General features: G+C 40.7%; 57 protein-coding genes and 8 pseudogenes (1 of these 65 running past the window's edge). 43 read left to right on the top strand and 22 right to left on the bottom strand.

Features of this window, described 5'->3' with window-relative positions:
• Window positions 1-36, bottom strand: partial view of a chromosomal replication initiator protein DnaA gene (gene dnaA, locus MTN95_RS19510; RefSeq protein ID WP_003242674.1) — the 5' end (the start) only. Its footprint begins 1,305 nt before the window's first position; the window shows 36 of its 1,341 coding nt (coding positions 1-36); it begins with the start codon at window positions 34-36; the stop codon falls past the left edge of the window.
• A 630-nt stretch (window positions 37-666) separates the two neighbouring features.
• On the opposite strand from dnaA, the gene rpmH reads away from it, so the two are divergent.
• The 8 genes from rpmH (at window position 667) to noc (ending at window position 8,159) form a co-directional block, all read left to right on the top strand.
• Window positions 667-801, top strand: coding sequence for a 50S ribosomal protein L34 (gene rpmH / locus MTN95_RS19505; RefSeq protein ID WP_003178075.1), 135 nt, complete (start codon window positions 667-669; stop codon window positions 799-801).
• Window positions 802-947: 146 nt separating this feature from the next.
• On the top strand, window positions 948-1,301 hold the full coding sequence (gene rnpA, locus MTN95_RS19500; protein WP_024123579.1) for a ribonuclease P protein component: 354 nt from the start codon (window positions 948-950) through the stop codon (window positions 1,299-1,301).
• Window positions 1,302-1,442: 141 nt separating this feature from the next.
• The gene (gene spoIIIJ, locus MTN95_RS19495) at window positions 1,443-2,228 is read left to right on the top strand and encodes a YidC family membrane integrase SpoIIIJ (RefSeq protein WP_081638392.1); all 786 of its coding nucleotides are present in this window, start codon (window positions 1,443-1,445) and stop codon (window positions 2,226-2,228) included.
• On the top strand, window positions 2,225-2,851 hold the full coding sequence (gene jag, locus MTN95_RS19490) for an RNA-binding cell elongation regulator Jag/EloR (protein ID WP_024123578.1): 627 nt from the start codon (window positions 2,225-2,227) through the stop codon (window positions 2,849-2,851). Before spoIIIJ ends, jag begins: the two co-directional genes overlap by 4 nt.
• 315 nt (window positions 2,852-3,166) lie before the next feature.
• A complete protein-coding gene (mnmE, locus tag MTN95_RS19485) occupies window positions 3,167-4,546 on the top strand; it encodes a tRNA uridine-5-carboxymethylaminomethyl(34) synthesis GTPase MnmE (RefSeq protein WP_024123577.1) in 1,380 nt (459 codons plus the stop codon).
• Window positions 4,547-4,566: 20 nt separating this feature from the next.
• Window positions 4,567-6,453 (top strand): tRNA uridine-5-carboxymethylaminomethyl(34) synthesis enzyme MnmG, encoded by a 1,887-nt coding sequence (mnmG, locus tag MTN95_RS19480; RefSeq protein ID WP_105954683.1) that lies wholly within the window; start codon window positions 4,567-4,569, stop codon window positions 6,451-6,453.
• 13 nt (window positions 6,454-6,466) lie between these two features.
• Entirely contained in the window at window positions 6,467-7,186 is a 720-nt protein-coding gene (gene rsmG, locus MTN95_RS19475) for a 16S rRNA (guanine(527)-N(7))-methyltransferase RsmG (protein ID WP_024123575.1), read from the top strand.
• Between the two features lie 121 nt (window positions 7,187-7,307).
• Window positions 7,308-8,159 (top strand): nucleoid occlusion protein, encoded by an 852-nt coding sequence (noc, locus tag MTN95_RS19470; RefSeq protein WP_003219249.1) that lies wholly within the window; start codon window positions 7,308-7,310, stop codon window positions 8,157-8,159.
• A gap of 43 nt (window positions 8,160-8,202) precedes the next feature.
• Here the strand turns inward: noc and MTN95_RS19465 are convergent, their stop codons facing one another.
• Window positions 8,203-8,643 (bottom strand): PH domain-containing protein, encoded by a 441-nt coding sequence (locus MTN95_RS19465; protein ID WP_202853611.1) that lies wholly within the window; start codon window positions 8,641-8,643, stop codon window positions 8,203-8,205.
• A 249-nt stretch (window positions 8,644-8,892) separates the two neighbouring features.
• Between MTN95_RS19465 and soj the strand changes: the two genes are divergently transcribed.
• Together soj and spo0J are read left to right on the top strand one after the other, a co-directional pair.
• Window positions 8,893-9,654 (top strand): sporulation initiation inhibitor protein Soj, encoded by a 762-nt coding sequence (soj, locus tag MTN95_RS19460; RefSeq protein ID WP_010332665.1) that lies wholly within the window; start codon window positions 8,893-8,895, stop codon window positions 9,652-9,654.
• The gene (gene spo0J, locus MTN95_RS19455; RefSeq protein WP_044160288.1) at window positions 9,647-10,495 is read left to right on the top strand and encodes a stage 0 sporulation protein Spo0J; all 849 of its coding nucleotides are present in this window, start codon (window positions 9,647-9,649) and stop codon (window positions 10,493-10,495) included. Before soj ends, spo0J begins: the two co-directional genes overlap by 8 nt.
• Before the next feature lie 38 nt (window positions 10,496-10,533).
• Here the strand turns inward: spo0J and yyaC are convergent, their stop codons facing one another.
• Entirely contained in the window at window positions 10,534-11,151 is a 618-nt protein-coding gene (gene yyaC / locus MTN95_RS19450; protein WP_248339739.1) for a spore protease YyaC, read from the bottom strand.
• Window positions 11,152-11,663: 512 nt separating this feature from the next.
• Between yyaC and MTN95_RS19445 the strand changes: the two genes are divergently transcribed.
• The 11 genes from MTN95_RS19445 to MTN95_RS19395 all read left to right on the top strand — a co-directional run bounded on the left by MTN95_RS19445 (window position 11,664) and on the right by MTN95_RS19395 (window position 20,327).
• Entirely contained in the window at window positions 11,664-12,680 is a 1,017-nt protein-coding gene (locus MTN95_RS19445) for a YkvI family membrane protein (protein ID WP_049809975.1), read from the top strand.
• 93 nt (window positions 12,681-12,773) lie between these two features.
• Window positions 12,774-12,980, top strand: coding sequence for a DUF951 domain-containing protein (locus tag MTN95_RS19440; protein ID WP_095712546.1), 207 nt, complete (start codon window positions 12,774-12,776; stop codon window positions 12,978-12,980).
• Window positions 12,981-13,030: 50 nt separating this feature from the next.
• A complete protein-coding gene (locus tag MTN95_RS19435) occupies window positions 13,031-15,034 on the top strand; it encodes a molybdopterin-dependent oxidoreductase (RefSeq protein ID WP_248339733.1) in 2,004 nt (667 codons plus the stop codon).
• Window positions 15,035-15,160: 126 nt separating this feature from the next.
• A complete protein-coding gene (gene ychF, locus MTN95_RS19430; protein WP_024123566.1) occupies window positions 15,161-16,261 on the top strand; it encodes a redox-regulated ATPase YchF in 1,101 nt (366 codons plus the stop codon).
• Between the two features lie 110 nt (window positions 16,262-16,371).
• Window positions 16,372-16,659, top strand: a complete 288-nt coding sequence (gene rpsF / locus MTN95_RS19425; RefSeq protein WP_010332658.1) for a 30S ribosomal protein S6 — start codon at window positions 16,372-16,374, stop codon at window positions 16,657-16,659.
• 40 nt (window positions 16,660-16,699) lie between these two features.
• Window positions 16,700-17,218, top strand: coding sequence for a single-stranded DNA-binding protein SsbA (gene ssbA, locus MTN95_RS19420; protein ID WP_003219228.1), 519 nt, complete (start codon window positions 16,700-16,702; stop codon window positions 17,216-17,218).
• Between the two features lie 42 nt (window positions 17,219-17,260).
• Window positions 17,261-17,500, top strand: coding sequence for a 30S ribosomal protein S18 (rpsR, locus tag MTN95_RS19415; RefSeq protein ID WP_010332656.1), 240 nt, complete (start codon window positions 17,261-17,263; stop codon window positions 17,498-17,500).
• Between the two features lie 61 nt (window positions 17,501-17,561).
• The gene (gene xth, locus MTN95_RS19410) at window positions 17,562-18,320 is read left to right on the top strand and encodes an exodeoxyribonuclease III (protein ID WP_105954678.1); all 759 of its coding nucleotides are present in this window, start codon (window positions 17,562-17,564) and stop codon (window positions 18,318-18,320) included.
• A 61-nt stretch (window positions 18,321-18,381) separates the two neighbouring features.
• Window positions 18,382-19,317, top strand: coding sequence for a transcriptional regulator CcpB (locus MTN95_RS19405; protein WP_248339730.1), 936 nt, complete (start codon window positions 18,382-18,384; stop codon window positions 19,315-19,317).
• 56 nt (window positions 19,318-19,373) lie between these two features.
• Window positions 19,374-19,754: a VOC family protein gene (locus tag MTN95_RS19400; protein WP_059335345.1), complete on the top strand. Its 381-nt coding sequence runs from the start codon at window positions 19,374-19,376 to the stop codon at window positions 19,752-19,754.
• 18 nt (window positions 19,755-19,772) lie between these two features.
• Window positions 19,773-20,327, top strand: a complete 555-nt coding sequence (locus MTN95_RS19395) for a maltose acetyltransferase domain-containing protein (RefSeq protein ID WP_248339728.1) — start codon at window positions 19,773-19,775, stop codon at window positions 20,325-20,327.
• A 30-nt stretch (window positions 20,328-20,357) separates the two neighbouring features.
• Here the strand turns inward: MTN95_RS19395 and MTN95_RS19390 are convergent, their stop codons facing one another.
• The gene (locus tag MTN95_RS19390; protein ID WP_105991131.1) at window positions 20,358-21,710 is read right to left on the bottom strand and encodes an MFS transporter; all 1,353 of its coding nucleotides are present in this window, start codon (window positions 21,708-21,710) and stop codon (window positions 20,358-20,360) included.
• 228 nt (window positions 21,711-21,938) lie between these two features.
• Between MTN95_RS19390 and MTN95_RS19385 the strand changes: the two genes are divergently transcribed.
• A complete protein-coding gene (locus tag MTN95_RS19385) occupies window positions 21,939-22,838 on the top strand; it encodes a CPBP family intramembrane glutamic endopeptidase (protein WP_105991130.1) in 900 nt (299 codons plus the stop codon).
• On the opposite strand, the gene MTN95_RS19380 is transcribed toward MTN95_RS19385, so the two are convergent.
• Both MTN95_RS19380 and fabF read right to left on the bottom strand, forming a co-directional pair.
• Complete coding sequence (locus MTN95_RS19380) at window positions 22,835-24,904, bottom strand: thioredoxin domain-containing protein (protein ID WP_248339727.1); 2,070 nt, start codon at window positions 24,902-24,904, stop codon at window positions 22,835-22,837. The genes MTN95_RS19385 and MTN95_RS19380 overlap by 4 nt on opposite strands.
• A gap of 170 nt (window positions 24,905-25,074) precedes the next feature.
• Window positions 25,075-26,306, bottom strand: a pseudogene (gene fabF, locus MTN95_RS19375) (beta-ketoacyl-ACP synthase II).
• Between the two features lie 104 nt (window positions 26,307-26,410).
• On the opposite strand from fabF, the gene MTN95_RS19370 reads away from it, so the two are divergent.
• A complete protein-coding gene (locus MTN95_RS19370) occupies window positions 26,411-27,253 on the top strand; it encodes a helix-turn-helix transcriptional regulator (protein ID WP_248339726.1) in 843 nt (280 codons plus the stop codon).
• A 62-nt stretch (window positions 27,254-27,315) separates the two neighbouring features.
• Here the strand turns inward: MTN95_RS19370 and MTN95_RS19365 are convergent.
• The 8 genes and pseudogenes from MTN95_RS19365 to MTN95_RS19330 form a co-directional block, all read right to left on the bottom strand.
• A pseudogene (locus MTN95_RS19365) lies at window positions 27,316-27,474 on the bottom strand (DUF255 domain-containing protein); the annotation flags it as partial.
• 212 nt (window positions 27,475-27,686) lie between these two features.
• Window positions 27,687-28,418, bottom strand: a complete 732-nt coding sequence (locus MTN95_RS19360) for a MerR family transcriptional regulator (protein WP_248339725.1) — start codon at window positions 28,416-28,418, stop codon at window positions 27,687-27,689.
• A 1-nt stretch (window position 28,419) separates the two neighbouring features.
• On the bottom strand, window positions 28,420-28,758 hold the full coding sequence (locus tag MTN95_RS19355) for a magnetosome magnetite crystal formation protein family (protein ID WP_105991122.1): 339 nt from the start codon (window positions 28,756-28,758) through the stop codon (window positions 28,420-28,422).
• Window positions 28,759-29,274: 516 nt separating this feature from the next.
• Window positions 29,275-30,149: pseudogene (locus MTN95_RS19350) on the bottom strand (AraC family transcriptional regulator).
• A 95-nt stretch (window positions 30,150-30,244) separates the two neighbouring features.
• On the bottom strand, window positions 30,245-30,934 hold the full coding sequence (locus tag MTN95_RS19345; RefSeq protein ID WP_105954659.1) for a DUF554 domain-containing protein: 690 nt from the start codon (window positions 30,932-30,934) through the stop codon (window positions 30,245-30,247).
• Window positions 30,935-31,014: 80 nt separating this feature from the next.
• Window positions 31,015-31,833, bottom strand: a complete 819-nt coding sequence (locus tag MTN95_RS19340) for a MerR family transcriptional regulator (RefSeq protein WP_202853955.1) — start codon at window positions 31,831-31,833, stop codon at window positions 31,015-31,017.
• 185 nt (window positions 31,834-32,018) lie between these two features.
• Window positions 32,019-32,123 (bottom strand): annotated as a pseudogene (locus tag MTN95_RS19335) (DUF255 domain-containing protein); the annotation flags it as partial.
• A 223-nt stretch (window positions 32,124-32,346) separates the two neighbouring features.
• Window positions 32,347-32,517: a hypothetical protein gene (locus MTN95_RS19330; protein WP_081720807.1), complete on the bottom strand. Its 171-nt coding sequence runs from the start codon at window positions 32,515-32,517 to the stop codon at window positions 32,347-32,349.
• 444 nt (window positions 32,518-32,961) lie between these two features.
• Here MTN95_RS19330 and ydfH point away from each other — a divergent pair, with 444 nt between their 5' ends.
• From ydfH to MTN95_RS19255, 15 genes and pseudogenes are all read left to right on the top strand, one after another.
• The gene (gene ydfH, locus MTN95_RS19325) at window positions 32,962-34,182 is read left to right on the top strand and encodes a two-component system sensor histidine kinase YdfH (protein ID WP_105954653.1); all 1,221 of its coding nucleotides are present in this window, start codon (window positions 32,962-32,964) and stop codon (window positions 34,180-34,182) included.
• Window positions 34,175-34,816 (top strand): two-component system response regulator YdfI, encoded by a 642-nt coding sequence (gene ydfI, locus MTN95_RS19320; RefSeq protein WP_248339723.1) that lies wholly within the window; start codon window positions 34,175-34,177, stop codon window positions 34,814-34,816. Before ydfH ends, ydfI begins: the two co-directional genes overlap by 8 nt.
• A gap of 117 nt (window positions 34,817-34,933) precedes the next feature.
• Entirely contained in the window at window positions 34,934-37,108 is a 2,175-nt protein-coding gene (locus tag MTN95_RS19315) for an MMPL family transporter (RefSeq protein ID WP_202853832.1), read from the top strand.
• 604 nt (window positions 37,109-37,712) lie between these two features.
• A pseudogene (locus MTN95_RS19310) lies at window positions 37,713-37,927 on the top strand (TetR/AcrR family transcriptional regulator); the annotation flags it as partial.
• A pseudogene (locus MTN95_RS19305) lies at window positions 37,923-38,227 on the top strand (NADP-dependent oxidoreductase); the annotation flags it as partial. The pseudogenes MTN95_RS19310 and MTN95_RS19305, both read left to right, overlap by 5 nt.
• Window positions 38,228-38,234: 7 nt before the next feature.
• Window positions 38,235-39,242, top strand: a complete 1,008-nt coding sequence (locus MTN95_RS19300; RefSeq protein WP_248339721.1) for an NADP-dependent oxidoreductase — start codon at window positions 38,235-38,237, stop codon at window positions 39,240-39,242.
• A 211-nt stretch (window positions 39,243-39,453) separates the two neighbouring features.
• Window positions 39,454-39,617: pseudogene (locus tag MTN95_RS19295) on the top strand (tryptophan--tRNA ligase); the annotation flags it as partial.
• Window positions 39,618-39,835: 218 nt separating this feature from the next.
• Complete coding sequence (locus tag MTN95_RS19290; RefSeq protein ID WP_105954650.1) at window positions 39,836-40,411, top strand: TetR/AcrR family transcriptional regulator; 576 nt, start codon at window positions 39,836-39,838, stop codon at window positions 40,409-40,411.
• Between the two features lie 110 nt (window positions 40,412-40,521).
• Complete coding sequence (locus MTN95_RS19285; RefSeq protein ID WP_105954649.1) at window positions 40,522-41,370, top strand: alpha/beta fold hydrolase; 849 nt, start codon at window positions 40,522-40,524, stop codon at window positions 41,368-41,370.
• Window positions 41,371-41,384: 14 nt separating this feature from the next.
• The gene (locus MTN95_RS19280; RefSeq protein ID WP_105954648.1) at window positions 41,385-42,443 is read left to right on the top strand and encodes an alkene reductase; all 1,059 of its coding nucleotides are present in this window, start codon (window positions 41,385-41,387) and stop codon (window positions 42,441-42,443) included.
• Between the two features lie 108 nt (window positions 42,444-42,551).
• Window positions 42,552-42,710, top strand: coding sequence for a hypothetical protein (locus MTN95_RS19275; RefSeq protein WP_248339719.1), 159 nt, complete (start codon window positions 42,552-42,554; stop codon window positions 42,708-42,710).
• 75 nt (window positions 42,711-42,785) lie between these two features.
• Entirely contained in the window at window positions 42,786-43,571 is a 786-nt protein-coding gene (locus MTN95_RS19270) for an SDR family NAD(P)-dependent oxidoreductase (RefSeq protein WP_087990794.1), read from the top strand.
• Window positions 43,572-43,883: 312 nt separating this feature from the next.
• Window positions 43,884-44,633, top strand: a complete 750-nt coding sequence (locus MTN95_RS19265) for an SDR family NAD(P)-dependent oxidoreductase (RefSeq protein WP_227598405.1) — start codon at window positions 43,884-43,886, stop codon at window positions 44,631-44,633.
• A 15-nt stretch (window positions 44,634-44,648) separates the two neighbouring features.
• Entirely contained in the window at window positions 44,649-44,801 is a 153-nt protein-coding gene (locus MTN95_RS19260) for a hypothetical protein (protein WP_223203944.1), read from the top strand.
• Window positions 44,802-45,231: 430 nt separating this feature from the next.
• Window positions 45,232-46,245, top strand: a complete 1,014-nt coding sequence (locus tag MTN95_RS19255; RefSeq protein WP_124058657.1) for an NADP-dependent oxidoreductase — start codon at window positions 45,232-45,234, stop codon at window positions 46,243-46,245.
• A 451-nt stretch (window positions 46,246-46,696) separates the two neighbouring features.
• Here MTN95_RS19255 and MTN95_RS19250 read toward each other — a convergent pair whose 3' ends face one another.
• Window positions 46,697-47,107 carry a hypothetical protein gene (locus tag MTN95_RS19250; RefSeq protein WP_248339717.1) on the bottom strand — a complete coding sequence of 137 codons (411 nt, stop codon included), beginning with the start codon at window positions 47,105-47,107 and terminating at the stop codon, window positions 46,697-46,699.
• 99 nt (window positions 47,108-47,206) lie between these two features.
• Window positions 47,207-47,830, bottom strand: a complete 624-nt coding sequence (locus MTN95_RS19245) for a flavin reductase family protein (protein ID WP_227598408.1) — start codon at window positions 47,828-47,830, stop codon at window positions 47,207-47,209.
• A gap of 89 nt (window positions 47,831-47,919) precedes the next feature.
• Between MTN95_RS19245 and MTN95_RS19240 the strand changes: the two genes are divergently transcribed.
• Window positions 47,920-48,600, top strand: a complete 681-nt coding sequence (locus tag MTN95_RS19240; protein ID WP_095712565.1) for an ArsR/SmtB family transcription factor — start codon at window positions 47,920-47,922, stop codon at window positions 48,598-48,600.
• A 202-nt stretch (window positions 48,601-48,802) separates the two neighbouring features.
• Here MTN95_RS19240 and MTN95_RS19235 read toward each other — a convergent pair whose 3' ends face one another.
• From MTN95_RS19235 to MTN95_RS19225, 3 genes are all read right to left on the bottom strand, one after another.
• The gene (locus tag MTN95_RS19235; RefSeq protein WP_248339715.1) at window positions 48,803-49,282 is read right to left on the bottom strand and encodes a DUF2798 domain-containing protein; all 480 of its coding nucleotides are present in this window, start codon (window positions 49,280-49,282) and stop codon (window positions 48,803-48,805) included.
• An 82-nt stretch (window positions 49,283-49,364) separates the two neighbouring features.
• Complete coding sequence (locus MTN95_RS19230) at window positions 49,365-49,808, bottom strand: GNAT family N-acetyltransferase (RefSeq protein WP_105991114.1); 444 nt, start codon at window positions 49,806-49,808, stop codon at window positions 49,365-49,367.
• Window positions 49,805-50,701, bottom strand: coding sequence for a LysR family transcriptional regulator (locus MTN95_RS19225; RefSeq protein ID WP_248339713.1), 897 nt, complete (start codon window positions 50,699-50,701; stop codon window positions 49,805-49,807). Before MTN95_RS19225 ends, MTN95_RS19230 begins: the two co-directional genes overlap by 4 nt.
• Before the next feature lie 187 nt (window positions 50,702-50,888).
• Here MTN95_RS19225 and MTN95_RS19220 point away from each other — a divergent pair, with 187 nt between their 5' ends.
• Window positions 50,889-52,088 (top strand): MFS transporter, encoded by a 1,200-nt coding sequence (locus MTN95_RS19220; protein ID WP_105991112.1) that lies wholly within the window; start codon window positions 50,889-50,891, stop codon window positions 52,086-52,088.
• Window positions 52,089-52,167: 79 nt separating this feature from the next.
• On the opposite strand, the gene MTN95_RS19215 is transcribed toward MTN95_RS19220, so the two are convergent.
• Window positions 52,168-53,016 carry a pentapeptide repeat-containing protein gene (locus MTN95_RS19215; protein ID WP_105954639.1) on the bottom strand — a complete coding sequence of 283 codons (849 nt, stop codon included), beginning with the start codon at window positions 53,014-53,016 and terminating at the stop codon, window positions 52,168-52,170.
• A 160-nt stretch (window positions 53,017-53,176) separates the two neighbouring features.
• On the opposite strand from MTN95_RS19215, the gene MTN95_RS19210 reads away from it, so the two are divergent.
• A complete protein-coding gene (locus MTN95_RS19210) occupies window positions 53,177-53,560 on the top strand; it encodes a YybH family protein (protein WP_105954638.1) in 384 nt (127 codons plus the stop codon).
• Window positions 53,561-53,667: 107 nt separating this feature from the next.
• The gene (locus MTN95_RS19205) at window positions 53,668-54,462 is read left to right on the top strand and encodes a hypothetical protein (protein WP_248339712.1); all 795 of its coding nucleotides are present in this window, start codon (window positions 53,668-53,670) and stop codon (window positions 54,460-54,462) included.
• A 33-nt stretch (window positions 54,463-54,495) separates the two neighbouring features.
• On the opposite strand, the pseudogene MTN95_RS19200 reads toward MTN95_RS19205, so the two are convergent.
• Both MTN95_RS19200 and MTN95_RS19195 read right to left on the bottom strand, forming a co-directional pair.
• A pseudogene (locus MTN95_RS19200) lies at window positions 54,496-55,219 on the bottom strand (MerR family transcriptional regulator).
• Between the two features lie 155 nt (window positions 55,220-55,374).
• Window positions 55,375-56,685: an MFS transporter gene (locus MTN95_RS19195; protein WP_059292131.1), complete on the bottom strand. Its 1,311-nt coding sequence runs from the start codon at window positions 56,683-56,685 to the stop codon at window positions 55,375-55,377.
• A 435-nt stretch (window positions 56,686-57,120) separates the two neighbouring features.
• Between MTN95_RS19195 and MTN95_RS19190 the strand changes: the two genes are divergently transcribed.
• Window positions 57,121-57,570: a DUF6376 family protein gene (locus MTN95_RS19190; RefSeq protein ID WP_105991108.1), complete on the top strand. Its 450-nt coding sequence runs from the start codon at window positions 57,121-57,123 to the stop codon at window positions 57,568-57,570.
• Window positions 57,571-57,671: the final 101 nt, after the last annotated feature.

Genomic DNA, 57,671 nt, shown 5'->3' with positions numbered 1-57,671 from the left:
AAGGGCTTGGTTCCACAGGTCTAATATATTTTCCATCTTCCGGCACGTCCCTCCTTTTCTAAGAAAATAACGTCTTTTCCTGTTATAGAACACAAAAAAAGAGCAAATGGCGGTAACCATTCGTACACATTAAATGTTGAAAACATATAATATAGTAGATAAATAGCTTTTCGACAAATTTCACAACTTGTGGACAACTTTCTACACATGCTGTGTGAAATCAATCCACAAGTTATCCACAGTTTGTGGATAATGAGTGAAAGCAAGATTAGTAATCAAGAGTTAAAACACAAATATAATACCAAATTAAACGAGAGCTTGCAATGGTTGTCACAATCTTATCCACAAAGCGGACAACCTGTTGAAAAAAATTTGTCCACAGGGGTTGGCTGTGTGAAAATGTTGTCGATAACCTTTGTGGATATTGAAAAAAGGGAAAAAAGATATCCACATCGCGTATTTTCAGCTCAGAATGTTATTTGAATCAGGACTTTTTTTCGTTAATTTCAGGAATCTGAAAAATAAGGTTTCGAAAGTCGAGAAGGTATGGTATCCTATTATGGTTGCAAGAAATAAAAGCACTAGTGAAGTTGACAATGAATAGGTAACGCAAATATAATAAGTAAGACTGTCTTTAACAGCTATTCCTCGAGGGAGGTGTCATAAATGAAAAGAACATTCCAACCGAATAACCGTAAACGCAGTAAAGTTCATGGCTTCAGAAGCCGTATGAGTTCAAAAAACGGTCGTCTAGTTTTAGCACGCCGTCGCCGCAAAGGCAGAAAAGTATTATCAGCTTAGGCCACTGAATAATGTCAGTGGTCTTTTTTCACTTTAAGGGAAAAGATATATGTGATGTGTATGAGCAGGGGATCTCCCTGTCTCTGCGCATCTCATTTTCAAATAAAATTAAAAGTTTCTGCCAGCCAGTATCGGAGTGAGTCAATTTGAAGAAGCGAAATCGTTTAAAGAAAAATGAAGATTTTCAAAAAGTGTTCAAGCATGGCACATCAGTAGCGAATCGCCAGTTTGTCTTATATACGCTTGATCAGCCTGAAAACGATGAGCTGCGCGTTGGTCTTTCCGTCAGCAAAAAAATTGGCAATGCAGTAATGCGAAATCGGATAAAACGTTTGATCCGGCAAGCTTTTCTAGAAGAGAGAGACAGACTGAAGCAAAAGGATTACATTATTATTGCCAGAAAACCAGCAAGTCAGCTGACATTTGAGGAAACGAAAAAAAGTCTGCAGCATTTATTCAGGAAGGCCTCATTATATAAGAAAACTTCGTCAAAAAAGTAGATGCCACTGCTTTCTTAAAACTTTTAAAAGCGCTTCCTTTCTGGTTGATCAGAAAAAGACACCATTTAAAACTGAAAGATGCTAAAATACATACAAGTATGTTTTGTAATAAGAGAGTGTAAAGAATGATTATAGGAGGAAATGTTGTTGAAAAGGAGAATATGGTTGCTATTAAGTATGGTCGGCGTATTCATGCTATTGGCTGGATGCTCGAGCGTCAAAGAGCCGATCACTGCAGATAGTCCGCATTTTTGGGACAAGTACGTAGTATTTCCATTGTCTGAGCTCATTACGTATGTTGCGAAATTGACGGGAGACAACTATGGACTGTCAATTATTATTGTTACAATTTTAATCCGTTTATTAATTTTGCCGCTGATGATCAAGCAGCTGAGAAGCTCGAAAGCGATGCAGGCTTTACAGCCGGAAATGCAAAAGCTCAAAGAAAAATACAGCTCAAAGGATCAAAAAACGCAGCAAAAACTTCAGCAGGAAACAATGGCTTTATTTCAAAAGCATGGCGTCAACCCATTGGCAGGGTGTTTCCCGATTTTAATTCAAATGCCGATTTTAATCGGATTCTATCATGCGATCATGAGAACACAGGCGATTTCAGAGCACAGTTTCTTATGGTTTGACTTAGGAGAAAAAGATCCTTTCTATATTCTTCCGATTGTTGCCGGTGTTGCTACTTTCGTACAGCAAAAATTAATGATGGCGGGCAATGCGCAGCAAAATCCGCAAATGGCAATGATGCTTTGGATTATGCCGATTATGATCATTGTGTTTGCGATCAACTTCCCGGCGGCGCTTTCTCTTTATTGGGTAGTCGGTAACTTGTTTATGATTGCGCAAACTTTCCTCATTAAAGGGCCTGATATTAAAAAAGATCCTCAGCCGCAAAAAGCCGGAGGAAAGAAAAAGTGAGGAATGTGACTGCTGCAGGGCGAAATGTCGATGAAGCAGTACAGTCCGGATTACGAGAACTGCAATTAACGAAGGATGAAGTTGAAATTACCGTTATTGAAGAGGGAAACAAAGGTTTTCTCGGTATATTCGGCAAAAAGCCGGCAATCGTGAAGCTGGCTGAAAAATTTGATCCGATTCAGGAAACAAAGATGTATCTTGAAAGAATTGCCGAATCCATTGCCGGAAAGTCTGATGTAACTGTAAAAGAAAGCAAAAAGGCAGTGAGTTTCCATATAACGGGTGAAAAAGCGGCATTGTTAATTGGAAAAAGAGGACAAACCTTAAATGCACTTCAAACTTTGACCCAGCTTGTCCTTAATCGTTATTCAGATCAGTATTTAAATGTGACGGTAGATGCAGAAAACTACCGTTTGAAAAGGAAAGAGACGCTGAGTCAGCTGGCTGTGAGACTGGCAGACCAGGTTTTGAAAACGAAAAAAGATGTTCATTTAGAACCGATGCCGTCCAGTGAAAGAAAAATCATTCATGATGCTCTTTCCAGATATGCAAATCAGCAGATCGAAACGTATTCAATGGGTGAAGGCGAAAATCGCCACCTCGTTATTTCCCAGAAAAGATAACATAAAACCGAAGTCCGATAAAAATCGGAGCTTCGGTTTTTTTGTATAGAAAAATCTATTTTTCCTTGTAATATCAGGCTTTTTCCGTTTAAGTTTTTCCTTTTTAGGTGTATCCTGTTGATAAAAAGGAAGTTCAGGAAATAAAATTAATTGTTATTCACATGTGGATAAGTTAAAGTAATAAGGGATGAATTTCTAAGTCTGTGGATAACACATCTTCCACTTCGAACCAAACTATGTTATCTTTTAGTTTTGGCATAATAAAATATTTTTTTATATAGATGAATGAGAGTATAGAAAAGAGAGGTGAACAACATGGATACAATTGCGGCCATTTCTACACCGATGGGAGAGGGTGCGATTGCTATTGTGCGGCTGAGCGGACCGGAAGCAATCCAGATCGCCGACAGAATGTATAAAGGGCCGAAAGGGAAAACGATCAGTTCGGTCGAATCACACACGATTCATTACGGCCATATTGTAGACAAACGTACGGATCGGGTCGTGGAGGAAGTAATGGTATCGGTGTTAAAAGCACCGAGAACTTTTACACGTGAAGATGTTATAGAAATAAACTGCCACGGGGGAATTGTGACAGTAAACCAAGTGCTCCAGCTCGCCTTAAGAGAGGGAGCGAGACTGGCTGAGCCTGGTGAATTCACGAAACGCGCGTTTTTAAATGGGCGAATCGACCTTTCACAGGCGGAAGCGGTGATGGACTTAATCAGAGCGAAAACGGATCGGGCAATGAACGTCGCTATGAATCAAATGGAAGGGCGTCTCTCTGCTTTGGTGCGCCGTTTGCGTGATGATATTTTAGAAACGCTGGCCCATGTTGAGGTAAATATAGATTATCCGGAGTATGATGATGTAGAAGAAATGACACATCAGCTTTTAGTTGAAAAGGCAAGCTCCGTTAAAAAAGAAATTGAGGCGCTGCTTAGAACGTCTGAGCAGGGCAAAATTTTGCGGGAAGGTCTTTCTACTGTCATTATCGGCCGTCCGAATGTCGGAAAGTCTTCTCTTCTTAACAGTCTGGTTCATGAGGCAAAAGCTATTGTTACCGATATTCCGGGTACGACACGGGATGTGATTGAGGAATACGTGAATGTAAGAGGTGTTCCGCTTCGTCTTGTTGATACTGCGGGTATTCGTGAAACAGAGGATATTGTTGAACGAATAGGTGTTGAACGCTCTCGTCAGGTTCTGAAGGAAGCAGACCTGATTTTACTTGTGCTTAATTATAGTGAAGAGCTTTCTGAAGAAGACGTGAAGCTTTTTGAAGCCGTTGAGGGAATGGACGTCATCGTCATTATGAATAAGACTGACCTCGAGGCGAAAATTGACATAGAACGTGTACGCGAGCTGGCCAATGGACGTCCTGTTGTAACGACATCTCTTCTAAAAGAAGAAGGCGTTAATGATTTGGAGGAAGCGATTCAATCGCTATTCTATACAGGTGCTATTGAAAGCGGAGATTTAACGTATGTCAGCAATACACGCCATATATCAATTTTACAGGAAGCAAAACGCGCCATTGAAGACGCGCTTAGCGGCATCGAACAGGATGTCCCGATCGACATGGTGCAGATTGATCTTACAAGATGCTGGGAGCTTCTGGGCGAAATCATTGGAGACGCTGTCCATGAAAGCTTAATTGATCAGCTCTTTTCACAGTTCTGTTTAGGAAAATAAATAAAGGAGGAACTAGAATCATGGGGTATGAAGCAGGCCAATACGATGTGATAGTGATTGGCGCCGGGCATGCCGGTGTTGAGGCTGCCCTCGCATCAGCACGTCAAGGCGCCAAAACGCTTGTCTTGACCATCAACTTAGATATGGTTGCGTTTATGCCATGTAATCCGTCTGTCGGCGGTCCTGCAAAAGGGATTGTCGTCCGCGAAATTGACGCGCTTGGCGGAGAAATGGGCAGAAATATTGATAAAACGCATATTCAAATGAGAATGCTGAATACAGGAAAAGGTCCTGCTGTCCGTGCGCTGCGTGCGCAAGCAGATAAATTCCAATATCAGCATGAAATGAAAAATACGCTTGAAAAAGAACCAAACTTAACGCTGCTGCAAGGAATTGTAGAGCGTCTGATCATTGAAGACGGCGAGTGCCGCGGTGTCATTACACAAACCGGTGCGAATTACCGCGCGAAAGCAGTTGTTATGACGACAGGAACATATTTGAGAGGACGTATCATTCTCGGTGATCTTTCTTACTCAAGCGGTCCGAACAACCAGCAGCCTTCTATTAAGCTTTCTGAGCATTTGGAAGAACTGGGCTTCGACCTTGTTCGTTTTAAAACAGGTACGCCGCCTCGCGTCAAAAGCGACACGATTGATTACAGCAAAACAGAAATCCAGCCTGGTGACGAAGTGCCTCGCGCTTTCTCATATGAAACGGTTGAATATATCACAGATCAGCTTCCTTGCTGGCTGACATATACGAGCCCTGAGACACATGAAATTATTGACAGCAACCTGCACCGTTCACCGATGTATTCCGGTATGATCAAAGGTACAGGTCCGAGATACTGCCCGTCAATTGAAGATAAAGTTGTTCGTTTTAATGATAAACCGCGTCATCAAATTTTCCTTGAGCCAGAAGGCAGAAATACGCAGGAAGTTTATGTTCAAGGTTTGTCTACTAGTCTTCCAGAGGACGTGCAGCAAAGAATGCTTGCAACGATTCCGGGCCTGGAAAACGTTCAAATGATGAGAGCCGGCTATGCGATTGAGTACGACGCGATTGTACCGACTCAGCTATGGCCGACGCTTGAAACGAAAAAAATTACAAATCTCTATACTGCCGGCCAAATTAACGGAACATCCGGTTATGAAGAAGCTGCAGGACAAGGGATTATGGCGGGAATCAATGCAGGACGAAAAGCGCTTGGAAAAGAAGAAGTGATTCTAAGCCGTTCTGACGCCTACATTGGTGTTCTCATTGATGACCTTGTGACGAAAGGGACAAATGAGCCATACCGTCTTTTGACATCTCGCGCTGAATACAGATTGCTTCTTCGTCATGACAATGCAGATCTGCGTCTGACAGAAATCGGCCACCGCATTGGATTGATTTCTGATCAACGATTTGCGGCTTTTGAGAAGAAAAAAGCGGCGATCGAAGCGGAGAAAAAACGTCTGCATTCTGTGATTATCAAGCCGTCTCCAGAAAATCAAGAATATATCCGTTCTCTTGGCGGAAGCGAATTGAAAGATGGGGTACGCGGCACAGACTTGATGAAACGTCCTGAAATGAACTATGAAACTGTTACAAAACTGGCGCCGCCAGAAGTGCCGGTTCCGCAAGAAGTGGCAGAACAAGTAGAAATTCAAGTGAAATATGAAGGGTATATTGAAAAATCCCTTCAGCAAGTGGAAAAACTGAAGAAGATGGAAAACAAAAAAATCCCTGATCGAATTGATTATGACGCAATTAAGGGGATTGCAACCGAGGCTCGTCAAAAGCTGAAAAACGTACGGCCTTTGTCTGTTGCCCAAGCTTCCCGTATTTCCGGTGTGAACCCGGCAGACATTTCAATTCTATTGGTATATTTAGAGCAGGGCCGCATTGCGAAGATAGCCGAGTAGAAAGGATGACGGCATGAATATTGAAGAATTCACTTCTGGACTGGCGGAAAAAGGGATCTCCCTTTCTCCTCGTCAGCTGGAGCAATTTGAGCTGTATTACGATATGCTGGTTGAGTGGAATGAAAAAATCAATCTGACTTCGATTACAGAGAAAAAAGAAGTGTATCTGAAGCATTTTTATGATTCCATTACAGCTGCATTTTATGTCGACTTCAATCAGATGAATACGATTTGTGATGTCGGAGCGGGAGCGGGTTTTCCGAGTCTGCCGATTAAAATATGTTTTCCGCACCTTCATGTCACAATCGTAGATTCACTAAACAAACGAATAACGTTTTTAGAAAAGCTGTCTGAAGCTTTACAATTGGAGAATACGACATTTTGCCATGACAGAGCTGAAACATTCGGGCAACGGAAGGACGTAAGGGAAAGCTATGATATCGTGACAGCGCGAGCGGTTGCGAGACTCTCTGTTTTAAGTGAGCTTTGCCTGCCTCTGGTTAAGAAAAACGGTTTATTTGTTGCTTTAAAAGCCGCATCTGCTGAAGAAGAATTAAACGCAGGGAAAAAAGCAATCACAACGCTTGGAGGAGAACTTGAGAATACCCATTCCTTTAAGCTGCCTATTGAAGAAAGCGATCGTAATATTATGGTGATACGCAAGATCAAAAATACACCTAAGAAGTATCCAAGAAAACCGGGAACTCCTAATAAATCGCCAATTGAAGGGTAATTTAGACAGCCTGATATGACAATACCATCATATTTTCTTCAAAATTAATGACGGTACAGCAGGAAAAACCATGAGAAAATAGAATTATAAAAATGGCAGTTTTTAAAGGTGGTGTAGGTACATGAAGCATTCATTCTCTCGTTTCTTCGGGCTTGGTGAGAAGGAACAGGAACCGGAGATTGCTGAACATGAGACAAACAAAGAAGAGATTCTGGAAATACCGGTAAATGCTATCGTTCCCAACCGTTTTCAGCCACGCACCATTTTCTCAGATGAAAAAATCAAAGAGTTAGCAATGACCATTCATACACACGGCATTATTCAGCCGATTGTTGTCAGGCATACAGAAGAAGAAGGCCAATACGAACTCATTGCAGGTGAAAGACGCTGGAGAGCGGTGCAATCGCTCGAGTGGGAAAAGATTCCGGCCATTATTAAGGATTTTTCCGACACGGAAACCGCTTCTGTGGCGTTAATTGAAAATTTGCAACGTGAGGAATTGTCTTCGATTGAGGAAGCGCATGCCTACGCAAGGCTCCTTGAGCTTCATGATTTAACACAGGAAGCACTGGCGCAGCGTTTAGGAAAAGGGCAGTCAACGATTGCGAACAAACTGCGGCTATTAAAGCTGCCTCAGCCGGTTCAAGACGCAATCATGGAGAAGAAAATCACAGAGCGTCATGCCAGAGCGCTGATTCCCCTGAAACAGCCTGAGCTCCAAGTCACACTGCTCACAGAGATAATTGAGAAAAGCTTAAATGTAAAGCAGACAGAAGACCGCGTGGTTAAAATGCTGGAGCAAGGCCAGAGAAAACCAAAGCCTAGACGCAAAGCGTTCAGCAGGGATACTAGAATTGCAATGAACACGATTCGCCAGTCACTGTCAATGGTTGAAGACAGCGGCGTAAAATTGAATACGGAAGAAGAGGAATTTGAAGAATATATTCAATTGACGATTCGCATACCAAAATAAAAGCTCTCCTGCTGTCCAGGAGAGCTTTTTCGCTAAAAGGGAATTAATTACTTTTAGTCACAATTGTTATATTAGAATTCTTTTCTTTGAGCTTGTGGATAAATTCTTCCGTGTCTTTTGGAGAAATGACTGCATGTCCCCAGCCTCCCCGATAATAAATCGTAATCGCACGCCGTGAGCCAATAAGCCGAAAACCTGACCACAGCTTCTTTTGCTGAATCACTTTGTCGATTTTTTCGTAAGGAATTTGATGTTTGATCAATCCGGCTTTAATGATCAAACGGTGCTCCTTCAATACATATTTCAGATCAATGAAACTCCAAATGATGAGCACGTTGAAAAGAGTCAGCAGAACAAAAATGATCCAGCCGGATATCCTCATATGTCCCAGCACAAAAGGAACTATGGCATCTGCTTGTATCAGTAATATGAGAAACACAATCATAAGAGTAACGGGTGCATCTCTTTTTGTTTTGTAAACCATATGATCACCGTCCTGTTTGTACTTTCTGCATTGTAACTTCTTCTTTTTTTCTATTAGAAATCCCTTTTTTAAGTCAAAAAAACATATCAGTTTTAGAATTTATAAGAGAAAGCAATAAAGCGCTGATTAAATTTTTCAAATATTCCCTTCTGATAAAAAACAAAATGATGAAAAAAGTGAAACGCTTTAATCTTTTTTTGATAAAATAGAAACATGACAGTACATGTTCATGTGAAAGTAGGTGACATCGTGGGAAAAATCATAGCAATTACGAACCAAAAAGGCGGAGTCGGAAAAACAACGACGTCTGTCAACCTTGGAGCATGCTTAGCTTACATAGGGAAAAGGGTTCTGCTGGTAGATATTGATCCGCAGGGGAATGCAACGAGCGGATTGGGGATTGAAAAAGCCGATGTAGATCAGTGTGTGTACGATATTTTAGTAGATGATGCAGATGTAATAGATATTATTAAAGCGACTTCAGTAGAGAATTTGGATGTGATTCCTGCGACGATACAGCTTGCAGGAGCTGAGATCGAGCTGGTTCCGACAATTTCAAGAGAAGTGAGACTTAAGAGAGCGCTTGAAGCAGTGAAGCAGAATTATGATTATATTATTATTGATTGTCCTCCGTCATTGGGATTGCTGACAATTAACGCGTTGACTGCTTCAGATTCAGTTGTGATTCCTGTACAGTGCGAATACTATGCCTTGGAGGGACTGAGCCAATTATTAAATACCGTACGTCTTGTGCAAAAGCATTTGAATACTGATTTAATGATTGAAGGCGTATTGCTGACGATGCTTGATGCCCGGACAAATCTTGGCATTCAAGTGATTGAAGAGGTAAAAAAATACTTTAGAGATAAAGTATATCAGACTGTTATTCCGCGTAATGTCCGTCTGAGTGAGGCACCGAGTCACGGTAAACCCATCATTTTATACGATCCGCGGTCAAGAGGTGCGGAAGTATATTTAGATTTAGCAAAGGAAGTGGCTGCGAATGGCTAAAGGCCTTGGAAAAGGGATTAATGCGTTGTTTAATCAGGTTGATTTGTCTGAAGAGACAGTTGAGGAAATCAAAGTTACCGATTTACGCCCTAATCCTTATCAGCCAAGAAAACATTTTGACGACGAAGCTCTGGCCGAGCTCAAAGAATCTGTGCTGCAGCATGGCATTCTCCAGCCGCTTATCGTCAGAAAATCTTTAAAAGGCTATGATATCGTTGCGGGTGAACGGCGCTTTCGGGCGGCAAAGCTTGCAGGTTTAGAAACAGTTCCAGCGATTGTCCGTGAATTATCAGAGGCGTTAATGAGAGAAATTGCTTTACTGGAAAACCTTCAGCGTGAGGATTTATCACCGCTGGAAGAGGCTCAGGCTTATGACTCTTTGCTCAAACACTTAGATGTCACGCAAGAGCAGCTTGCAAAACGTCTCGGAAAAAGCAGGCCGCATATTGCCAACCATTTAAGATTGCTGACACTGCCTGAGAACATTCAGCAGCTGATTGCGGAAGGCACGCTCTCTATGGGGCATGGCCGCACACTTCTTGGTTTGAAAAATAAAAACAAGCTTGAACCGCTTGTGCAAAAAGTGATTGCAGAACAGCTTAACGTTCGCCAGCTTGAGCAGCTGATTCAGCAATTAAATCAGAATGTTCCACGTGAAACAAAGAAAAAAGAGCCTGTGAAAGATGCGATTATCAAAGAACGGGAATCGTATCTCCAAAATTATTTTGGTACAACAGTAAATATTAAGAGACAAAAGAAAAAAGGCAAAATCGAAATTGAGTTTTTCTCCAACGAGGATCTTGAACGGATCTTAGAGCTTTTATCAGAACGAGAATCGTAATGAAAGAAAACCATCTCTATTGAAGATGGTTTTTTGTTTTATAATCGTCCTGTGAGTCTTTGCAGCGGATTAAGCCGTTCCTGCCTCCACTCTGTTCGATCTGTTAAACTCAGTCCTTCAGCAAGAACATTTGCCATATTCATGACCAAGTGAAGCCTTGTATTTTGTAAAACAAAGTACTCCATGAAACCGCTCACATTTACAATTCCATTCACATGGAGATCTCCTACCTCAGGAAGATCCTTCTGTACACCGGCACCTGGCTTTAGTGGGCCATCTCCGATCTGGAATGAACCTACGCTTTTCACACGTCCTAAGCATGCATCAACCGCTACAATAAATGGGTTTTTATGTAATTTTTGAATTTCCATCAATTTGTCCTTCATGTTTACAGCATGCACAGGATCAGACAGAGTGCCATAGACGTGGAATCTGGTGAGCTGCATCTGTTTGAGTTTCATTCCTACGAGCGGGCCTAATGAGTCACCAGTTGAACGGTCTGTTCCGATACAAACCACAACAATCGGTCTGCCGGCAGCTTTACGTAAGGATGAAGAAAGAATCGTTTGTATTTGTTTTGCTGCAGCTGTATCTGTATGTGAAACATATTGCTTTACTCGTTCCTGAGAAGAAAAAAGCCCGCCTTTTCGATTCATAGGTTTCACTTCCTTGTTAGATATCGGAATTGCTAGGGATGTGTTTTTTTGGTATGTAAGGTTGTTTACATTATATCCAGCAGTTAGGTTTTTTATGCTTTGTGTCTGTTTACGGATTTTTGAATACAAAGAGGAGAAGATAGAGGTTATTTACAAGTATTGTGCCGCAGCGCTTCAGGTGAAGCAAGATATGGTCTGCTGTTTTGGTAATGGAGGAATCATTAATATGCGGAACGCCTAATGAAGATTACGATAAGATCGGAATAACTGAATGATTGAAAATGATATCTTGGTGAAGAAGCGTATAAAGGAATGGCCAAAGAAAGCGGAGGATGGGATTCTATGTTTTGACTGCCTGTTTAGGCGGTCTTTTTTTTATGTGTATTTTGTATAGTATTTTCACATTCAACCATTATTTTTTGTTTTCCTATGAAAATAGGCATTTTTGTTATTAACGCTCTATATAGTAACAATAACGGAAACAAGCTGAACTCTGTACTTATGAGGTGATAATGTTGTGGAGAGCCGGAATGAGGTGGATGCTGCTTATATTAGGCAGCCTGATCGGCGCCGGATATGCAAGCGGTCAGGAGATATGGCAGTTTTTTGGCGCAGAAAGCGGACTGGCTATTGTGCTGTTTACAGTGATGTTCATTTTCTCGTCTTATATTGTGATGAAAATCAGTTTTAAGGTTCAATCCACTCACTTTCTTCCGGTTCTTGAACATTTAATGGGACCGTGGCTGGCGAAAATTTATGATATTCTCATTGTCTTTTATTTATTTTCTACAACCATGGTGATGATCGCCGGAGGCGGAGTGACGCTGCAAATGTACAAGCTCCCTTTTTGGTGGGGAATTGCGCTGCTTTGCATCGTGACGGTGTGTTTGTTTTTCTGGGATGTGAAAGGGATTTTATCTGTGAATGGCATTTTAATTCCTATTTTAGTTGCCGGGCTGATGTATGCGTTATTTTCATTTCAGAGCACTCATCACCATACGTGGACGATAGATTTGAGTCGGCAGTATAACTGGCCTGCCAGCATTACGTTTACTTCTTTAAATATTCTTTCGGTTGTCGCGATTTTATCATCTGTCGGCAAAGAAATGAAAGGGCTGGGGGAAGCTAAAATCGCCAGTGTGGCCAGCGGTCTTATTTTTGGCGTGATCTCTTTTGTATATAATGAAACGTTGGTAGAACTGGCTGGCTCCCTTTCTCAATTTGAAATTCCGCTGTTTGCCATTCTGGAGGGTGCCCCTTATCTTCTTTTTTTATGTATGACTGCGGTGCTGTGCCTTGCGATATATACGACGACGGTGGCTGGTTTATTTGGATTATCCAGCCGGCTGATGGCTTTTCTTCACATGCCGAGATGGATGATCGTATTGATTCTGTTAGTGTTGATGGTGCCTTTTACTTCTTTCGGTTTTTCCGATTTAATCGCTTTTTTATATCCTATTTATGGAATGCTGAATCTTTATCTATTAGTTTGTTTGCTGTTATACCCTATTTTAAGTAAATGGAAATAAGAGGATTCCTTTCTTTTTGGGTATGATGATTGCTCTAATGATCAGTTTTTTTGTACAATAGATTCAGCAGTTTATGAAGAGAGGTGAAGGGTCTTGGCGGATAAAGACTTTGGCCTGAATGATGTTGTAGAAATGAAGAAACCGCACCCATGCGGAGCAAACAGATGGAAAATTATACGTATGGGAATGGATATTCGGATTAAATGTGAGGGTTGCTCTCACAGCGTGATGATTCCGAGAAAAGAATTTGAAAGAAAAGTAAAAAAAGTACTGGTCAAGCATGAGGAGCCTACTTCATAAAAAGGCTGACACTCATGCTTTTTCATATAGAAGGTAAGGAGAAGACGGCGATGAGCAAAGTGCATCAGTCAGCATGCCCTCTGAATTGCTGGGACAGCTGCGGTTTTGTGGTGACTGTTGATGACGGAAAGGTAACAAAAGTGGACGGAGATCCAAACCATCCGATTACGGAAGGGAAAATCTGCGGCCGCGGCAGAATGCTAGAAACGAAAACAAATTCGCCTGATCGGCTTCGCTATCCGATGAAAAAACAAAACGGCGAGTTTGTGCGGATTTCCTGGGAGCAGGCTCTTGATGAGATCGCCGATAAACTTCAGGACATTAAGGAGACGTCAGAAACAACAGCAGTTTTGCACAGCCATGATTATGCCAATAACGGTTTGTTAAAAGCGCTAGATCAGCGTTTTTTTAATGCGTATGGCGGTGTGACTGAGATTGTCGGAAGCATTTGCTGGGGCTCGGGTATAGAGGCGCAAAGCTGGGATTTCGGCCGTTCGTATGGGCACGGGCCGCTTGATATTTACAACAGCAAACACGTCGTTGTGTGGGGCAGAAATGTATCAAGGACAAATATGCACCTTTATCACCATTTGCAGCAGGCAAAGAAAAAGGGCGCAACGCTGACGGTGATTGATCCGATTTATAATCCGACTGCAAAACTGGCTGACCGTTATATTTCTGTAAAGCCGGGAATGGATGGCTGGCTTGCCGCGGCTGTTTTGAAGGTTCTGATTGAGACGGGAAGAACGGATGAGGATTTTATTTCTCAGCATTCTGTCGGGTTTGATGATGTAAAAGAGCTTTTGAGCACGGTTTCTCTCGAGGAGTTTACTGCGAAAACAGAAACTACGATGGAAGAGCTGGAGTTTCTTGCAGGTCTGTATGCGGATGGTCCGGTGTCTACTTTTATGGGGCTTGGTATGCAGCGGTATAAAAATGGCGGCGGGACGATTCGCTGGATTGATGCGCTTGTTGCGGCAAGCGGAAACGTTGGGATTAAAGGCGGCGGCGCAAATTTTGGCAATGTCCAGATTGGTGAAAGCTTTGCAAAAATGAAGCTGACGCTGCCGGAATTAAAAACGAAATCACGTTCTTTTTCAATGATGACACAGGCTGAAGAGGTTTTAACCGCTGATGATCCTGCGATCGAGATGATTATCGTGACATGCGGGAACCCGCTGACTCAGGTGCCAAACACAAATAAAGTTAGACAGGCGTTTGAAAAGGTTCCGGTGACTGTAGCGATTGATTCCATCATGACCGATACGGCAAAGCTGTGCGACTATGTTTTGCCGACTGCCACTGTTTTTGAAGAAGAGGATATTTATTATTCTAGTATGTACCATCATTTTGTTCAGTATGGGAAGAAGCTGGTGGAACCGCAGGGTGAAGCGAAGTCAGACAGATGGATATGGTCAGAGCTTGCAAAGCGCCTTGGATTTGGAGAGCTTTTTGAACACAGTACTGAAGAACTTTTGGAGATGGGGCTTTCTTCATTGGAGGCAGATGGTGTAACGCTTGAGCACTTGAAAGAAAAAGGCCACCTCCCGCTTCCGGTTAAACAGGTGCCGTGGGATGACTTTACGTTTCTGACGCCAAGCGGAAAATTTGAGTTCACCTCTTCATTAGCTGAAGAAAAAGGATTTAGCGGCGCACTTCAATTGGAAGTGCCTGAGGAGTCTGTTTACCATAACGAAGAACTTGCCGAAAAATACCCTTACACGCTTTTGTCCATTCATCCGCAGCGCTCTAATCATTCACAGCATGTGCCGTTCATCGAGAAGCTTCAGCACATACAGGTTGATATTTCTTCAGATATAGCGGCTGAGCAGAATCTTCAGGATGGAGACGAGGTGGTCATTTTCAATGATCGGGGCCGTTTGAACGGTAAAGTTAAAGTAATGAAACAGGCTCATCCGAAGACGATAAATATAGATGAAGGCATGTGGGCGGCTTTTGGCGGCTCCGTCAATACGCTGACAAATGATACAAATTCTGATAATGGAATGGGAAGTACGCTTTTTGACTGTTTAGTGGGCATGAAAAAAGCATAATGAGAGGGATCAGCAGGCTGAAAATGCTTTTTTGTCAGCTTGTCTTTTCCAGTGAACCTCCTTATAATTGCTCTAGGTTCAAAATACGTTAATGCTATGACGGTTTTATATAGAGGAGATGAAAGAATGGCTTTAACAGCTGGAATTGTCGGTTTGCCGAACGTCGGGAAATCAACATTATTTAATGCAATTACACAGGCCGGTGCCGAATCAGCCAACTACCCGTTCTGTACAATTGATCCGAACGTGGGAATTGTAGAAGTACCGGACGATCGTCTGCGAAAGCTGACTGAGCTGGTCAAACCGAAGAAGACTGTGCCGACTGCTTTTGAATTCACTGATATTGCAGGAATCGTAAAAGGCGCGTCAAAAGGAGAAGGTCTTGGTAACAAATTCCTTTCTCATATTCGCCAAGTTGACGCGATCTGCCACGTTGTCCGTGCTTTTTCTGATGATAATATTACACACGTTTCCGGTAAAGTTGATCCGATTGATGATATCGAAACGATCAATCTTGAGCTGATTCTCGCTGATATGGAAACAGTTGAAAAGCGGATTACACGTGTCAGCAAGCTTGCAAAGCAAAAAGACAAAGAGGCTGTGTTTGAGTTTGACATTTTGTCTAAACTGAAAGAAGCGTTTGAAAATGAAAAGCCTGCTCGTTCTGTTGAGTTTACTGAAGAGCAGCAAAAGCTTGTAAAGCAGCTTCATTTGCTGACTTCAAAACCTATTTTGTATGTCGCAAACGTAAGTGAAGAGGAAGTGGCTGATCCGTCTGGCAATGAATATGTAGCGAAGATTCGAGAATACGCTGCCGGCGAAAACGCAGAAGTCATCGTCGTTTGTGCGAAGATTGAATCCGAAATCGCTGAGCTTGAAGGCGATGAAAAGCAAATGTTCCTTGAAGAGCTGGGAATTGAAGAGTCGGGTCTTGATCAGCTGATTAAAGCATCTTACTCGCTGCTTGGGCTGGCAACATATTTCACAGCCGGTGAGCAGGAAGTCAGAGCTTGGACATTCAAAAAAGGCATGAAGGCCCCTGAATGCGCTGGAATTATTCATAGTGACTTTGAGCGCGGCTTCATTCGCGCTGAAACGGTTGCTTATGATGATCTTCTTGCGGGCGGCGGCATGGCAGGAGCGAAGGAAGCCGGAAAAGTCCGTCTTGAAGGAAAAGACTACGTGGTAAAAGACGGAGATGTTATTCATTTCCGATTTAATGTATAGGATGCAGTTGTAAAGGGACAAGAGCTTTGGTATAATATAAAATTGTGAGTAATAGAATTATTGCTCCTTGCCCATTACGGGCCGCTTAGTCCAAAAGGAGGTGCAAACAGATGAGAAAGTACGAAGTTATGTACATTATCCGCCCAAACATTGACGATGAGTCTAAAAAAGCAGTTATCGAGCGTTTCAGCAACGTTCTGACTTCTAACGGTGCGGAGATCACTGGAACAAAGGATTGGGGTAAACGTCGTCTTGCTTACGAAATCAACGATTTCCGCGACGGTTTCTACCAAATCGTAAACGTTCAAGCTGATGCTGCGGCAGTTCAAGAATTTGACCGTCTAGCTAAGATCAGTGACGATATCATTCGCCACATTGTTGTTAAAGAAGAAGAATAAGCAATTTTGAAATATATAATGGTAAAAGGTGGTCTTTCTTATGCTTAACCGAGTTGTATTAGTCGGAAGACTGACAAAAGACCCAGAGCTTCGTTATACGCCAAACGGTGCGGCTGTTGCCACGTTTACTCTTGCTGTGAATCGTACATTTACGAACCAGTCTGGAGAACGTGAGGCCGATTTCATTAATTGTGTCACTTGGAGAAGACAAGCCGAAAACGTTGCAAACTTCCTGAAAAAAGGAAGCCTTGCAGGCGTAGATGGCCGTTTACAAACAAGAAACTATGAAAACCAGCAAGGGCAGCGTGTCTTCGTGACCGAGGTCCAAGCTGAAAGTGTTCAATTTCTTGAGCCGAAAAACGGCGGCGGTTCTGGTTCAGGTGGATACAACGAAGGAAACAGCGGCGGAGGCCAGTACTTTGGCGGAGGCCAAAATGATAATCCATTCGGGGGAAATCAAAACAACCAGAGACGCAATCAGGGGAACAGCTTTAATGATGACCCATTTGCCAACGACGGCAAGCCGATAGACATCTCGGATGATGATCTTCCATTCTAATGAGAATATCGCTAAATTGACAAAGAAAGGAGGGAAATGACAATGGCAGGAGGACGCAGAGGCGGTCGTGCGAAGCGCCGTAAAGTGTGTTATTTCACTTCTAACGGTATCACGCACATCGACTACAAAGATGTAGATCTTCTTAGAAAGTTTGTTTCTGAGCGCGGTAAAATTTTACCACGTCGTGTAACTGGAACAAACGCTAAATACCAACGTAAATTGACTGCAGCGATCAAACGCGCTCGTCAAATGGCTTTACTTCCATACGTAACTGGTGAGTAAGCTGATACGTAAAGAGCAAGGACCTTCGGGTTCTTGCTCTTTTTTATAGGGGGGATAAAAAATGAAGCTCATTTCTTGGAATGTGAATGGCCTGCGGGCTGTCATGAGAAAAATGGATTTCCTCTCTTACTTGAAAGAAGAGGATGCCGATGTTGTATGCCTGCAGGAAACAAAGATTCAGGATGGCCAAGTGGATCTTGAACCAGAAGGCTATCATGTATATTGGAACTATGCAGAGAAAAAAGGATATTCAGGTACGGCTGTTTTTTCAAAACAAAAGCCGCTGAACGTCATGTACGGAATCGGAATAGAAGAACATGATCAAGAGGGCAGAGTGATTACGCTGGAATTTGAAAACGTGTATGTGATGACCGTTTATACGCCTAATGCAAAAAGAGGGCTGGAACGCATTGATTACCGTTTGCAATGGGAAGAGGCTTTATTAGCGTTTATTCTCGAATTGGACAAGAAAAAACCGGTTATCCTGTGCGGTGATTTAAATGTGGCTCATCAGGAAATTGATTTGAAGAATCCAAAAGCAAACCGGAATAACGCGGGTTTTTCTGATCAAGAAAGAGGAGCATTCACTCGTTTTTTGGAAGCCGGCTTTATCGACTCATTCCGTTATTTATACCCTGATCTGGAAGGCGCTTATTCCTGGTGGTCGTATCGTGCGGGTGCCCGGGACAGAAATATCGGCTGGCGTCTGGATTACTTTGTTGTTTCTGAAAGTCTTAAGGGGCAGATTGAAAATGCCAAGATATCAGCACACGTCTTGGGCTCCGACCATTGTCCTGTTGAACTTACAATCAATATATGATGAGATAGCAGTAAGGATTGCTACTTACTGCTTTTTTTTTATGATGAAAAAGGAGAAAGAGATGGCAAACATAAAAGAGATTGCGAGATTGGCGAATGTATCTGTTTCGACTGTGTCACGTGTACTGAATCATCATCCGTATGTGTCTGAAGAAAAAAGGAAGCTGGTGCATCAAGTCATGGAGGAATTAGACTACACACCGAATCGAACTGCGATCGATCTTATTCGCGGCAAGACTCAAACGATCGGTGTAATCCTGCCCTACAGCGGTCACCCTTGCTTTGATAAAATCATAAACGGCATCACAAAGGCGGCATTTAGACATGAATATGCAACAACCCTCCTCCCTACCAACTATAACCCCGACATTGAAATCAAATATGTAGAGCTGTTAAGAATGAAAAAAATAGATGGCCTTATTATTACATCACGAGCCAATCACTGGGACAGTATGATAGCCTATCAAGAATATGGACCGATTATCGCTTGTGAGGATACTGGAGACATGGATATTCCTTGTGCTTACAATGACAGAAAAGCAGCCTACATAGAAAGCTTTCGATATCTAAAGAACCGCGGACATGAACATATCGCTTTTACAAGCGTGAGAAGCGCCGACAAGAGCCCGAGTACGGCGGTTAAAGCAGCGGCTTATCAGGCCGTCTATGGAAGCCTGGAGGACCGCCATATGCTGACCGGCTGTAATCATATGGACGACGGAGAGCAGGCGGGTGCGTATTTCTATACAAGCGGCCGGGCTCCAACAGCTATTTATGCAAACAGTGATGAAGTGGCAGCGGGAATTTATATATTTGCCAAAAAGAAAGACTGGGATGTTGAGATCATTGGAGAAGGAAATTCTTCTATCAGCCGTGCCCTCTGTTTCCCATCGCTTGATCTGAATCTTGAGCAGCTGGGCACCGCAGCATTTTCGTTATTTTTGCAGGAGCGTCCCAAAGATATAAAAATTCTGCACCAATTCATGAAAAAAGCTTGAACTGAAATGCATTTCATACCTTATAACTTCAATGAAAGACAAAGGAGGAGGAAGAAATGCGTATTGAGCACACGGCCATCTGGGTCAGCGATTTAGAGCGAATGAAGGCTTTTTATGAAACGTACTTTCATGGCAAAGCCAATTCTCTTTATCATAATGAGAAGAAAGATTTTAAGTCGTATTTTATGACGTTTGATTCCGGAGCAAGGCTGGAAATCATGAAAAAAGGAGATGTGACTGATCAGCCGTCACAAACGATGACAGGCTGGGCGCATATCGCTTTTTCCACTGGAAGCAAAGAGAATGTTGATGAACTGACAGAAAGGTTAAAGCAGGACGGATTCGCTGTAGTTAGCGGCCCAAGGACGACGGGGGACGGCTACTATGAAAGTGTAATTGAAGATGAGGAAGGAAATTTAATAGAGATTACAATTTAAAATCTTGGAGTGACTTGAATGCTGACAGAAAAAGAAAAAATGGCAGCCGGAGAATTATACAATTCGGAAGACCGTGAATTATCACTAGAGCGTAAACATGCGAGAAATTTGATTAAACAATATAACGAATCACCAGAAGATGAGTCAGTGCGAACGAAACTTTTGAAAAATCTGCTGGGTTCGATCGGTGATCAAGTCACCATTTTGCCGACATTCCGCTGTGATTACGGCTATCACATTCATATGGGGGATCGTACATTTGTTAATTTTGACTGTGTCATTCTTGATGTTTGTGAAGTTCGTATAGGACGTGATTGTTTGATTGCTCCAGGGGTGCATATCTACACGGCAGGTCACCCTCTCGATCCGCTTGAAAGGAAGTCGGGGAAGGAGTTCGGTAAGCCTGTTACAATAGGAGATAATGTTTGGATTGGCGGCCGGGCAGTGATAAACCCGGGAGTGACGATCGGCGATAATGCGGTGATTGCTTCGGGTTCCGTAGTGACAAAGGATGTGCCTGCGAATACGGTTGTAGGGGGAAACCCTGCGAGAAAGCTGAAGGAATTGAATTGAAATCAGTGCGGTTAACGCCGCACTGACTTTTTATATCTGCTTGGCATTCGTATTGGGGCCGAAGCAGATTAACAAAATGGAGCATGCGAGCCAGCAGCCGCCTATAAAGAAAAAGACGCTGACATAGCCGAGCTGAACTGCGATAAAACCGACGAGCAATGATCCGAAGATGTTCGAAAAGCGCCCGAGCCCATAAGCTAAACCGCTGCCTGACGAGCGATATTCTGTTGGGAAAGGCTCAGATGTATACGCATATAAGTTGGATGTGAAAACCCGTTCCGTAATATTGACAATGAAACCAAACACGATAATCATGATTGGAATGAAGGTCATGCCATATAAAAGACCTGCGATGGCAGTCAGAAACGCACTGGCGGCCAATATCCACTTTCTCTGAAATTTTTCAGAAATCATTGAACCCAGCAATGCGCCGAGCGGAGCGCCGACCGAGTGCAATACGTTATACCATAATGTATTTTCCATCGTGACCCCGTTGCTTTTCAGCAGGCTGGGAACCCAGGAGGCAAAGCCGTAGAATCCAAAGGTTTCAAAAATCCATACCGCGGATAACACAATGGTTATTTTAAGGTTTTTCCCCTTTAATAATCCCGCGTAACCCGCATGTTGAACTTGTCCGCTTGAGGTTTGCGGCGCCGGAGCAGGAATCGGGCCTTTTTCTTTTTCAACGCTTGCTTCAATCCTTTTCAGGATGGCATCGGCTTTTTCATATTCACCGCGATTTTCATGCCAGCGGGGTGATTCCTCCAGCCGCCGAATAAAGAAAAAATATATAAGACCAACAGCGCCCCACACAAAGACAAGTCTCCATCCCCATGAGCCGAGCGGAATGACAAAGGCTGATACGATATTGGTGATCGGAACGCCGATCAATCCGATCATGGCACAGAAAGAAATATATTTTCCGCGAACACTGGACGGGAAAAATTCTGCTAAATAGCTATTGGTGATGACCATGGCAGCTGCGACGCCAAACCCAGTGAGGAAACGAAACGCCATTAAGGATGGGATGTCCCATGCCGCGGCATTGCATAACGATGCGATTGAAAAAACGAAGACAAATAGGTTCAAGGCTTTTTTTCGGCCGATTCGATCTGAAAGCCGTCCCCCAAGTGATGCTCCCAAAAACATGCCTAAAAACGAAGCAGCCGTTACATTGGCAATGGTTGAAAGCTGGATGCCCCAATGCTCGATCAGTGCCGGCGCTACATTGCTGAGGGTAAATAAATCCGCAAGATCAAAGAAGTAAACAATGCCGAGAGCGGTTAATACTTGGAAGTGGACACGTGAAATCGGGAGGCGGTCTAAACGGTTTGCCGCGTTTGAAAAAGGATGTGTATGTTTCTGTTTGACGCCCGTATTCATAAAAAACCCCCTTTTTTAATAGCGGGAGAAAGACTGAACATTCCCCTCTTGGCATTATTATAAGTATCTTGATTCATTGGGGACAGAGTTCAAATCACTAGATGGAAGAACTAAATTCACACTTTTCGCCTTAATTTTGCTTAAAAGATTTCCAAAACAGTAGATTAATAGACCAAATTATGCAAATATATAGTAATATTCTCGTTGAAAGGAAGAGTCATAGAAGGAATGAATTCATTTATCCGTCCTCTAGAAGGAAACAATACATTGTGGAGATATTTTTTCTCCTTTTTGGTGATGGTTGGCTTATTCTTTTTTGGAAGCATTGTTTATGTATTTATGATGTTATTGACTGCACTTTTAAGTCCGCATATCGCGTTTGATGTGGATACAGGTATGTTAACCGATTCTTTGGCTGATCTGTTTTTAGCTCATATCGTTTATGTATTTGCGATCCCAGGGGTTTGGCTGGCTGTTCGATTTATCCTGAAACGCCCGTTTCGGTCAGTCATTACACCGCATGCAAAAATCAACTGGCGCAGCATTTTCTTTGGCTTTCTCGCTTATTTCTTGCTGATGGCTGTGGTTCAGGGGATTGATTATGCGATTCATCCGGCGAAATACACTTTTCAGGATTTTGACGCCTCACGTTTTCTGTGGCTGCTTGTGGCATCTCTGTTATTGGTGCCGCTCCAGACTTCTGCGGAAGAACTGTTTTTCAGGGGATTTTTATTGCAGGCTTTTGGAAAAGTGATAAAGAATCCTTTTGTATTGACACTGATTGTCGGCGGTCTATTTGGGGCTGTACACTTTGGCAATCCTGAAATGAGTAATGGCGCTTTTTGGGCAGGCATTGAGTATGTAACAATTGGGATTCTTTTAACGTATTATACGGTCAAAACAGGCAGTCTTGAAATTTCACTTGGTGTGCATGCCGCGAATAATATGTTTTTATGTCTTTTTATGACTGAAAAAAACAGTGTATATGGAGATATTCCTTCATTATTTGCCATCACACGGGGAAATCCGATGTGGGAGACTTTCTTTACGGTTGTCGTTAATCTTTTCTTTGCGTTTATCGTTGTACAATACCATAAGAGATCAAAAAGAAAGCAGCAAGGCGTTTAATCCCTGCTGCTTTTTAATGTTTGTAAGGCTTCTTCGATGTCTGTTGTCGGCTGCTGGCAGGCGAAATTTTCACAAATATACACGGTTATTTGATCGTCTATGATGCGATAATCAGCCGCGAATGGCGCAATGTCTTTGCACTGGTCGGGATGCTCTGCCACCAGGATGGAATCGTTTGGAATAAAGGCCTGTTGAAGCGCGCTTGTGATTTGTTTTCTGTCTGGATCGTCCGGGTGCCCAAAAATCACAATTTCCTTTTTAGGCGTCATATGTTTTAACACACTTTGCATAAAGAAAGAGTGGCCGCTCGGGTATGCCTCAATTTCAGGCTTGAACACGGAAAACATCGTTTCGGCTTTTTCAATCAGCGACAAATCACCTGTGACTTGCCCGAGGCGCAGAAGCTGAACGGCTGCCACGCTGTTTCCTGAAGGCACAGCGCCGTCGTACACTTCTTTTTCTCTGACAATTAACGCTTCTGCGTCGTGTCCGGTAAAGTAGAACCCCCCATGCTCCTCGTCCCAAAACAAATCGATCATATCGTCTGACAGCTTCTTCGCTTTTTCTAAATAGGATAGATCAAACGAGGCTTCATAGAGGTCGAGATAAGCCCATAAGAGAAAGGCATAATCGTCGATAAATCCTTTGTTTTTCACTTCGCCGTCACGATACCGAACCATCACCCGGCCGCCGATGATTACATTGTTTTCAATAAAGGTGATCGCGTATTCAGCCAAGGTGAGGTATTGGGGTTCCTGGAAAACCTTTGCCGCTTTAGCGAGACCCGCAATCATTAGTGCGTTCCATGACGTCAGCACCTTATCATCAACATGCGGATATGTTCTTTCTTCACGCGTCTTTAACAGCTTCAGTCTTGCATCTTCAAGCTTGCGGCTGAGCTCTTCTTCGGTGAAGCCGCTATCCGCTTTGATTTGTTCCCGCTTGGTGTGAATGAGGTTGGGAATGTTTTTGCCCTCAAAGTTGCCTTTTTCTGTGATGTCATACACGTTGCAATACAGCGTGCCGAGATCCTCTCCGAGCGTCTTCAAGATCTCTTCTTTTGACCACACGTAGTACTTTCCTTCTTCGCCTTCTGTATCCGCGTCTAAAGCAGAGAAAAAGCTCCCGTCGTTATGGGTCATTTCCCGTTGAATGAACGTAATGATCTGCTCACAAATCTTTTTATAACGGCTGTTTTGCGTGACTTGATAAGCTTCAGTATAAGCTGTCAGCAGGAGCGCATTGTCATACAGCATTTTTTCAAAGTGAGGGACGAGCCACTCATCATCGGTCGAATAGCGGGCAAACCCATAGCCGATATGGTCATAGATGCCTCCATTTGCCATGCTGTCCAGTGTTTTCGTGACGTTGTACAAAGCGTTTTCCTGCCCCGTCGTGTGATAATAACGGAGCAAATACATGAGCATATGAGGCATAGGAAATTTGGGCGCCTGTCCGAAGCCGCCGTAGATTGTATCGAAACCGTTGGCAAGCTGCTGGAATGTCCGGTGGATCGCTGATTCACTCAACCCCTCACTTGTTTTAGCTGCTGTTTTGGTCTGTAAATGTTTAGCGGCATTTTCTGCAATATCCTCGACATGCTCACGATCGTTCGCAAACGTTTCTGAAAGATGCTCAAGCACGTCAACAAAACCCGGACGATTATATTTACTCGTCTTCGGAAAATATGTACCCGCGTAAAACGGCTTCTGATCAGGCGTGATAAACACATTCAGCGGCCAGCCGCCCTGTCCGGTCATCAGCTGGCAGATTCTCATATAAACAGAATCCACATCAGGGCGCTCTTCCCGATCCACTTTAATCGCAACAAAACGTTCGTTAAGAAGGCGGGCAATTTCCTCGTCCTCAAAGCTTTCATGAGCCATGACGTGGCACCAATGACAAGTTGAATAGCCGATGCTGACCAGAACCGGCTTGTTTTCGCGTTTTGCTTTTTCGAAGGCTTCTTTTCCCCAAGGGAACCAGTCTACTGGGTTATGAGCATGTTGAAGTAAATAAGGAGACTTCTCAGTGATTAATCTATTGGGTTTACTGTTAGTCGGCATGGGATCACCTTCTTTCTAAATGTTTTTTTAAGTATTCTCTTTCCTCTGTTTAATATACCAGAAGTTAAGGCCCGTCATCATTTGTCTGTGAGGTATTCCATAATGAAAACCAAGGGCTATAAACCCTTGATAGATCCATTATTTCACCTTTGAACTATAAAGATGGGTCTTCAATCGTAATGCTTTAACACGATTGCTGAATTATGTCCGCCGAAACCAAAAGAATTTGATAGCCCATATTTCAATGGAAGATGTCTCACTTCTGATACAACATCTAAGTCGCAATCTGGATCTTGATTCTCTACATTAATAGTTGGAGGAATCATTCCTTGTCTCAAACTTTCCACTAAAGCAATTGCTTCTACTCCACCAGCAGCACCAAGCATGTGCCCAGTCATTGACTTGTTTGCAGTTGTTGGAAGTTTATGTGAATGTGCACCAAATAATTTCTTAATAGCTAGAACTTCAGAATGATCACCTACTTGTGTACTTGTTGCATGAGCACTAATAACATCAATTTCACCTGTTGATATATTTGCACTTCTCAATGCTTTTTTCATTGCTAAGTAGGCACCCTTACCTTCTGGGTGTGATGCTACCATATGATGAGCATCTGAACTAGCTCCATACCCCACTACTTCACATAATATCGGCGCATCTCTAAGAATAGCGTTTTCCAATGATTCTAATACTAAGATACCTGCGCCTTCACTCATAACAAAACCATCTCTATCTGTATCGAACGGACGGCTGGCTCGACTTGGATCTTGGTTTCTTGTAGATAGTGCATGGGCGTTTCCAAAACTAGCCAAAGATAACTGTGTGATTGCAGCTTCTGCTCCACCGGCAAATATAATATCTGCCTCATCATTTCGGATCGCATTGAAAGCTTCACCAATAGAGGTGTTCCCGATTGAACAGGCTGTGACTGGTGATAATGATGGTCCTTGTGCTCCTAATCTTATGCTTATTTGGGCCGCAGCTGCATTTGAAATCATCATTGGTACAAGACTAGGGCTTACTCTCGCGGGACCTCGTTTATTTAATACATTCACATTATCAACAAGTGATTGAATGCCTCCAATTCCTGAACCAACATATACCCCTAAACGTTCAAGATCAACCTTATCTAACTGTAATTGTGAATGTTCTAATGCCTGTTCGGCTGCTGCTAAGGCAAACTGACTAAAACGATCTAATCGTTTTGCTTCTTTCCTCCCCAATATTCCATCTGCATCAAAGTCACGAACGATTCCAGCTATCTTTGTTTTATAATCAGCAGTATCAAAAGAATCAATAACGATATTCCCGATTGTCCTTTAACTAGTTGATTCCAAAAGCTATTTACATCATTTCCTAGTGGAGAAATAATTCCCATTCCAGTAATGACTACTCTTTTCATGATCATTCCCTCCTTGTTTTTTAATAACTTTAACTTTTGTGTTATCCTATTACAAGTTGTTGTTTATCCTAGTATAATTAACACTATTTTAAAAGGAGATTTTAATGAAACCTGAAACAAGACTTCAAGCTTTATCAGAATTTCTAAAGAACCAACGATCGAAAATTACTCCTCAAATGGTTGGTTTACCTGTAGGAACTCGCAGAAGAACACCAGGATTAAGAAGAGAAGAAGTGGCTCAACTAGCCGGTGTAAGTCTTACATGGTATACATGGTTAGAACAAGGAAGAGATATAAAAGTGTCTACTTCGGTATTAGATGCTATTTCCCGAGCATTACAATTAAATAACGATGAAAGGAGATATTTGTATGCTCTAGCGTTAGAGGAAGGAGTGAAACAACCCTTTATAAATGAGAATGAGAATGAGAAGGAAATCAGTCCGGCTTTGGTAAAAATGTTGCAGGAACTTCGTTATTGCCCAACGATTATATCAGATAGAAGAAGCCAGATTGTTGGGTGGAATCAAGCAGCAGCTAATGTATTTTTGGATTTTGAACAAATCATCCCGGCAGAAAGGAATATAATACGCTTACTATTCGCAAGAAAGGAATTTAAAAGTTTAGCAGTGAATTGGGAGCATTTTGTTAGGGGATATATTGCAATATTTAGAACGTATTATGGACAGTATGTGGCTGATGACTGGTATGAGCAATTTATACAAGAAATGGAACAGGCATATCCTGAGTTTCATAAAATTTGGAATGAAAATGAGATAAGCTCTGCTCCTGAAGTATTAATTGAGTTTCGTCATGCTAAGGTAGGTAAAATGTTGTTTAATCTTACTTCATTACAAGTGCATGGAGATACTGATTTAAGATGCAGCGTCTATACTCCAGTTGAGAATACTGAAACTGAGCTTAAGTTAAAACGTTTAATTGAAAGCTAGCTATGATAAATTCATTTCCTATGTGCATTAAATGACAATGTTCTTTAGAATAGCAAAGGTTAGCTATACCCAATAGATACGAGAACCGGCTTATTTTCACGTTTTGCTTTTTCGAAGGCTTCTTCTCCCCAAGGGAACCAGTCTACGGGGTTGTGGGCGTGTTGAAGTAAATATGATGATTTCTCATTGATTAATCTATTGGGTTTATTGTTATTTGGCATGGGATCACCTTCTCTCTGTGAATGATCATGTTTTTAACATAAGTGGAGATAAAATACCCTTTTCATTTTTATGATTAAAAGAGATACTCATTAATTGTCAGTCTGACTTTTTAGATTAGAAAATAATTTCTGCGATACATATTTTGATAAAACCTCAATACTTAATAGGAATCGAATAAGTTCCTCTGAATTATATCTAACTTGCCCTTCATTTAATTTGATATCAAAGCAAACGCATCTTTAATAAAGAGTTTTTCTTTTTCATTTAACGGATCAAGAATATTGAGTTGATCTTTCTTATTAAAATTGATCACATTATCTTTTGAGTTTTTAATTTTTAAAAGCGTTTTTCTATTAAGTGCTACAAAATCTTTTATAAAAAGTTGTGCTTCCTCTGATTGAGGGCTTACATTTTCAATCACAAGGCTTTTCAACTTTGTAAATACTGAAAAATATTCTTTGTCTAAGTCTAATCTTTCATTGCTTCTAAAGTTGTAAATTGAATTTTCAATTTGATTCAGTTCATCTAAGTTTTCTTCTTCCCAAAGGATAGAATGAATAATAAAACAAAAGATACTTGTATAGACTTTTTGTTGGTTTTCTAATATAGCAAACATATGGTTTAGTTGATCAATTGTGTGTTGTATTTTCTCTTGTTCTGCGAGGAGCTGCTTTTTTTTAAACATGATTGTATGCGTGATATCTCGTTTTTCGATTTGTTCGGCGACTAAAAAGTCTGAAATGTCCTTGAGGGAAAAACCTATAAATTTTAATGACTGAATTTGTTGCAGCCTTTGGAGTTCTTTAAAACTATATAATCGATGTCCACCTTCATTATAATCACTCGGCTGAAGTAATCCGATTTTGTCATAGTATCTGAGAGTACGGATTGTTACACCAGTTCGCTTGGCTAATTGCCCAATTGTTAAAAAGTTATTCGACATATTATGCTCCTTTTGCTGCAATCTTTTTGTTTTTAATATATTGAATTGCAGGATACTGGTAAGGTTTTTGCATAGCTATGCAAATCATAGCAAACAAAATAATCATTGTTTCAATTGCTAATATAACGTACTTGACCCAAGGTGGTAAAAAGCTGCTGCTTATAAAGAGGGGGATTAAAGTTAAATGGAAGTTTAGTGCTTTTCTGCTTGCTTCACGATAAAATATGTTCTTCTTTCGATGTGAAAAAAACATAACGAGTGGAGGTAATACACCTAGAGCTAAAGAAATTCCTAACATCATCTGCACTAATAAAATTTCCTTTTTTGTGGGTTTCTTCATAAAAATCACCTTTCCTTTTAAACTTCAATTTTAGTTTAAAAGGTGACGTGAGGAGAGGATCAATAAAGAATAAATAATTTTTAGTCGATGCAAATTTTTATAAAGCGCGGACTATTGATTATTGGTTATGGTTATTCTAACGAACATGGCACCTTGGACATGTCTTATGATGTAGATACATGCAATATAAATGATCTAATCACATATACTTGCCTTAGATGGATATCCAACTAAAAAAACGGCTATCATCTTTCCAGTAGAGAAGCTGGGTTAATTATTTCAGGTATTTTTTAGTATTAAAATTATTACATAAATGATATAAAGATTATCTTCTCTTAATGTGCAGAATGAAAAGCAGACGCTGCATTATAAAAAAACATACCAAATAAAGAATATTGGTATGTTTTTATTTTCTTTATATATAATTTGAAAAATCCTTATAGTTACTCATCATGTGTGCGATTAATTGTTTGCTTCCATAAAGAACCTTTCATTCCTCTTCATTGATCGTAAAACTTATTCTTTTTTTAAGATTGGTATCCAAATTTCACTTTTAAAAGAAGGGGATGTTATATCTTTATGCTCGTTCCACAGTATTTCTGGACCTTCTATTTGTTCATAATTTGACGATGGAAACCATTCAGAATAAATGCGTCCCCATACTTCTTGCAGTGTATCCGGAAATGGTCCGATTGCTTCGAATACAGCCCATGTTGAGGCAGGAACTTCAGGCTGTGAGAGGTTATTTGGACACTGTTTCGTTGTGGCTGCGCCAATATAGTGATCAAGCTCTCCTTTCTCCTCTGTCCGGCCTTCAGAAAAGTTCGTGGAAGCACTAATGAGTCCCACAGGCGCTACATTAGAAAGCTTTTTAAGTGTATTTATTGCTTCTTCATCTAAACTTTCCCACATGGATGCAATTTCCGGATTAACCCCTTTGAAAATAAGAGGAACTCTTTTTTTAATGCCAACGATGCGAAATGCTTCTTTTTCTTCAATGCGATAGTTCATTTCACTTCCTCCTTTGATTGATAACTGGAAGGTCATACGTGGATAAGCTTTAAGTGAATGGCCATTAAGTCTGGCTTTTGATGGTTTTATGCCATGCAAATTTTGGAACGCCCGTGCAAAAGAATCTGTGAGTTATATCCGTACTTTATTGCAATGTCAATCACTTTTACATTGCTTTCTTTAAGTTCAAAAGCTGCAAGAGTAAGACGTCTGCGACGAATATATTCGGATAATGAAATACCAGAAAGGAAGGAAAACATCCTTTTAAAATGATATTCAGAGCAGAATGCAAGCTTTGCTACTTCTTTAACATCAATATCATTAGTGAGGTTTTCTTCAATATACTTTAATGCTTTATTCATACTTTTAAGCAAATCCATTTATTTGACCTCCTTTAACAAAAGAATAACAGGGGTGAAATGTTTCTACCCGACATTCCGTGCACAGTTTTGCAGGTTAATTGTAGATTAAGGATTTAAAATGGTAATCCAAATACATGAATAATTAAAATTACAATAGGCGGAATCAACAGTGATGGCAGGAGGTTCAAAGTTTTAAATTTTTTAATTCCCAGAATACTTAACCCTGAACTAAGGATTAATACACCGCCGACAATTGTTATTTCATTGATAAGGTCTGTATTTAATGCACTTTCCATTAATTTTGCAAATAAATATATTGAGCCTTGCCAGGTAAATAATACAACCGCAGATGCTGCTATTCCAAAACCAAATGTGGAAGCGAGAACAATGGAAGTGATCCCATCTAATATACCGTTTGTTAGAAGATAAGTATAATCTTCATGCAGAGCAGCGTTAACAGGGCCTAATATTGACAACGAGCCTATACAATATAATAAGATTGCAGTTGATAAACCTTCGGCTAAATTGCTTTTAGAGAACTTGTTGACTAAATTGTTAAATCTTAATTCTAGATTTATGCTCTGACCAATCAATCCCCCAATAGCTAAACTGACAATAAAAAGAATTGGGTATTTACTAGAAGGCAAATGCTGTGTAAAGGCGCTGATCCCTAGTCCAACTGCGGCGAATCCCATTGCCTGCATAAGTATTTCTTGGTACTCATCTTTCATTCCTTTTTTGAATATACCTCCAATTAAACTTCCCGCAATGATCATAACTGTGTTAAAAATTGTTCCAAACATAGGCTATCTCCTCCAATAATAGTTCCTTTCAAAAAAATAAACCCTCAAGTTACTTGAGGGTCAAGTGTATGTAACAGCCATTAATTAAGTTTGATTGGCAAAAGTATTTCAGTCACATAATTGTCTGGATTATTAGTTACCCCATAATCAATCAGCGTTATTTCGATTGAGTCGCCAGCCAATTCATAATGATGCTTTTTCATATATGTAAGTAACATTTCGTAGTATTTTGCTGCTTCTGAATGTGACCCTTTAAATCTAATTTGCAGATATTCTCTTGAGGGGAAAGTGATTTCAGGTGAATGTATTTCATCTTCATCTTCCAGCACCATAAATATACTGGAATATCGGTCAAACTGATTTGATTTTATATTTGTTGCTGAAATGGATAATCCCACTTTTCCTAAAAATAGATCTTTGTGGACTTTAAACTTAGTTCTCAATTCTGTTACCGGATACTCAATATCTTGACCAAGAATAAATTCATGTTGTAAATACGCCACACGCAGTTCAGGAAGTTTGATTTTTGAAATTTCTTCTAGCGGCATATTAACTGCGTCTTCCATTTGTTTAATGCGGCGAGAGATCTTTCTCTCAATGCGTGCCAATTCCCTCTTTTTTCGGTCAATTTCAGTTTGCTGGTCTTTCAGCAAGTGAATCAGAGTATCTACCTCAAGAGAATCATAAAAATCAAGTAGTTTATTTATTGGCAAACCTAATGTCCTCAGGTACTTGATTGTACTCAATCTTTCAAATTGTTGTGTAGAATAATATCTGTAGTTATTATGTTCGTCTGTAAATTCTGGTTTTAAGAGACCAATTTCATCATAATACCTAAGAGTAGGTATGTTTACATTGAATAACTTAGATACTTCTCCAATAGAGAAAAATTCCTTCATCCTAACAACCTCTCTGTTATTAAAGCGTGTTTAGTACTGTTTATGTACATCCACATTATATATGATGCAGTAACCCTAAAGGTAAAGTTTTCCCTTACATAGACGGCCATAATCAAGAGTGAGTTGATAAATATTATATCTATTCTTTATTTGATTTGAGGTGAATACAGGTGGTTACTTTAGCGAACGTGGCATTGATGACAAGTCGAATAGCCGATGCTGACAAGAACCGGCTTGTTTTCACGTTTCGCTTTTTCAAATGCTTTCTATCCCCAAGGGAACCCATCAATGAAAATAGTTCATAAAGTGCAGACTGCAAATTACTGGTTTTGGTTATTCTAACGAACATGGCACCGGTACATGTCAGGACTTAGCTATTTATATCGTTTCAGGGGCAATAGTTCGCAACATGATATGTCTTGAAGGTAAATATTGTGTTTGAGTTTGAAATATTATTTATCATTATTTTCAAACCTTCTAATCATTTTCAATAACTCCGTAATCAATATATATCTATCTTTTGGAAAGAAGCTGCTTTGAACAAAAGTAAGGATAGCCAAAGATGATGAGGGGGGCTGCTAATGCAAGTAGTAACCAAGAACCTGATTGAGTGTCTTTGATGACTCCTATGAATATACAAGTACCGATGAGAAGGTACAATAAAACACCAAAAAACCAATACATACCTTGTTCCTCTTTTCCCTATAGGTTTTCTTTATTCTTTCATGGGGCATTTTGTAGATCCCTTCTGCTTTACTTCTTTGAGGATTTTAATGTATGAGGGGTCCGATTTTTAAATGTTTTTTCAGCCCTGATTCCTTTTCTTTGTAAGTTTATAATGATGAGATCAATTGGTTTCAATAAATTTCAATCCTCCCATATGAAAGTAACTCTCCATATATTTTAATTTTAAAATTGAATATAGAAAACGTACATAAGGGCATATCCTTATGTACGTTGGGGCATTTTCAAACTTTTGTTCATCTTGCGTTTTCTTCTTGCCTTGCTGGCCGATAAATGAAATGCCTGCCGGCTCTTATGATAAGATGTCAAATATGACTGGAGTGTTCCTATTTTTATTGTGGATCCTTTGTGATGATACTGTCAAAGGAAAGGAAGTGAAGCAATATGTTTCGAAGAAAGCCTTTTGATAAAAACTACTTTTCACGAGATAGGCGGGCATTAAATATGCTTGCTCTCAGAGTGCCAGGCTTAGCTTTTATTCTCATGATATATATAGCCTCTATCGTGCTGCAATTTATTATTGGGAGCTGGCCCATTTTATTGCTTCATGTGTTTACAGTATTGACCGCCATTTTTGCATTGCTGCATTGGCATTCATATCGCTGGGTTAAGAAAAGGGTCATTCTATATTTTGTGCTGCAAGGTTTGATCACTTTTACACTGGCTAATATCATGACTGGCTTCTTAGTGCTGGTCATCATTGGCCTTTATGCATTTTTGATTGGGCAGATTGCAGGAATAGCAGACAGAAGAAGGACTTTCCTCATACTGTATTTATTGCTTCTGCTGTCAATCAATGCAACACATCAGATTCACAAAGGTGAATATTTGCATTTTCTTGTCATTGCCGTACCTATTATGATCGTGATTATTACTTATGCCGCTACATTATTTGCCCAAGTCGATGAAAAGATAAAAGCGCAGCTGACTCTTGAAAGGCTGGGGCTGGCTCATCAGCAGGTCGAACAGCTGACGCTGCAAAACGAAAGGCAGCGTATGGCCCGGGACTTACACGATACGCTTGCTCAAGGGCTGGTCAGTTTAAATATGCAGCTGGATGCTATTAATGTTCATATATCGAAAGGTAACACAGATAGAGCAAAAGAAATCATTCAACAATCTATGAATAGAGTGAAAAGCACATTAGCTGATGCACGTTCAGCTATTGACAATCTTCGCAGCAAATCAGAAGAAATCGATTCTTTAAAAGAAAGAATTACCTTACAAATGGATCATTTTAAAGATGCAACAGGTCTGTCTTGTTTTTTAGACTACAGATTAACTCAATTGCCTGATGTTCGTACTGCTGAAAATTGTTATTACATCATAGGAGAATGCCTTACAAATGCAGCAAAACATGCAGAAGCAGAAACGATATGGTTATCAATTTGGGATGAGAAAGGAAACCTCCATTTAACCGTCAGAGACAATGGAAAAGGCTTTGATGTTGAAAAAGGCAGGAAAAAGAGAGGACATTATGGACTTCTTGGTATACAAGAACGTGTCAGAGCAATGAAAGGCCAATTCAATATAAAGAGTGAAAAATCAATAGGCACACAAATCGAGATAATCTTGTCAAATCAGGGAGAGATTGAAGATGAATAAGGTTTTAATCGTTGATGATCATCTGGTTGTGAGAGAAGGTCTCAAGCTGTTAATTGAGACGAATGATAACTACACAATAATCGGAGAGGCGGAAAATGGAAAAAAGGCGGTTTATCTTACAGATGAATTAAAGCCAGATATCATTCTTATGGATTTATACATGCCAGAAATGAGTGGGTTAGAAGCGATTAAACAAATAAAAGAAAAACACAGCATACCCATTATTATTTTGACTACTTATAATGAGGATCACTTGATGATTGAGGGGATTGAATTAGGAGCGAAAGGATATCTGTTGAAGGATACGAGCTCAGAAACCCTATTTCATACAATGGATGCAGCAGTAAGAGGAGAAGTGCTGCTGCATCCTGATATTCTTAAACGTTTTCAAGAAATTCAATTGGAAAGAATGAAGAAACCAAGCAGCGATACTCAGTTAACGGAAAAGGAAATAGTTGTTCTAAAGGCAATTGCAAAAGGATTCAAAAGCAAAGCGATAGCCTTTGATTTAGGAATCTCAGAGAGAACCGTGAAGTCAAGACTGACGTCCATTTATAATAAATTGGGAGCGGATTCTAGAACAGAAGCAGTCGCGATTGCCATGCAGAGAGGTATTTTAACTTTAGATATATAACACAAGGTTATTTAAAAGTTGCCCAAACGTACATGCCCGAATGTACGTTTTTTTCATTTCCTTATGAACTACAATTAGGAAGAATGTTATCAAGCAATGTGTTGAAAGGAGATTATGATGTCAAGAATGTTATATAAATTAGGCGGCTGGGTCGCTCGCCATCGCATTAAAGTAATATGTGCGTGGATCGTTGTGTTGATTGCAACGATAGGGGCAGCCGGCATATTAAAACCCAGTTTTTCTGAGAATATGTCAATACCTGACACGCCTTCGGAAAAAGCAATGAAGGTGATCAATAAAGAATTTCCTCATGGTCCTGATAAAGGGAGCATACGGATCATATTCGGTGCTAAGGATGGGGAGAAACTTACTGCCAAATCAGCAAAAGAAGCAATAGAGAATACATTAAAGGAAATAAATAAAGACGATTCTATTGATTCGATTGCAAGTCCTTTTCATGCAGGAACGATCGCAAAAGATGGGACAGTGGCTTATGCTGATATCAAATACAAATCACCAGCAGATGATATAAAAGATTACTCTATAAAACATGTGAAAGATAGTTTGTCTATTGCTGATGATGAAGGATTACAAACGGAGTTAAGCGGAGATATACCAGGAGCCGAGATGGAGATTGGCGGTGTATCAGAAATAGTCGGTATTGTCTTGGCTTTTGTTGTTCTAGCTATTACATTTGGCTCTTTATTAATAGCAGGCTTACCGATTTTAACTGCACTTATTGGTTTAGGTGTAAGCATTGGTCTGACTTTGATTGGAACACAAGTGTTTGATATTGCCTCCGTCAGTCTTTCATTAGCCGGAATGATCGGCCTTGCAGTTGGTATTGATTATGCTTTGTTTATTTTTTCAAAACACCGCCAGTTTTTAGGTGAAGGTATACAAAAAAATGAATCAATTGCGAGAGCTACGGGAACAGCTGGGAGTGCTGTCGTTTTTGCCGGACTCACAGTTATTGTCGCACTTTGCGGATTGACTGTAGTTAATATTCCTTTTATGTCCGCAATGGGGCTAACAGCAGGGCTCAGTGTGTTCATGGCTGTTTTAGCTTCAATTACATTAGTGCCTGCCGTTTTATCAATAGCAGGGAAACGCATGATTCCGAAAGCAAACAAGAAAAAAGAAATACAAAGCGATGAAACAAATTTCTGGGGACGCTTTGTCACAAAGAACCCTATTCTTCTAAGTGTATTTAGTATTCTCATCTTGCTAGTCATTAGTATTCCATCTATGCATTTGGAGCTAGGTTTACCTGATGCAGGAATGAAAGCTAAGGATAATCCCGAGCGCCAGGCTTATGACTTGCTTGCCGAAGGTTTTGGAGAAGGGTTTAATGGCAAATTAACGATAGTGGCGGATGCCACAAGTGTAACAGAAAATAAAACTGAAGCATTCGCAGATGCAGTAAAAGAAATTAAGGATTTAGACCATGTAGCAAGTGTTACTCCTGCAATGCCTAATGCAAAAGGCGATTTTGCTATTATTACGGTTGTTCCTACAACAGGTCCAAACGATAAAGCTACTAAGAATTTGGTGCAAGATGTACGCAGCTTAGCAGATCAAAACGGAGTAGATTTACTCGTAACTGGATCGACGGCAGTGAATATAGATATTTCAGATCGTCTTAATGATGCAATACCAGTATTTGCTGTACTCATTGTTGGTTTTGCGTTTATATTGCTGACAATCGTATTCCGTTCGCTGCTAGTACCTCTTGTTGCTGTAGCAGGTTTCATATTAACAATGACAGCAACTCTTGGGGTTTGTGTATTTGTGTTACAGGATGGAAATCTAATTGATTTGTTCAATATACCTGAAAAAGGGCCGATTCTCGCGTTTTTGCCAATTTTAACGATTGGTATTCTTTTTGGCTTAGCAATGGATTATCAGGTATTCCTTGTAAGCAGAATGCGTGAAGAATATGTGAAAACAAAGAATCCAGTACAAGCGATTCAAGCTGGATTAAAACACAGTGGACCTGTTGTCACCGCAGCCGGGCTAATCATGATATTTGTTTTTGCAGGATTTATCTTTGCTGGTGAAGCTTATATCAAAGCAAATGGATTAGCTCTTTCCTTTGGTGTATTGTTTGACGCATTTATTGTAAGAATGACGCTCATTCCAAGTATCATGAAGTTGATGGGGAATGCAGCTTGGTATTTACCAAAATGGTTAGACAAAATCATTCCGAATGTAGATATAGAGGGTCATCATCTAACAAAGGAGATACAGCCCGAGATAGATAATGAACAAAAACACCGAATCAGTATGTAGCAATATAGGCTCGTTCTCATAACATGTAAGGATGTAACTCCTCTTTTTTAAAAGCAATACAACTAATGGCGAAGTATTAGAGGTTAAAGTTTATGGGCAATAAACAACAAAAGAAGAATATATAGAACGAGAGAAATAAAATTTATTTAAGAGTGGACTGAAAGGTCTACTCTTTTTTCATTCCGTTATCTGAATGAAGAAATGGTTATTCTAACAAACATGGCACCAAGAGCATGGCGGTTACAGAACTGATTTGAGCAGAAATAAGAAGGAGTGATATTCGTTACAATTCAGGTAATAGTACAACTAGCCCATTTTAAAGTTTTTGCACTTGGCCTTAAAATATATAAAACACAGGATGAATTCTAAATTCTTTACCGATCGTTCTCAAATTTGATATACTTAAAACATGTTAGGTCTAACTGTTTTTCTTCTCAAATGAGAATGATCGTTCTTTAATTATTTAAGAATAGGGAGAGATGAATGATATAAAGTTATTGTGCCCTAGTGCATCAATGATTCTCAGTACTTTATCAGTGTTAATAGATGGTACGTTATATGGTGGGATTACATGGCTAGAAATAAAGAATTTGATGGATGAAAAATGGAGCTTTTCTGGGAACAGGGTTATGAAAAAACATCCATGCAAGATTTAGTGAACTATATGGGGGTTCACCGCAGAAGTATCTATGATACTTTTGGTGATAAACATACTTTATTTATGAGAGCTTTAAGTCACTTTGTAGAAGTAATGGAAGTGAGAATGAAGAATGAGGTGAAAACAGATGTAACGTTAAGCAGGCTATACGAAAATTATTTGTCTCTCCGTACAGGATCAAATAAACGTTTCGGAAAAGACAGAAATTTTCCATTGTGGAAACAAAAGCTATTTTCCCTTGCCGGCGCAAAGTATGACCACAAAGCCAAGAAACACGACCTGAAATATCATTTTATCTTCGTTCGGACGGCACACAAACTTAAAAAGATTACCAAAATCATTGAAGAAAACAACATTGTTCCAGAGATTTATCCAACACTATTTCCATAGACAACGTAAATGAAGTGCTAGAACTAGTAGCAAACGGGCGATCAAAAAGGAAAGTGATTATTAATTTTTAAGGGGGACATGATGAAAGCAGTCCAAATACACAGCTACTCGAAAAAGCTAGAAGCCCACATCAACGATGTTCCTATTCCAAGAATAAACAAACATCAAGTGTTAATCAAAACAAATGTGGCGGGCGTTGACCCACATCTTATATTAGCGATTACTGGAAAGGTGCGCGTTTTTGACCACTATGATTTCCCGTTGACACTCGGAATTGAACTTTCAGGTGTGATTGAATCGGTTGGTGAAGCGGTGACAGACTTTAATAAGGGCGACAGAGTATATGCGTTAATGCCACTAGATACAATGGGTGCCTTTGCAGAATATGTTGTGGCTGATGCAAATATCGTTGCGAAAATGCCAAAACATCTTACTTTTGAAGAAGGGGCTGCCATTCCATTATCGGCTCTGACAGTTGTTCAAGCATTCGATGTACTGAACGTGAAACCTGGCGCAAAACTGTTCATTCCTGGTGGAACAGGCGGATTTGGGCAGATTGCCATTCCGTTTGCGAAATCAAAGAAGCTTTTTGTAGCTGTCAGTGGTAGTGAATCAGCTCGTCATTTAGCGCTATCCATTGGTGCTGACCAGTTCATCGACTATCAGAAGCAAGATTATGTTGAGGTGCTGAAAGATTTCGATTACGTGATTGATACTCGTGGTGCAAGTGAGTTCAGGAATGAATTACGTATTTTAAAACCTGGCGGAAAATTATTGTCATTGAATGCTGGTCCAAATGCACGTTTTGCAATTCAGCATGGCGGATTTTCAACGTTGCAGAGGCTTCTTTTCGGTATGATCGGCATGCCGTTTGATATAGCGGCACATCTTCAACGGAAAACATATGATTTCTTATATGTTCAGCCAAATGGCAAACAACTAAAAAACATCACCCATTGGATTGATGAAGCGGGCATCAAACCAACCATTGATTCGACATTTGCTTTTCGGCAAGTGAACGAAGCTATTGCCAAAATCGCAAAAGGGAAAGCTCAAGGAAAGATTCTTCTGATTATACAAGAGTGAGAAACAACAACATAAAATTGACAAATCGAACTATTTTAGTGATGGGCGGGACGTCAGGTATAGGCTATGCATATGCGAAAAGTTTCTTGAAATGAGCAACACGGCGATTGTCACTAGTCGCTCGAAGTAAAACATTGACCAAGCAATCAAAGATAACCTTAATTTAATCGGCATTGCTCTGCGGATGTCCGTCAAGTGAAGTCGGTTGACCAGTTGGATTTTATCTTCTATAACACCGAAAGGTTTAATGAATAGGGCTCATGCATACAAAGCAAAAGTAGACAAGAACAAAGAAGAAGGATTAGATGTGGATGCCAGTGTGAACATGAGGTTATATACTATCTCATTTTAATGGCTGCTGATGCTCTCCTGTTTTAGTCAGATTTTGTTCCCGTTGGAAAAGACCAAATTCAACATGTGGAGCAAATATATTGATGATTAAATTTATAATTCTTTACTTATCGTTCTAAAAAGGGTATGATTTAATCATGGTTTGAAATTCATGTGTTCATTATAGAATGTTCATTCTACAATGGATTATGACGTTTGTTTTTGTTAGTATTGGTTCATTGATTTTTTTAAGGAGAAAAAAAATGGCTAGAAGTAAAGAGTTTGACGAAAAAGCAGTTTTAAGAAAAGCAATGGAGCTTTTCTGGGAACAGGGTTATGAAAAAACATCCATGCAAGATTTGGTAAATCATATGGGGATACACCGCAGGAGTATATATGACACATTTGGTGACAAGCGTTCATTGTTTTTAGCTTCCCTTAATCACTATGAAGAGCTCATCGTCAATGAGATGGAAAGCATAATTAGCAGCACTTCATCTATTAAACAGGCGATACGTGATGTTTTTATTTTCGTACTGAATTCCATTGAACAATACCCAAAAGGTTGTCTATCAGTAAATGCAGCCATTGAATTATCTTTGTTGGACAAAGAAATTGGACGCATAGTTACAAAAATGTTTAACCGTACGGAAGATATGTTTAATAACCTTTTAAAACGGGGCCAAACTAGTGGAGAGATATCAAAAGAAATCGATTCTGATAACATATCTCGTTTCTTACACAACAATTTGGTAGGTATAAGAGTACTAATAAAAACTAATTACAGTAAAAAAGAATTAGAAGGCATCATTACTCTAGCACTTTCAGTGTTGGACTAGCTTTCTTTTTTTACCCTATTTAGAACGTTCATTCTAAAATCAGCATGAAACAAACCATCATAATGCATCCTTATAAAATCGTTTTTTAATTTCTAAGGAGGAACACAAAAATGACAAACTTTAAAATACCATCAGAATCAGAATTTATTGAAGCAGATGGAACTCGTTACGCATATAGAAAATTTGGTACACAAGATGGTATACCACTAGTATTTCTTGTTCACTTTAGAGGAACGATGGAAAACTGGGATCCAGACATGCTTGAACCTATTGCAAATAAACGCCCAGTAATCTTATTTGACAATAAAGGGGTTGGTGAGACAGATGGACTAACGCCTACTACAATTGCTGATATGGCAAAAGATACAGCAACATTTATAAAAGCTCTTGGATTAGAACAAGTTGACATTCTTGGTTTTTCCATTGGTGGTATGGTTGCACAAGAGCTAGCTTTACAAGAAGGAGATTTAGTAAGAAAAATTATTATGGCAGGTACTTCGCCTGAATCTGGTATTAATCCAAATCCAGAGATTTTTGAAAGAATGAATCGTCACGGCGGAACGGAAGAAGATGGAATAAATGATTTTATGTTCTTTTTCTACGCACAAACCGAAACAAGTAAATCTGCAGGAATGGCTTCACTACAAAGAATTTTTAATCAGAAAAAAGTAAACAGTTCAGAACAAGTAAAAGAGGCACAATTACAAGCCATTGCAAAATGGGCTAAGCAAAAATCTAATCATGATTATGAATGGTTACAAAACATCAAACACCCTGTACTTGTTACTAATGGTGTTAATGATGTAATGGTACCGACTAAAAACAGTTACATCTTAGCAGAGAAATTACCCAAAGCACAGCTGATTATATATCCTGATTCTGGTCACGGGCATCTGTTTCAATTTCCAGAACTATTTGCAGAACACGTAAATTTATTTCTTGATTCTAATTCTTATTAAAAAGGAGTATTCATATGAGCAGATTATTTGAAAAAGTTCGTATTGGAAACATTGACTTAAAAAATCGTATAGGTATGGCTCCGATGACTAGAAATAGAGCTTTACCAGATGGTACGCCGAGCGATTTAGTAGCAGAGTACTATGGTCAGCGTGCTTCAGTCGGTTTAATTATAAGCGAAGGAACCCAACCTTCAGATGATGGGCAAGGTTACACGAATACACCTGGTATTTATACAGAAAATCATATTAGAGGGTGGAAAAAAGTAACTTCTAAAGTTCATAGTGAAGGCGGTCATATTTTTATTCAGCTTATGCATGTGGGACGTGTATCACACCCTGATAACACACCTCACCATCGCCAAGCAGTTGCACCGTCAGCTATTGCACCTGGTGTAGAAATTTTCACGGCAGAAGGAATGAAAGAAATTCCAACACCAAGAGAATTGAGTGAGCTTGAGATAAAAGATGTTATCAATGAGTTTCGTTTAGCAGCACGTTCAGCAATTGAAGCTGGTGCAGACGGAGTTGAAATTCACGGAGCGAATGGTTATCTGATCCAACAATTCCTTAGTGAAAACTCCAATCATCGTCAAGATGCATACGGTGGTACGATTGAGGGGCGTTCTCGATTCGCTATTGAAGTAGCTAAAGCAGTTGTTGATGAAATAGGAGCAGAAAGAACAGGCATCCGTTTTTCTCCTCAAGGAACACTGCAAGGCATTGATGAGGGGGAAAATAGCCTTGAGATGTATCGCTATTTAATAAGTGAATTAAATAAGCTTAACCTTGCATACCTGCATTTAATGCACTTTGGAAACGAGCAATTTCTAAAAGATGTGCGTCAACTATGGGATCAAGCACTTCTTGTTAACCGTCCAGGTCGTCCTCTAGATCAGCTTTCGTCTGATGTAGATAATAATCTTGCAGATGTTGTCACAGTAGGCACTTGGGTACTAGCAAATCCAGACTTTGCAGAACGGATTCAATCAGGTGCTCCCCTAAACGAACCCGATCAAAACACGCTCTATGCAGGAGGAAAAGAAGGTTATACAGATTATCCTTTCTTAAAATAATTTATTTAATATGAATATCCCATCTAGGGAAGGGATATTCATATTCTTTTTTCTTAGGTTCGTTATGAAAAGATACATGTGCGTTAAATAAAAATGTGGAAGATTGTAATGAAAGCTTTAGCGATTGAAAACTACGGTAAAAAACCAAATTTTTTAGATTTCCCTAAGCCTAAAATAAATAATGACGAGGTCTTAGTTGAGATATATGCGGCAAGTATAAATCCTCTTGATACAAAAATTCGAATTATGGATAACCCACATTCATAGTAACAACGCGCAGTAAGAAACGCTGTAAAACGTTTTAAAGGTTTAATTAAACTAAAAATGGAGGTGTGCTGTAAAATGAAAAAAACTGTTCTTATCACCGGGGTATCGGGTGGGATTGGCAAAGAGTTGGCGGATCGTTTCGCCAAGGGAGGATATAATTTGGTGCTGGTGGCGCGTAGCGAGGGTAAGCTTTTGGAGCTCGCGAAGGAATATCGGAAAAGATATGGCAGTCAAGCGACGGTCATCGCCAAGGATGTGGCGTCACCCGGCGTGCCGGAAGAGATTTTTGCGGAGCTCAAGGAGAAGGGGATCGTCGTCGACTATCTTGTCAATAATGCCGGCTTCGGTTTGTACGGAACGTTCTTGGAGACGCAGTTAGAACAAGAGACGAATATGATTGACGTCAATATCAAGGCTCTGACTGTTATGACGAAACTGTTCTTGCCGGATATGGTCAAACGGGGCCAAGGAGGCGTGATGAATGTGGCTTCGTTGGTGGCTTTCTTCCCGGGACCTATGATGTCGGTTTACTACGCAACGAAGGCGTACGTGCTGTCGTTCACCGAGGCTTTGGAGAACGAACTGAGCGGTACAGGGGTGACTGTGACGGCACTATGTCCGGGACTGACGTCAACCGGCTTCGTTGATCGTTCGGGTATTGGTGAATCGAAGTTGTTCCAGAGTGGTGCTATCATGGAGGCCGGGCAGGTGGCTGAGGAAGGGTACCGAGGCTTCTTACGCGGCAAGACGTTCATAATGCCAGGGGCTCGAAACCGGTTCATGGCATTCCTTCCACGGTTGATGCCGCGCAAAATGGTGACCCGTATGGTCAGATCCACACAGCAAAGAACAGGGCATTGACCTAATTGAGGGTGACCAGAAGTGGAGTGGCAGTTGATTATGATCTGTCATCTAGCCAAGATCTCGCAATGGAATAAATCGTTTACTAAAAAAGTTACAGAGACTTTTATAAAGACGGAAACCTTCTTATTTGATCTCCTGAAACATGGTCAAGAACAAGGAGAAATTTCTAAACACTATGATATAAAGGGCTTTCTCAATTTATTCATAATTCACTCGTAGGAATACGAGTATTAGCAAAACATATATTATTAAATATTGTTATTTGAATTAATTAATACCAATCTGAAATATTTTTAAGGAGAGAATCATATGAAGTACACAGTTATTACAGGAGCAAGCTCAGGTATAGGATACGAGACAGCATTAGCATTTGCTGCTCGCGGCAAAAACTTAATTATTGTAGCTAGAAGATTAGATAAATTAGAAGAACTTAAATCAACCATTCAGAATCTAAATCCTGATTTAGATGTTATTATTCGTACAAGTGACCTATCTGTCACAGATCAGGCATATACACTGTATAACAGTTTAAAGGAGTATCAAATTGAGACTTGGATTAATAATGCTGGTCTTGGTGAAACCTCTTCTGTCGTAGATCAGAATTTAGATAAAGTAGAAACCATGTTACGCGTTAACATAGAATCCTTGACAATCCTTTCTACACTATTTGTAAGAGATTATGCTGATGTAGAGGGAACTCAATTAATTAACGTATCCTCAGCACTTGGATATGTAATTGCTGTTGGCAGTGTTGCTTATTCTGCTTCTAAATATTATGTTAGTGCCTTTACCGAAGGGCTTGCAAAAGAACTTGAACTGAAAGGTGCGAAAATGAAGGCAAAAGTTTTAGCACCAGCAATGACGGAAACAGAATTCGCAAAACATGCAAATGAAATGAAAGAGTTTGATTACAAAGCAAATCTCCCTAAGTACCACACAGCTAAGCAAATGGCAGGTTTTATGATGGAGGTTTATGACAAAGATGAAGTGGTGGGGGTTGTAGATGAAAACTATGAATTCAATTTGAGAAAGCCGATCTATCCAATACTAGTATGGTAACATAATCGTTTGGCGATGGCACCAATGACACGTAGCAGAGCGCAAGAAGATGGTACATCAGGAGAACTAAGTTCCCTTTATTATGCTCAAAGAGCATCTATAGGATTACTTATTAGTGAAGGTACACAACCTCCTGATGGTACCAGTCGGTGCATGGTCATTAGTTAATTCAGATTTAGTAGAACGGCTTAAAGAAGGTGCTCCATTGAACGAAGCAGACCCTGCAATATTCTTTGGTGCCGGAAAGCAAGGGTTATACGGATTATCCTACGTGAAAGAATTAGAATCTCAGAAAGGATAGGTATAACTTATGGCAAATATCAAGGTTCCACAAACAGTTTGGGACTGGGAAGTGACTCTCTATTTTTGTGACGAAAAAGAGGGAATAAAAAGTAGTTTTTAAATTGAACCTACAAAATGGACAGTAATGCTTAAAAATGGCATACAACTGAAAAATGCTTGACGCATGAATTGCGTTACACTGGCAGACGTATACTGCATTCGGACGCTATGGGCTGATGAACTCTAACATCTGTTCCACCGATTGAGTGCGGGAACATCGGCTGTAATAATCTCAAGGAAGGATGCTAATGAAAAAATGAAAACACTCATGAAAGCAGCTCAGATCACCAAGTATTCAAAAAATATCCATGCCAAAGTCAATGACATTCCAATTCCAGAAATCGATGAAAACGAAGTCTTGGTAAAGGTCAAAGCTGCGGCAGTCAATCCACTCGAAATGTTAATTATTACAGGCAGCGTGAAACTGATTCAAGATTATGAATTCCCATTAACGCTTGGTAATGAATTGACAGGAGTTATCGAAAAAGTCGGAAAAAATGTGACGGAATTTCACGTAGGAGATGCCATCTATACACGTCTCCCCCTCGAAAAAATTGGTGCTTTTGCGGAATATGCCGCAATTGATGCTGCCGCAATTGCACCCATGCCAAAAAATTTGTCTTACGTGGAAGCCGCTGCTGCACCACTGGCTGGACTCACAGCGTATCAAGGTCTGCATGAAGAACTTGAGGCACAGTCAGGTAAATCTGTCTTCATTCCAGGTGGATCAGGCAGCTTTGGTCAAATGGCTGTACCAATCGCAAAGGCAATGGGCCTACATGTCATTGTTAGTGGCAGCTCAGAAGCGCGCGAACGCACTTTGGAAATGGGTGCAGACCAATATTTGGATTATAAAATAGAAAACTATGTTGACTTGTTGTCGAATGTGGATTACGTGATTGATACACTGGGACCTAAAGAATTTGACAGTGAATTGAGTATCATCAAACCGGGCGGAAGATTGCTCTCTCTCCGTACAGGACCAAATAAACGTTTCGGGAAACACCAAAATTTCCCGCTATGGAAACAAATGTTATTTTCCCTTGCTGGTGCAAATTATGACCGCAAAGCTAAGAAACAAAACGTGGAATACCATTTTATTTTCGTTCGTTCTGATGGCGCACAACTTAAAGAGATTACAAAAATCATTGAAGAAAACAACATTGTTCCAGCAATTCATCCAACACGATTTACCATAGACAACGTAAATGAAGCGCTAGAACTGGTCGCAAATGGACGACCAAAAGGGAAAGTGATTATTCAATTTTAAGGGGAATATGAGGAAAGCAGTCAAAAAGTTGAGATCATTTATGTAAAGGATTTTGAAACAAACCGCGAGTTCTGCTGATTAAGAAATGGAAAAGATAAAAAGCCAGGTCAGATCATAGAAAAACTTCAGCAAGCCGGAGTCCTGTCTCAGTAATGGTAAGACATGGAGAACTACCATTTCAAAAATGTTGGAATGAAATTGAGACAGCTGCTTACTCTAACAGACATATCACTAATGACACGTTATTACACGTAGCCACTACTGAGAAATTTAACATAACAAAAACAGCAGACTTCTTCAGGAATCTGCTGTTTTGATCACATGATCAAATTATTCGATAGAGTGATAGATAAGATCGAAATTACAACACTGAGAAAATTTAAAACTATCCCCAGACAAACAACTATTAGTAAAAGACAAATTAAAACCTTAAACGTTTATATTTCATCTACTATTCTTGAGATAAATAATTGAAATCTGTTTCTTTACATTCAGGAAGGTTTTTGTCAATTTTTAAAGTGGACAATAATTCTTGAACATATTCACGAATAGCTAGCATATCAAATGGGAAATCGAAATCAAATTCCTCTGTAACAGTTAAAGTGTCCATTACATATGAACAATTATGTTTCATACCCAATAGATCATGATTAAAACGCAGCACAGCTTGATATGATGAATCAGGTAGCTCAAAGTGAGAAATCAAATAAACATTAATATTGTTACCTTCTTCAGAATCTGGCAGTCTTTCATCAACGTATAATAAAAAAGCACATCTCTCATCATCGTTTAATTCTACTTGAAAGAATTCAAAATCTCTTAATCTCAATAAACGTTTAAATCTCGTATTTAAAATTATCATTTTCAATATCTCCGTTTTTATTTTAAGCTGTTACTAACGATTTCCATTGAAACATAGAAGGGGTATAATACGCAATTTCCCATTAAAAGGTTTATTGAGTCATGTTTCCGAACGAAAGGTTTTTCCTATTTCTTTTCCTAAACCAAAATAGTGTCTGAAATTATAAATAAGCGGACTCCATTTTGAAGGGTCAATGTGGTTGTCGTTCAATATGATCTTTTCCTCGGCATGAAAATGTAAAGCTTGTGTTTCCACAATCGCAAATGATGGTTCGTAATCTGGTATCCGAATATGTTTCACTTCTGCTTCTATTTGGATAGGGCACTCTTTAATTCTTGTTGGTGCTACTGTCATTGATGGTAAAGGTGTTAACCCTGCCGCTTCGTATTTCTCTTTTTTGTAAGTAAACCCGAGCTGTTTCTTCAAAGGCGGGATATTCTTTTTTCCGCTAAAAGACGAAATTTTTTCAACGTTTTTCCATAAATCGGGGCTGGGCAAGTTAATGACACATTCTTTGTGTCTCTTTATATTTTCAATAGCTTTTCCTCCTAGTCCTACTCCCAGAACAATATAGTTTCCAAGCGCCCAAGAGGAAGACATCGGACTAATATTGGTGGTTCCATCTTCATTCAAAGTGGAAAGAAGGAATGTTGACGTGCCATAGTACATAATGTTTGGTTTGATTTCTTTAAAATGAAGGGTGTCTTGTTTTTCACTGTTCAACGCTTAATGCCTCCTCATCATTATTTATTCATATTGTAAAGGTTTAACATTTCAACTATCATCGAAATATGAATGTAAGGAGGAGAATGATGAATCCTAATATTGCAAAGGTTGCTTCGTTACTATCTGACCCCACGCGTTCTTCTATTCTTTTGAGCCTTATGGATGGAAGAATACACCCTGCTGGAGAGCTTGCATATTTCGCTAAAATCAAGCCTCAAACTGCGAGCTTTCACCTGCAAAAATTACTTGAAGCACAGCTCATCAGTGTAGAGAAGCATGGAAGACATCGGTATTATAAATTGGCTAGCGCCGATGCCGCAAAAGTGATCGAACAATTGCTCAGTATTTCGCCTGATTCAAAAGTGAAGTCTTTCAATGATTCAAAAGAAAAAAGTGATTTACACTTTGCCCGTACCTGTTATGATCATCTGGCTGGTTATATCGGCGTGCAAGTGACACATTCATTAGTCGAGCAGGGCTTCTTACGAAAAACGGATTTACACTTTGAGGTCACTTCAGAAGGCTCTTTGTTTTTAAAGGATTTTGGAGTCGACGAAGAAAAACAAAGAAATAAGAGGAGAGCTTTTGCGCTTTGCTGTTTAGATTGGAGCGAGCGGCAGCATCATTTAGCAGGTGCTTTGGGACATGCATTATTAGACAGGATGCTAGAACTGCAATGGATTGTGCGTATGCCTAAAACTAGAGCTATTAAGGTTACACAAAGCGGAAAAGCTGCTTTTGAGAAATACTTTAAATTAAGTATCTAAGATGCGAATAGAAAATTTTACCTTTGAGGGGCTCAAACAATAAAAAAATGGAAATTGCCGGCGGCAGAGGCTTTTGCTGAACTTGTTTTACATTCGTTTCGTGAATCTGGACAGGAGTCACTCGTTGGGATGTCCGGTGAATAGACAGGATGTTGGAAAAGGAGGAGTTGGTACGCTCACTCCTTTTCATATTAGTCATCCATCAAACTGCGGCTGAAACCTTGGGTTTTACAAACTTTACGAAAATGCCCCGAACTAAAGGGCCCATTATTAATAATTGTAATGGGTAGGCTAAGATAAAGTTTTTCAGAACGATCATAAGGTAAGCGCTGAATATGCTGTTCTCGTTAAGTCCATTCGATAAAGCTGCCGTGATTAATCCGAAAACAGACATACAAAGTACCATACCAACCACCATACAAGTCGACATGGCAAGAACCATATATAATTTCTTAGACTTGTCGAACGGCATTTTGAATGTCATTTTTCTTGCGAGCGGCCCGACTAAAAGTAAATCTAACAGTAACGCTACAATAAATCCAATGATCATCTCAAAAGCTGTAACCCATGAAAAATTACGAATGGCTCCGTTGATCACTGCATTGTAAATCGACATGACGCAGACCATCCCAAAGCACATCATCACGCCAAAGATAAGGCCTTCTTTTTTATTTGCTGGCATACAATCAATCCTTCTCTCAATAATCGGTGATTAGTATACCAATGAATCAATCATGCTCATAAGTGACAAATTTGTGAACAATTTATTGGCCGGAATCGTCTTCTTTTGTCATCAGCACATGCGGAATGCCATCCAATAAAAATTCCTCTGATGCTGTCTGATAGCCGAGCTTTTCATAAAAGCCTGCTGCCTGTGTCTGACCGTGCAGTTTACATGTATAAATGTTTTTTTCTTTTACAATACGTTCTAACTCATTGACAATCACTTTCCCCAACCCGAATTTTCGATAGGGCTTCAGAATACAGATTCTCTCCAGTTTGCCCGCGTGATCAACGATACGCACACGCGCTGTGCCGACCGGCTGTTGTTCATGGTAAACCAGAATGTGCTGGCAATCCCCATGGAGTGTATCGAACTCATCGAACTCGTCGGAAACTGGACAGCCTTGTTCCTCAACAAATACTGTCTTTCTGATGTCAAACGCTGTATGTAAATCATGTTCTGTCGTTATTCTCTTCACATTCATGATTGATCCTCCTCTTTATCAGAAAAATGGCTGATGACATACTGTTTAAAGGTCTCTGCCACCGGGGATAAAAATCTGCCTTCTATCCAGGCGATTCCTATGACGCGCTGACATTCCGGCCAGCTGACCCGAATCTTTGTGATTTTGCTTTGGTCTAACCCTTTAAGATCGGGCAGAATGGATATGCCAAGACCGGCTGCCACAAAACCTGCCGCGGTGGCTGCTTCTTCACCCTCAAACATAATGTTCGGTTGAATGTCCGCTTTCTCAAACAATTCATCAACCGTCATGCGAAGCGCATATCCTTTTTTCAATAAAATGAAACGCTCATCCGCGACTTCAGTCAGGGCAATGCTTTCGCGATGAGATAACGGATGGTTGTTTGGCACAAATACAAACAGTTCTTCGCTCCATAATTGTATCCATCGGATCAGCTTTTCAGGCTTGATGGAGGCAAGGAGACAGAGATCCAGATCTCCGGATTTTAATCGTTCAAGCAGCCAATATGAATGGTTTTGCTTCAGCTGGAAGGTAATGTCGGGATATTTCTGCTGAAAGCTGCCGATTAAATCGGGAACCAGCGTTGTTCCTAATGTATGTAAAAAACCGAGAGACACTTCGCCTTGGTCAGGCTGCAACAAAGCCTGGATTTCTTCTTTCCCTTCGGTATATTCCTTCATCATGGCATGAACGCGTCTTAAAAATATTTCTCCGTATTTGTTTAGTTTAATCGAACGTCCTTGCCTGTCAAATAGCGGGACGCCCAAATGATTTTCCAGCCTGGCGATAGAGCGTGAAAGCGCAGGCTGTGTGATGGAGAGGCTTTTTGCGGCTTTCGTGACGTGCTGCATCCGGGCCAGTGTTTGAAAATATTCAAGTTGTTCCCATTCCAATTATCATCCCTCCTTTATTACATATAAGCATGAAAACGATATTTTATATGCATTATACAACATATATCAACGGTGCTAAGATAAATGTATAAACAGACTCGAGGATGTTTGAAATCGCAAGAAATAAAGGATGGGTGTTTATGGAGTGCAGTCTTCAACAAAATGGTGAGGGGCAGATAAAGTCCCGATGACATACATTCAAAAAGGCACACCGGTTTTTCGTAAAATTACGTTTGCTTTCTTTGCTGCAGGTTTTAATACATTTGCCATTCTGTATTGTGTACAGCCGCTTATGGAGGAATTTACGCGGGAGTTTCATGTGACCCCTACAACAGCGAGTCTTTCTTTATCTGCTACAACAATGCTCTTAGCTGTCAGCATGCTTGTTTTCGGTTCGTTGTCAGAGGTATGGGGACGTAAGCCAATTATGGCTGTATCCATGCTGGCCGCATCCGTTCTCTGTCTGGCGTCGGCCTTCAGCCCGAATTTTCATACGCTGCTCGTATTGAGAACCATTCAAGGGATTGCGCTCGCTGGCCTCCCTTCGATTGCGATGGCTTATCTTGGAGAAGAAATTGAACCCGGAAGCCTTGGGTCGGCGATGGGGCTGTATATCAGCGGAAACGCGATCGGCGCCGTTTTTGGAAGGATTGTTTCAGGGCTCTTGAGTGAGTACTTTACTTGGCATATAGCGATGGGGTCAATTGGTGTGATTAGTTTGATAGCGAGTATGATATTTTTTATGAATTTGCCTCAATCGACCCATTTTACGCCGAGAAAACTTGAGATCGGGCAGTTGGGAATGTCTTTAATCAGCCACTTGAAGGACCGAAAACTGTTAAGCTTGTTCTTCATTGGCTTTTTGCTTCTCGGAAGCAATGTTGCATTGTTCAACTACATTGCGTATGTGCTGTTAGCGCCGCCGTATTCCTTTAACAAAGCAATTGTCAGCTGGATATTTATTGTGATGATTGTCGGGATTTTCAGCTCGTCTTTTATTGGAAGAATGGTCGATCAATACGGTTATCATAAAATACTGATGATGAATATTTTTATCGTGATCACAGGTGCATTATTAACGTTAAACGGCATATTAGCAGTAAAAATTCTGGGGATTGCCCTTTTTACCTTTGGTTTCTTTGGAGGGCATTCAGTCGCCAGCAGCTGGGTTGGACGGAGAGCCCTGCATAACAAGGCGCAGGCCTCATCGCTGTATTTGTTCTTTTATTACGCAGGTTCAAGTATTTGCGGAACAGTCGGCGGCGTGTTTTGGTCTGCTTTTCATTGGCTGGGTGTCGTCGGTATGATCACGTTCATGCTGCTGTTTGCCTTCGTGCTGTCGGTATTTCTGGCAAGGAGTGAAAACGTGTCGGGCAGCGCGCTATGACTGATTTAACATGTCCTGAGGTGCAGGCAGTAAATTAAAATGATGGTGACAAAAAAAGGACCTCTGGCAGGTCCTTTTCTTATTGGCTGTTGTTCCAATGGGCCGGGATCTTTAAAGTAGGCGGAAGCTTTGTGCGAGGATTGCCTTTTGCAGCGTTCACTTGTGCCTGCGTTAGAAAAATGCTTCCTGTCAGGTCAGCTCCGCTTAAATCAGCATCTCTGAGATCAGCGCCGATGAAATCTGTCATTCTCAGATCAGAATGTCTCAGGTCGGCTGCTATGAGCAGTGCTCCTCTGAAGTTTGCTCCTCTTAGATCAAGCCCTTTCAGTTTCGCGCCTATCAGGGCGCTTCCACGGCTGATTTTTTTCGGGAGTTTTTGATTGCGGGCTTGGGCACGCACCAGCTCACTCGTTTTTAACAGCCATTCATTAACCTCAGCTCTATGCTCGGACACATGTAGGTTCAGCAGGTTTTCCGCGCTGAGCCTGGTGAGTTTGTCCGTCTTTTCGAAACAAGCCCGCAACTCACGATGAACCGGCTTGGCTGCCTCTATAGAAAGAGCTTCATGTAAATACCAAAGCATCTCATGCAGCTGCTGCATAATTGGAAAAACGTCAAACATCTCTTTCGCGGATTCCGGGTTGTTTCGCCAATCCTTTCCCTCATAAGTAATTTGGGATACCTTTTGACCGGCGCCAAAGCATTCATAAGCTGAGCAGCCTCGAAATCCTTTTTCTCTAAGAGCTTCATGTATGGCACATTGGTAGTTTGATTGTAAGTTGCGGCAAGGCGTTCCGCCATCTTTATCAAAAGCAAAATCGGCCGATTTCGCATAAGGCAAGGCAACACAGCACAGGCCAAAACAATGTTGACAATCTGCGCTTATCTCATGCTGTCTATTGTCATGTAATGTGAATTCCACAGACAATATCGTTCACCCCTTCACTCGGGAACTTTGTAAAATATAGGTTTTGTTCGTACTATTTGCATTATATAGGAAATAGGTATACTTTTCATTTTATTTTTTCATGATCAACCCCTCAAACAATGTATAATATATCCAACCGTGACGATGGGGAGGGAACCTTTTGGAACAGCAAATTAAAGAGATCATTTCTGCTTGTGATGTGGCAATCCGGAACGAAGATTTTGATACACTGATGAATTACTATACAGAGGATGCCATTTTAGTTGTGAAGCCTGGCATGATCGCACGCGGTAAAGAAGAAATCAAAAAAGCGTTTATTGCGATCGCAAATTATTTCAATCATCAGCTTGTGCCGACGCAAGGGGAAATGGTCATTTTGGAAGCAGGCGACACTGCTCTGGTCCTTTCTCAAACGCTGCTTGAATCGGATAAAAAGGATTCTGAGTATGCGATGGAAAGAAGGGCGACCTATGTGTTTAAGAAGAATATGCAAGGTGAGTGGCTTTGTGCAATTGATAATTCATATGGTACGGATTTAATTTAGTTTATAGTGCTTAGACATTCTGAAACAAGACGGGCTGCTTGTGATCTGCTGTGTACTTTTCCTGCATATAATGATTCATGAAGGTGAATAGGAAAGGGTGAATTCAATTGAATCCATACAACAGCAGAATGGCACCTTATTGGGTTTATCATGGCGGAGAATCAACGCTTTACCAGTATCCATATGTCTATAGGCAGCCCGGTTTCTCGCGCGCCATTATTACTGCCGCGCGGGGTGATGTGACCGGAGATGGAGCCGCTGATGAAGTCTTCCTAACTGGCAATCAAACGTCAGGCAGTCCGCTATGGAGAAATATCACTTTGGTGATACGTGACGGCAAAACACATCAGGAACAGCAAATTCAGCTTCATAACAATATCGGATACAATCCGTCACTTTCTCTGGCTGATGTGACAGGCAATCAAACGGAAGATGTGGCTGTTGTAATCGATACCGGGGGAAGCGGAGGCTCTATATATGCGTATGTGTTTGCCTATATGAACCGGCAGTTCAGGCAGATTTTCAATTCGGATTCTTTTAATGATGAATTCAAGTACAGTGTGAGCTATCAAAATCAATATAAAGCGAGCGTGGTCAGTCAACGCCAGCATGAACAATATATACTGGATCTTACTTACAAAGGCAGAGACTATTTGAATGAAATTTATACGAATCAGGGTGTTTTAAAAGCGCCGATAGAAGGCTGGGTCAATCCTTTATCCGGCTTGTATCCGGTTGATTTCAACAGAGACGGCGTATACGAATTGCTGGCGTATCAGCGGATCGCCGGAAGGTATAACGCCGACTCATTGGGATATGTTCAAACCGTATTGAAATGGAACGGGCGGAATTTTGGCGTTGACCGGCAGAATGTATCGATTGTTGGCGGTGCCGCAACTTGAGTAGAGAGAATGCGTTAGTGGCAAAGACTTACGCTACAGGTGTTCTGCAACGACGGTCAGATAATAAGATAAACCGGTTTGCTGCTCTTCTAACATTCCTCGATGAAAATCATCCTGCATAAAAAATCGCATTTGTTTTACGTAATCTTCTTTGCTTGTCGGATGTCCGTTTTGAGTCAGGAACGTAATATGATTCATGACATGCTCTTGCACGGCAGGGTCATGATACGTCACGCCGCTTCTTAAAAAATCAGCCATTCCATCAAGAAAATGTTTTGCCTCTATCGCCATTTTGTTCATTTCATCTACATTGATAGCGTGGGTATCTACTTTAAAATCGTAATGCTCTTTTAAATGGTCATTTTGTTCCGCTAAAGATTGTTTCCATTCGTCAGCGGTTTCAAATCCTTTAAACATTACCTTATGATCCATGTTCTCACCTTTTCTTGTGTATTCTAAAGACGTATTGACCGTTTGAACAAAGCGCTGGTACTTTTTAATTTTCTTTTCAAAGAGCTTTTTTTGCTTTTCTAATGTGCCAGTTCTGTCAGCATCCTCATCTAATAACCTTTTTATTTCTGACAAAGGAATATCTAATTCTTTGTAAAAAAGAATTTCCTGCAGTCTTTTTAATTCGTCGGCGCCATCCGGCTTCGCTGATTTCTTTTGGGACCAGCAAGCCGATTTTGTGGTAGTGATAAAGCGTTTTGATTGTCACGTTCGCAATGTGCGACAATTCTTTTACTGTTACCTTCACAACTCAATTCCTCCTTCCTCTATCACTATGAGGCCTTACCTTTGGTTGGAGTCAAGAATAAAAATGATGTTATGTTTGCCCGGAGAGAATGGGATATAGCCCCCGAGAAAGCTGTTTTATGATCAAAGAAAAGAGTGCTTGCACACAAGCACTCTTTACTCCAACTTAATTCTTTTCACATCTCCTAGCACAAATACGTAAAAAATCAGCCCAAGCAGCAATACAAAACCGGCAACCAGGAAGCTGAGCGTAAAGGAACCTGTCACATCAAACAAATATCCCGTGAGTGAAGCGGCGATTATGCCTCCGAATAGGTTGTTTGCCAAGTTTACCATGGAACTCAGCATGGAAACGGAGCCAATCGGGGCCAGTTCTGCGGAGATGGACCAGCCGACCGGAGCCGTTGCAGAAACGCCGGCGAGGCCGATTGAAATGCAGATAATCGCAACGGTGATATTATTCGTCAAAATGGAGCCCAAAAAGAAAAAGCCGAAGCTCATCCCTACAATGATCACGGTTCGGTACACCTTGGTGTTGGAATAGCCTTTTTTGATAAGGTAATCGACGAGCCAGCCGCCGACCACAATGCCGGAAATGGTTGAGATCAGCCACGGCACGGCGGTGAATAAACCGGATGACATGAGATCCATTCCGTATGTATGCTTAAAGAAAGTCGGTAGCCATGTAAGCAGCAGGTTGAATGTATAGCCGTACCCCGTAAATCCGATCATTAAGCCCCATACTTTACGATTAGTGAAAAGCTTTTTTAAAAGCGGACCCGTTTTGTAAGGGATTTGCTCTGTTGTGATTGTATTGTGTTTCTGAATATAGTTTAATTCGCTTTTGGAAATGCGTTTGTGCCGTTCGGGCTGCTCATAGTATTGCCAGAAAAAGATGGTAAACAGCACATTGATGCATCCGATCGTTAAAAAGGCGACCCGCCAGTCAAAGGTTGTGACGAGAAAGGCGACCAGCGGCGCTCCGATTACGTTTGAAAATTTGGCGGCTGAATCAAACAGTGAGTTCGCCAGGCCCCGTTCGCTTGGCGGAAACCATAGAGCGGTTGCTTTGGAAGCGGCGGGGAACGCCGATGCGCTTGTCAGACCAATGAGAAACCGGAACACATATAAGAGCAGTTTTCCTTGTAAAAAAGCGAGAATGATCGTTAAAATGCTCCAAACCGTCATTCCGATTCTTGTGACCCAGGCCACGCCAAACCTGTCCAATAAACTTCCGACGGGCAGCTGCATCAGTGTGTACGAATATGTGTAAATCGAAAACACAATGCCGAGTTCAGTTGCTGTGAGGTGAAACGAATCTTGTATCGCCGGGGCAGCTACAGAAATGGCCACTCGATCAAAATAATTAAGAATGATAATGCCGCTCAGTAACGAAGATATATACCATCTGGTATGCCCGGGCCGTTTCACGCGCTCTTGACTCATGATGAAAACCTCCTCTGTCATAGCATGAGCTCCGGATGTAAATACCATTCAAATTTTAAATACCACAGCTCTCTTTTATGTAAACGGACAGCAGGAATTTGACTGGAAAAGCCCATTGCTTTAGAATGAAAGTAATAAAAATGAACACTCCAAAGGGGAGTAGCTTTCACAGTAAAGTCGTCATTACGGGACAAGTGTCCTCGGCTTTGCTGGCAATTTGATTGTTAGCGAGACCTTTGCCAAATCTGATTTGGTGAAGGTCTTTTTGTTTCTGAACTTCACCAAATCGGTGGAGTTTTTTCATTTTTATCAAAAAAGGGAGAGGAGATTCACGATGTCTAAGCTGAAGAAATGGCTGAAACGTGAAGTGGTGAAGAAGGGGCTGCCATTAGCGAAAGAGAAATTGATTCCGATCTTAAAAGAAAAAATGAAGAAGAAACGATAAGGGGGCAAACAATGAAGAAAATGGTTCTGACGGTTTTGGCCGGCGCGGGTCTTTTGGGGGCAGGCGGATGCGGAATACTGGATCAGGTGAATGAAGGGCTGGATTATACAAATGAAGCGTCAGCTTATGTGGAAAAGGTGAAGACGTTTGCAGAGGAAGCGCCTGCATTGGCTGAGGAAGCTGTAAATGACACTGAGGCGAAAGAAAAACTAGAGACACAGCTTGAGTCCATTCAAAAGGCAGCGGCTGATTTTAATGAATTAACCCCGCCTGATGCCGCAGCGGAGCTTCACAACACCCTGCAGGAGCATAACGAAACTTTGCAAAAAAGTGCGGAAGACGTCTTGCAGCAAGTGGAAGAAGGAAAGGTATCGCTTGAGGAATTGGAGCAATCCGAATTGGTCCAAAACGCTAAGCAAATGACTGATGTGATGGGGCAAATTGAAAAGCTTGGCGAATAAGAAAAAGCATCCCGGAGCGGGATGCTCAGGCTGTCGAGAAAATCTCGACAGCCTTTATTTTTTCTTAAAATATCCATTCTCATGTAATAAAATAAAAGAAA

This window comes from Bacillus sp. 2CMS4F (genome assembly GCF_023161785.1).
In the GTDB taxonomy this organism is placed as follows: Bacteria; Bacillota; Bacilli; order Bacillales; family Bacillaceae; genus Bacillus; species Bacillus halotolerans.
Note: the sequence above shows the minus strand (reverse complement) of the source record. Positions and strands in the feature narration are given on the sequence as shown.

Excerpts from the sequence above, each read along its gene's own strand:
- rpmH (WP_003178075.1), top strand. The coding sequence starts at position 667 with ATGAAAAGAACATTCCAACCGAATAACCGTAAACGCAGTAAAGTTCAT.
- spoIIIJ (WP_081638392.1), top strand. The coding sequence starts at position 1,443 with ATGTTGTTGAAAAGGAGAATATGGTTGCTATTAAGTATGGTCGGCGTA.
- mnmE (WP_024123577.1), top strand. The coding sequence starts at position 3,167 with ATGGATACAATTGCGGCCATTTCTACACCGATGGGAGAGGGTGCGATT.
- mnmG (WP_105954683.1), top strand. The coding sequence starts at position 4,567 with ATGGGGTATGAAGCAGGCCAATACGATGTGATAGTGATTGGCGCCGGG.
- rsmG (WP_024123575.1), top strand. The coding sequence starts at position 6,467 with ATGAATATTGAAGAATTCACTTCTGGACTGGCGGAAAAAGGGATCTCC.
- noc (WP_003219249.1), top strand. The coding sequence starts at position 7,308 with ATGAAGCATTCATTCTCTCGTTTCTTCGGGCTTGGTGAGAAGGAACAG.
- MTN95_RS19465 (WP_202853611.1), bottom strand. The coding sequence starts at position 8,643 with ATGGTTTACAAAACAAAAAGAGATGCACCCGTTACTCTTATGATTGTG.
- spo0J (WP_044160288.1), top strand. The coding sequence starts at position 9,647 with ATGGCTAAAGGCCTTGGAAAAGGGATTAATGCGTTGTTTAATCAGGTT.
- yyaC (WP_248339739.1), bottom strand. The coding sequence starts at position 11,151 with ATGAATCGAAAAGGCGGGCTTTTTTCTTCTCAGGAACGAGTAAAGCAA.
- MTN95_RS19445 (WP_049809975.1), top strand. The coding sequence starts at position 11,664 with ATGTTGTGGAGAGCCGGAATGAGGTGGATGCTGCTTATATTAGGCAGC.
- MTN95_RS19435 (WP_248339733.1), top strand. The coding sequence starts at position 13,031 with ATGAGCAAAGTGCATCAGTCAGCATGCCCTCTGAATTGCTGGGACAGC.
- ychF (WP_024123566.1), top strand. The coding sequence starts at position 15,161 with ATGGCTTTAACAGCTGGAATTGTCGGTTTGCCGAACGTCGGGAAATCA.
- rpsF (WP_010332658.1), top strand. The coding sequence starts at position 16,372 with ATGAGAAAGTACGAAGTTATGTACATTATCCGCCCAAACATTGACGAT.
- ssbA (WP_003219228.1), top strand. The coding sequence starts at position 16,700 with ATGCTTAACCGAGTTGTATTAGTCGGAAGACTGACAAAAGACCCAGAG.
- rpsR (WP_010332656.1), top strand. The coding sequence starts at position 17,261 with ATGGCAGGAGGACGCAGAGGCGGTCGTGCGAAGCGCCGTAAAGTGTGT.
- xth (WP_105954678.1), top strand. The coding sequence starts at position 17,562 with ATGAAGCTCATTTCTTGGAATGTGAATGGCCTGCGGGCTGTCATGAGA.
- MTN95_RS19405 (WP_248339730.1), top strand. The coding sequence starts at position 18,382 with ATGGCAAACATAAAAGAGATTGCGAGATTGGCGAATGTATCTGTTTCG.
- MTN95_RS19400 (WP_059335345.1), top strand. The coding sequence starts at position 19,374 with ATGCGTATTGAGCACACGGCCATCTGGGTCAGCGATTTAGAGCGAATG.
- MTN95_RS19395 (WP_248339728.1), top strand. The coding sequence starts at position 19,773 with ATGCTGACAGAAAAAGAAAAAATGGCAGCCGGAGAATTATACAATTCG.
- MTN95_RS19390 (WP_105991131.1), bottom strand. The coding sequence starts at position 21,710 with ATGAATACGGGCGTCAAACAGAAACATACACATCCTTTTTCAAACGCG.
- MTN95_RS19385 (WP_105991130.1), top strand. The coding sequence starts at position 21,939 with ATGAATTCATTTATCCGTCCTCTAGAAGGAAACAATACATTGTGGAGA.
- MTN95_RS19380 (WP_248339727.1), bottom strand. The coding sequence starts at position 24,904 with ATGCCGACTAACAGTAAACCCAATAGATTAATCACTGAGAAGTCTCCT.
- MTN95_RS19370 (WP_248339726.1), top strand. The coding sequence starts at position 26,411 with ATGAAACCTGAAACAAGACTTCAAGCTTTATCAGAATTTCTAAAGAAC.
- MTN95_RS19360 (WP_248339725.1), bottom strand. The coding sequence starts at position 28,418 with ATGTCGAATAACTTTTTAACAATTGGGCAATTAGCCAAGCGAACTGGT.
- MTN95_RS19355 (WP_105991122.1), bottom strand. The coding sequence starts at position 28,758 with ATGAAGAAACCCACAAAAAAGGAAATTTTATTAGTGCAGATGATGTTA.
- MTN95_RS19345 (WP_105954659.1), bottom strand. The coding sequence starts at position 30,934 with ATGTTTGGAACAATTTTTAACACAGTTATGATCATTGCGGGAAGTTTA.
- MTN95_RS19340 (WP_202853955.1), bottom strand. The coding sequence starts at position 31,833 with ATGAAGGAATTTTTCTCTATTGGAGAAGTATCTAAGTTATTCAATGTA.
- MTN95_RS19330 (WP_081720807.1), bottom strand. The coding sequence starts at position 32,517 with ATGTATTGGTTTTTTGGTGTTTTATTGTACCTTCTCATCGGTACTTGT.
- ydfH (WP_105954653.1), top strand. The coding sequence starts at position 32,962 with ATGTTTCGAAGAAAGCCTTTTGATAAAAACTACTTTTCACGAGATAGG.
- ydfI (WP_248339723.1), top strand. The coding sequence starts at position 34,175 with ATGAATAAGGTTTTAATCGTTGATGATCATCTGGTTGTGAGAGAAGGT.
- MTN95_RS19315 (WP_202853832.1), top strand. The coding sequence starts at position 34,934 with ATGTCAAGAATGTTATATAAATTAGGCGGCTGGGTCGCTCGCCATCGC.
- MTN95_RS19300 (WP_248339721.1), top strand. The coding sequence starts at position 38,235 with ATGATGAAAGCAGTCCAAATACACAGCTACTCGAAAAAGCTAGAAGCC.
- MTN95_RS19290 (WP_105954650.1), top strand. The coding sequence starts at position 39,836 with ATGGCTAGAAGTAAAGAGTTTGACGAAAAAGCAGTTTTAAGAAAAGCA.
- MTN95_RS19285 (WP_105954649.1), top strand. The coding sequence starts at position 40,522 with ATGACAAACTTTAAAATACCATCAGAATCAGAATTTATTGAAGCAGAT.
- MTN95_RS19280 (WP_105954648.1), top strand. The coding sequence starts at position 41,385 with ATGAGCAGATTATTTGAAAAAGTTCGTATTGGAAACATTGACTTAAAA.
- MTN95_RS19275 (WP_248339719.1), top strand. The coding sequence starts at position 42,552 with ATGAAAGCTTTAGCGATTGAAAACTACGGTAAAAAACCAAATTTTTTA.
- MTN95_RS19270 (WP_087990794.1), top strand. The coding sequence starts at position 42,786 with ATGAAAAAAACTGTTCTTATCACCGGGGTATCGGGTGGGATTGGCAAA.
- MTN95_RS19265 (WP_227598405.1), top strand. The coding sequence starts at position 43,884 with ATGAAGTACACAGTTATTACAGGAGCAAGCTCAGGTATAGGATACGAG.
- MTN95_RS19260 (WP_223203944.1), top strand. The coding sequence starts at position 44,649 with ATGGCACCAATGACACGTAGCAGAGCGCAAGAAGATGGTACATCAGGA.
- MTN95_RS19255 (WP_124058657.1), top strand. The coding sequence starts at position 45,232 with ATGAAAACACTCATGAAAGCAGCTCAGATCACCAAGTATTCAAAAAAT.
- MTN95_RS19250 (WP_248339717.1), bottom strand. The coding sequence starts at position 47,107 with ATGATAATTTTAAATACGAGATTTAAACGTTTATTGAGATTAAGAGAT.
- MTN95_RS19240 (WP_095712565.1), top strand. The coding sequence starts at position 47,920 with ATGAATCCTAATATTGCAAAGGTTGCTTCGTTACTATCTGACCCCACG.
- MTN95_RS19235 (WP_248339715.1), bottom strand. The coding sequence starts at position 49,282 with ATGCCAGCAAATAAAAAAGAAGGCCTTATCTTTGGCGTGATGATGTGC.
- MTN95_RS19230 (WP_105991114.1), bottom strand. The coding sequence starts at position 49,808 with ATGAATGTGAAGAGAATAACGACAGAACATGATTTACATACAGCGTTT.
- MTN95_RS19220 (WP_105991112.1), top strand. The coding sequence starts at position 50,889 with ATGACATACATTCAAAAAGGCACACCGGTTTTTCGTAAAATTACGTTT.
- MTN95_RS19195 (WP_059292131.1), bottom strand. The coding sequence starts at position 56,685 with ATGACAGAGGAGGTTTTCATCATGAGTCAAGAGCGCGTGAAACGGCCC.
- MTN95_RS19190 (WP_105991108.1), top strand. The coding sequence starts at position 57,121 with ATGAAGAAAATGGTTCTGACGGTTTTGGCCGGCGCGGGTCTTTTGGGG.